The organism is Marinobacter alexandrii (genome assembly GCF_005871205.1).
GTDB classification, from domain to species: Bacteria; Pseudomonadota; Gammaproteobacteria; order Pseudomonadales; family Oleiphilaceae; genus Marinobacter; species Marinobacter alexandrii.
This window is the reverse complement of record NZ_SWKM01000012.1, coordinates 803,850-861,520: the sequence shown is the minus strand read 5'-3', so window position 1 is coordinate 861,520 and position 57,671 is coordinate 803,850. Positions and strand designations below refer to the sequence as shown.

The 57,671-nt window shown below is 57.7% G+C and carries 50 protein-coding genes (2 of these 50 cut by a window edge); 24 read left to right on the top strand and 26 right to left on the bottom strand.

From position 1 onward, the window contains the following. Positions 1–376, bottom strand: partial view of a hypothetical protein gene (locus FCS96_RS10880; RefSeq protein WP_138440355.1) — the 5' portion only. 95 nt of this gene lie to the left of the window's left edge; the window shows 376 of its 471 coding nt (coding positions 1–376); it begins with the start codon at positions 374–376; its stop codon lies beyond the left edge, outside the window. Between the two features lie 257 nt (positions 377–633). On the opposite strand from FCS96_RS10880, the gene FCS96_RS10875 reads away from it, so the two are divergent. Both FCS96_RS10875 and FCS96_RS20065 read left to right on the top strand, forming a co-directional pair. After that, on the top strand, positions 634–921 hold the full coding sequence (locus tag FCS96_RS10875; protein ID WP_138440354.1) for a hypothetical protein: 288 nt from the start codon (positions 634–636) through the stop codon (positions 919–921). Positions 922–1,070: 149 nt separating this feature from the next. Next, positions 1,071–1,304, top strand: coding sequence for a hypothetical protein (locus FCS96_RS20065; RefSeq protein WP_171040738.1), 234 nt, complete (start codon positions 1,071–1,073; stop codon positions 1,302–1,304). Positions 1,305–1,395: 91 nt separating this feature from the next. Here FCS96_RS20065 and FCS96_RS10870 read toward each other — a convergent pair whose 3' ends face one another. Genes FCS96_RS10870 through FCS96_RS10860 form a run of 3 tightly spaced genes read right to left on the bottom strand, consistent with a single transcriptional unit; the run spans position 1,396 to position 5,347 of the window. After that, the gene (locus FCS96_RS10870; RefSeq protein ID WP_138440353.1) at positions 1,396–3,744 is read right to left on the bottom strand and encodes a heavy metal translocating P-type ATPase; all 2,349 of its coding nucleotides are present in this window, start codon (positions 3,742–3,744) and stop codon (positions 1,396–1,398) included. Continuing rightward, positions 3,737–3,964: a hypothetical protein gene (locus FCS96_RS10865; protein ID WP_138440352.1), complete on the bottom strand. Its 228-nt coding sequence runs from the start codon at positions 3,962–3,964 to the stop codon at positions 3,737–3,739. The genes FCS96_RS10870 and FCS96_RS10865 overlap by 8 nt, the downstream gene beginning before the upstream one ends. Before the next feature lie 30 nt (positions 3,965–3,994). Next, on the bottom strand, positions 3,995–5,347 hold the full coding sequence (locus FCS96_RS10860; RefSeq protein ID WP_138440351.1) for an APC family permease: 1,353 nt from the start codon (positions 5,345–5,347) through the stop codon (positions 3,995–3,997). Positions 5,348–5,693: 346 nt separating this feature from the next. On the opposite strand from FCS96_RS10860, the gene FCS96_RS10855 reads away from it, so the two are divergent. Continuing rightward, positions 5,694–6,359, top strand: coding sequence for a response regulator transcription factor (locus FCS96_RS10855; protein WP_138440350.1), 666 nt, complete (start codon positions 5,694–5,696; stop codon positions 6,357–6,359). Then, on the top strand, positions 6,346–7,701 hold the full coding sequence (locus FCS96_RS10850; RefSeq protein WP_138440436.1) for an ATP-binding protein: 1,356 nt from the start codon (positions 6,346–6,348) through the stop codon (positions 7,699–7,701). Before FCS96_RS10855 ends, FCS96_RS10850 begins: the two co-directional genes overlap by 14 nt. A 205-nt stretch (positions 7,702–7,906) precedes the next feature. Here the strand turns inward: FCS96_RS10850 and FCS96_RS10845 are convergent, their stop codons facing one another. Further along, a complete protein-coding gene (locus tag FCS96_RS10845) occupies positions 7,907–8,452 on the bottom strand; it encodes a PEP-CTERM sorting domain-containing protein (protein WP_138440349.1) in 546 nt (181 codons plus the stop codon). A gap of 489 nt (positions 8,453–8,941) precedes the next feature. Here FCS96_RS10845 and aupA point away from each other — a divergent pair, with 489 nt between their 5' ends. From aupA to FCS96_RS10825, 4 genes are all read left to right on the top strand, one after another. Next, complete coding sequence (aupA, locus tag FCS96_RS10840) at positions 8,942–10,279, top strand: alkane uptake protein AupA (protein WP_138440348.1); 1,338 nt, start codon at positions 8,942–8,944, stop codon at positions 10,277–10,279. Positions 10,280–10,340: 61 nt separating this feature from the next. Further along, a complete protein-coding gene (locus FCS96_RS10835; RefSeq protein WP_138440347.1) occupies positions 10,341–13,610 on the top strand; it encodes an Ig-like domain-containing protein in 3,270 nt (1,089 codons plus the stop codon). A 156-nt stretch (positions 13,611–13,766) separates the two neighbouring features. Continuing rightward, positions 13,767–16,061, top strand: a complete 2,295-nt coding sequence (locus FCS96_RS10830) for a molybdopterin-dependent oxidoreductase (RefSeq protein ID WP_138440346.1) — start codon at positions 13,767–13,769, stop codon at positions 16,059–16,061. Between the two features lie 19 nt (positions 16,062–16,080). After that, entirely contained in the window at positions 16,081–16,545 is a 465-nt protein-coding gene (locus FCS96_RS10825) for a DUF2489 domain-containing protein (RefSeq protein WP_138440345.1), read from the top strand. A gap of 331 nt (positions 16,546–16,876) precedes the next feature. Here FCS96_RS10825 and FCS96_RS10820 read toward each other — a convergent pair whose 3' ends face one another. The 3 genes from FCS96_RS10820 to FCS96_RS10810 form a co-directional block, all read right to left on the bottom strand. Beyond that, the gene (locus FCS96_RS10820; RefSeq protein ID WP_138440344.1) at positions 16,877–18,241 is read right to left on the bottom strand and encodes an HDOD domain-containing protein; all 1,365 of its coding nucleotides are present in this window, start codon (positions 18,239–18,241) and stop codon (positions 16,877–16,879) included. Positions 18,242–18,324: 83 nt separating this feature from the next. Next, on the bottom strand, positions 18,325–20,400 hold the full coding sequence (gene recG, locus FCS96_RS10815; protein WP_138440343.1) for an ATP-dependent DNA helicase RecG: 2,076 nt from the start codon (positions 20,398–20,400) through the stop codon (positions 18,325–18,327). 7 nt (positions 20,401–20,407) lie between these two features. Continuing rightward, complete coding sequence (locus FCS96_RS10810; protein WP_138440342.1) at positions 20,408–21,367, bottom strand: hydrogen peroxide-inducible genes activator; 960 nt, start codon at positions 21,365–21,367, stop codon at positions 20,408–20,410. A gap of 76 nt (positions 21,368–21,443) precedes the next feature. Between FCS96_RS10810 and FCS96_RS10805 the strand changes: the two genes are divergently transcribed. Next, on the top strand, positions 21,444–22,310 hold the full coding sequence (locus FCS96_RS10805; protein ID WP_138440341.1) for an NAD-dependent epimerase/dehydratase family protein: 867 nt from the start codon (positions 21,444–21,446) through the stop codon (positions 22,308–22,310). A 77-nt stretch (positions 22,311–22,387) separates the two neighbouring features. Here FCS96_RS10805 and FCS96_RS10800 read toward each other — a convergent pair whose 3' ends face one another. The 10 genes from FCS96_RS10800 to FCS96_RS10755 all read right to left on the bottom strand — a co-directional run bounded on the left by FCS96_RS10800 (position 22,388) and on the right by FCS96_RS10755 (position 33,147). Continuing rightward, positions 22,388–22,774 carry a RidA family protein gene (locus FCS96_RS10800; RefSeq protein ID WP_138440340.1) on the bottom strand — a complete coding sequence of 129 codons (387 nt, stop codon included), beginning with the start codon at positions 22,772–22,774 and terminating at the stop codon, positions 22,388–22,390. A 100-nt stretch (positions 22,775–22,874) separates the two neighbouring features. After that, positions 22,875–25,019, bottom strand: a complete 2,145-nt coding sequence (locus tag FCS96_RS10795; protein ID WP_138440339.1) for a RelA/SpoT family protein — start codon at positions 25,017–25,019, stop codon at positions 22,875–22,877. A gap of 168 nt (positions 25,020–25,187) precedes the next feature. Beyond that, positions 25,188–25,400 carry a DNA-directed RNA polymerase subunit omega gene (rpoZ, locus tag FCS96_RS10790; protein WP_041340923.1) on the bottom strand — a complete coding sequence of 71 codons (213 nt, stop codon included), beginning with the start codon at positions 25,398–25,400 and terminating at the stop codon, positions 25,188–25,190. Positions 25,401–25,489: 89 nt separating this feature from the next. Next, positions 25,490–26,116 (bottom strand): guanylate kinase, encoded by a 627-nt coding sequence (gene gmk / locus FCS96_RS10785; RefSeq protein ID WP_138440338.1) that lies wholly within the window; start codon positions 26,114–26,116, stop codon positions 25,490–25,492. Positions 26,117–26,295: 179 nt separating this feature from the next. Next, on the bottom strand, positions 26,296–28,323 hold the full coding sequence (gene tkt, locus FCS96_RS10780; protein WP_138440337.1) for a transketolase: 2,028 nt from the start codon (positions 28,321–28,323) through the stop codon (positions 26,296–26,298). After that, a complete protein-coding gene (tal, locus tag FCS96_RS10775; RefSeq protein WP_138440336.1) occupies positions 28,320–29,288 on the bottom strand; it encodes a transaldolase in 969 nt (322 codons plus the stop codon). The genes tkt and tal overlap by 4 nt, the downstream gene beginning before the upstream one ends. 205 nt (positions 29,289–29,493) lie before the next feature. Beyond that, the gene (locus FCS96_RS10770) at positions 29,494–30,156 is read right to left on the bottom strand and encodes a nucleoside/nucleotide kinase family protein (protein ID WP_138440335.1); all 663 of its coding nucleotides are present in this window, start codon (positions 30,154–30,156) and stop codon (positions 29,494–29,496) included. 3 nt (positions 30,157–30,159) lie between these two features. After that, entirely contained in the window at positions 30,160–30,945 is a 786-nt protein-coding gene (locus FCS96_RS10765; RefSeq protein ID WP_212747073.1) for an ATP-binding cassette domain-containing protein, read from the bottom strand. Beyond that, positions 30,945–32,018 (bottom strand): ABC transporter permease, encoded by a 1,074-nt coding sequence (locus FCS96_RS10760; RefSeq protein ID WP_138440334.1) that lies wholly within the window; start codon positions 32,016–32,018, stop codon positions 30,945–30,947. The genes FCS96_RS10765 and FCS96_RS10760 overlap by 1 nt, the downstream gene beginning before the upstream one ends. 94 nt (positions 32,019–32,112) lie before the next feature. After that, a complete protein-coding gene (locus FCS96_RS10755; protein WP_212747072.1) occupies positions 32,113–33,147 on the bottom strand; it encodes a sugar ABC transporter substrate-binding protein in 1,035 nt (344 codons plus the stop codon). 425 nt (positions 33,148–33,572) lie between these two features. On the opposite strand from FCS96_RS10755, the gene FCS96_RS10750 reads away from it, so the two are divergent. Next, complete coding sequence (locus FCS96_RS10750) at positions 33,573–34,805, top strand: ROK family transcriptional regulator (RefSeq protein WP_228264085.1); 1,233 nt, start codon at positions 33,573–33,575, stop codon at positions 34,803–34,805. 136 nt (positions 34,806–34,941) lie between these two features. Here FCS96_RS10750 and FCS96_RS10745 read toward each other — a convergent pair whose 3' ends face one another. Both FCS96_RS10745 and FCS96_RS10740 read right to left on the bottom strand, forming a co-directional pair. Beyond that, positions 34,942–36,258: an ABC transporter substrate-binding protein gene (locus tag FCS96_RS10745; RefSeq protein WP_138440332.1), complete on the bottom strand. Its 1,317-nt coding sequence runs from the start codon at positions 36,256–36,258 to the stop codon at positions 34,942–34,944. 379 nt (positions 36,259–36,637) lie between these two features. After that, entirely contained in the window at positions 36,638–37,504 is an 867-nt protein-coding gene (locus FCS96_RS10740; RefSeq protein ID WP_138440331.1) for a YicC/YloC family endoribonuclease, read from the bottom strand. 187 nt (positions 37,505–37,691) lie between these two features. On the opposite strand from FCS96_RS10740, the gene rph reads away from it, so the two are divergent. Continuing rightward, a complete protein-coding gene (gene rph / locus FCS96_RS10735; protein WP_138440433.1) occupies positions 37,692–38,408 on the top strand; it encodes a ribonuclease PH in 717 nt (238 codons plus the stop codon). A gap of 142 nt (positions 38,409–38,550) precedes the next feature. Here rph and FCS96_RS10730 read toward each other — a convergent pair whose 3' ends face one another. Beyond that, positions 38,551–39,357, bottom strand: coding sequence for an exodeoxyribonuclease III (locus tag FCS96_RS10730; protein WP_138440330.1), 807 nt, complete (start codon positions 39,355–39,357; stop codon positions 38,551–38,553). Positions 39,358–39,438: 81 nt separating this feature from the next. Here FCS96_RS10730 and pyrE point away from each other — a divergent pair, with 81 nt between their 5' ends. Next, entirely contained in the window at positions 39,439–40,077 is a 639-nt protein-coding gene (gene pyrE, locus FCS96_RS10725) for an orotate phosphoribosyltransferase (protein WP_138440329.1), read from the top strand. Between the two features lie 3 nt (positions 40,078–40,080). Further along, the gene (locus tag FCS96_RS10720) at positions 40,081–40,743 is read left to right on the top strand and encodes a DUF4124 domain-containing protein (RefSeq protein WP_138440328.1); all 663 of its coding nucleotides are present in this window, start codon (positions 40,081–40,083) and stop codon (positions 40,741–40,743) included. Positions 40,744–40,860: 117 nt separating this feature from the next. Here the strand turns inward: FCS96_RS10720 and FCS96_RS10715 are convergent, their stop codons facing one another. Both FCS96_RS10715 and FCS96_RS10710 read right to left on the bottom strand, forming a co-directional pair. Next, positions 40,861–41,271 (bottom strand): hypothetical protein, encoded by a 411-nt coding sequence (locus tag FCS96_RS10715; protein ID WP_138440327.1) that lies wholly within the window; start codon positions 41,269–41,271, stop codon positions 40,861–40,863. 234 nt (positions 41,272–41,505) lie between these two features. Then, on the bottom strand, positions 41,506–41,847 hold the full coding sequence (locus FCS96_RS10710; protein ID WP_138440326.1) for a DUF2782 domain-containing protein: 342 nt from the start codon (positions 41,845–41,847) through the stop codon (positions 41,506–41,508). Positions 41,848–41,934: 87 nt separating this feature from the next. On the opposite strand from FCS96_RS10710, the gene polA reads away from it, so the two are divergent. Both polA and FCS96_RS10700 read left to right on the top strand, forming a co-directional pair. Then, positions 41,935–44,661, top strand: coding sequence for a DNA polymerase I (gene polA, locus FCS96_RS10705; RefSeq protein ID WP_138440325.1), 2,727 nt, complete (start codon positions 41,935–41,937; stop codon positions 44,659–44,661). A gap of 285 nt (positions 44,662–44,946) precedes the next feature. Next, positions 44,947–45,327: a hypothetical protein gene (locus tag FCS96_RS10700; RefSeq protein ID WP_138440324.1), complete on the top strand. Its 381-nt coding sequence runs from the start codon at positions 44,947–44,949 to the stop codon at positions 45,325–45,327. A gap of 43 nt (positions 45,328–45,370) precedes the next feature. Here FCS96_RS10700 and FCS96_RS10695 read toward each other — a convergent pair whose 3' ends face one another. The 3 genes from FCS96_RS10695 to FCS96_RS10685 all read right to left on the bottom strand — a co-directional run bounded on the left by FCS96_RS10695 (position 45,371) and on the right by FCS96_RS10685 (position 49,069). Beyond that, complete coding sequence (locus tag FCS96_RS10695) at positions 45,371–46,744, bottom strand: OmpP1/FadL family transporter (protein ID WP_138440323.1); 1,374 nt, start codon at positions 46,742–46,744, stop codon at positions 45,371–45,373. A gap of 106 nt (positions 46,745–46,850) precedes the next feature. Then, positions 46,851–47,972 (bottom strand): PilT/PilU family type 4a pilus ATPase, encoded by a 1,122-nt coding sequence (locus FCS96_RS10690; RefSeq protein WP_138440322.1) that lies wholly within the window; start codon positions 47,970–47,972, stop codon positions 46,851–46,853. Between the two features lie 62 nt (positions 47,973–48,034). After that, on the bottom strand, positions 48,035–49,069 hold the full coding sequence (locus FCS96_RS10685; protein ID WP_138440321.1) for a type IV pilus twitching motility protein PilT: 1,035 nt from the start codon (positions 49,067–49,069) through the stop codon (positions 48,035–48,037). Positions 49,070–49,210: 141 nt separating this feature from the next. On the opposite strand from FCS96_RS10685, the gene FCS96_RS10680 reads away from it, so the two are divergent. The 9 genes from FCS96_RS10680 to hemW all read left to right on the top strand — a co-directional run. Beyond that, a complete protein-coding gene (locus tag FCS96_RS10680) occupies positions 49,211–49,915 on the top strand; it encodes a YggS family pyridoxal phosphate-dependent enzyme (protein ID WP_138440320.1) in 705 nt (234 codons plus the stop codon). A gap of 62 nt (positions 49,916–49,977) precedes the next feature. Continuing rightward, complete coding sequence (gene proC / locus FCS96_RS10675) at positions 49,978–50,811, top strand: pyrroline-5-carboxylate reductase (protein WP_138440319.1); 834 nt, start codon at positions 49,978–49,980, stop codon at positions 50,809–50,811. Positions 50,812–50,833: 22 nt separating this feature from the next. Then, positions 50,834–51,418 carry a YggT family protein gene (locus FCS96_RS10670; protein WP_138440318.1) on the top strand — a complete coding sequence of 195 codons (585 nt, stop codon included), beginning with the start codon at positions 50,834–50,836 and terminating at the stop codon, positions 51,416–51,418. A 257-nt stretch (positions 51,419–51,675) separates the two neighbouring features. Continuing rightward, entirely contained in the window at positions 51,676–53,640 is a 1,965-nt protein-coding gene (locus FCS96_RS10665) for a dynamin family protein (RefSeq protein ID WP_138440317.1), read from the top strand. Between the two features lie 126 nt (positions 53,641–53,766). Continuing rightward, entirely contained in the window at positions 53,767–54,915 is a 1,149-nt protein-coding gene (gene metX / locus FCS96_RS10660) for a homoserine O-succinyltransferase MetX (protein ID WP_138440316.1), read from the top strand. Further along, a complete protein-coding gene (gene metW, locus FCS96_RS10655) occupies positions 54,912–55,517 on the top strand; it encodes a methionine biosynthesis protein MetW (protein WP_138440315.1) in 606 nt (201 codons plus the stop codon). The genes metX and metW overlap by 4 nt, the downstream gene beginning before the upstream one ends. Before the next feature lie 41 nt (positions 55,518–55,558). Further along, positions 55,559–55,969, top strand: a complete 411-nt coding sequence (locus tag FCS96_RS10650) for a DUF4426 domain-containing protein (protein WP_228264084.1) — start codon at positions 55,559–55,561, stop codon at positions 55,967–55,969. Positions 55,970–55,976: 7 nt separating this feature from the next. Then, on the top strand, positions 55,977–56,576 hold the full coding sequence (gene rdgB, locus FCS96_RS10645) for an RdgB/HAM1 family non-canonical purine NTP pyrophosphatase (protein ID WP_138440313.1): 600 nt from the start codon (positions 55,977–55,979) through the stop codon (positions 56,574–56,576). Between the two features lie 4 nt (positions 56,577–56,580). Further along, positions 56,581–57,671, top strand: the 5' portion of a protein-coding gene (hemW, locus tag FCS96_RS10640) for a radical SAM family heme chaperone HemW (RefSeq protein WP_138440312.1). It continues 58 nt past the right edge of the window; the window shows 1,091 of its 1,149 coding nt (coding positions 1–1,091); its start codon is at positions 56,581–56,583; the stop codon falls past the right edge of the window.

Genomic DNA, 57,671 nt, shown 5'->3' with positions numbered 1-57,671 from the left:
ACGACGATGGTACTGCGGGATTATGGAGAAACAGAGCAGACAAGCCAGAACCACAGCTGCCGACATTTGCGGCGAAAGTACAATCCGCTGGAGCCATGTCATTGCAGGCTATAGCTTGTTGCGCAGATGCACCGTCGTTTTGAGCGCCCGCATTACAGTCACCCATATCCATCACGGACATGATCGGAGACAGCGTCTGCTCTGATTCCACAGAAACCAACCCAAAAGCAAACAAGGGATGCATCACCATTGCTAACAGTAGCAGGTGAACAACAGCTTTATGGATAACGACATGAGGCAAATTAAGTGACTCAGTTGCTTGAGGCTCCGATTTGTCGACGAACACTAAGGCTAATCTACCGCACAGGTCAAGCACTTTGTCCGCCTTTTCGCCCTGCAAGTACACTGTAGCGAGTGCAGATTTATCAAATTGGAGGCATGTACTTCACGCGCAAGTTCAACCCCAAACTTTACCCTCCCCAAAACATCATAACTTTTTTCACAAACCTAACATTTTATACTGAAAAATTTCGTTACTACTCGCAAACAAAATATTATCTATTGCATTTTTTCAGGGCCATTTCAGAAACCAATGATTAAATAGAATCGACAACCAAACAGGAGATTTCGATTATGAAAAGTCTACTTTTATTTATTGGATCAGTTACTCTTTCAACATATGCACTCGCTGGCAACATGTTATCAAGCGATAGCATGGACGCCACACGCGATGCGACTAGAGACAAGAACTCCTTTGAAAAAATCCTCAGCAATAAAGACCTGGAACGGCTACACAAAGAGATGACGCGCTACGGCATGTCTGAAATTGGCATGGAGGCGCGCCGACAAATGATCGGCACCGAGGAAGGCCACGCGTACCATAGAGCCTTGAAAAAGAAAGAGAAAAATACCGCAGGGTGAAGCCTGCGGCCAAGTTAACTCAAGGAAACGAGAGCACCATCTGTTTCAAGTTGCGAAATGTTGGTGCCCTCGACAAAGGTAAGTAAATCATACGAACCTGAAATCAGGCTGAACTACTAATCTGGTTTTATGGTGAAAAGGAGAACGTCATGAAAAAATTAGTGATTATCGCAGCAATCTCAGCTTTATTTTCAACCATGGCCTCGGCTAATTCAGGTTTGGCGGACCGTATTAATGAGGCTCGCACTTATCCCAATAAAACTGTTGAACACAAAGCAATGAAGACCTGTATGGAACAGGGTAAGGCTAGCGAAAAAATAAGTGGGGTTAAACTTCACTATAGTGAAAATAACGCAGACAACATGAGCCATAAACACTCATAAAGCCGCACGAGAGCCATTAACTGAAACAAATAACCGACCCCCGTATAAATAACGGTGGTCGGTTATCCCTAGCTACCCGAATAGACAACTGTCACCGTTTTGGCTCCAGCCGTACTACCCTCAACCGCAATGCATTCACTATTACACTAACCGATGAAAGGGACATCGCAGCCGCCGCGAAAATTGGGGAAAGCAGTACGCCAAAAAACGGATAAAGAACACCCGCTGCTATCGGAACGCCAGCGGAGTTGTACACGAAAGCAAAAAAGAGGTTCTGCCGTATATTGCGCATGGTCGCCAGGGACAACCGGCGCGCTTCGACGATACCCATCAGGTCGCCACGCAGCAGGGTAATGCCGGCACTTTCAATGGCCACATCAGTACCCGTGCCCATGGCCACACCGACATCCGCGGTTGCCAATGCAGGCGCATCATTTACGCCGTCTCCCGCCATCACCACAACACGGCCTTCGTCTTTCAGGCGCTGAACAATCTTGCCCTTGTCTTCCGGCAGGACTTCCGCCTCCACTTCATCAATATGGAGCTTGCGGGCAACTGCCTCGGCCGAGGTGCGGTTATCGCCAGTCAGCATCACCACCCGAATTCCGTCTTTCTGCAGGGCCGAAATGGCGGCCTCGGTGGTTTCCTTAACCGGATCGGCAATGGCCAACAAGCCAGCGACGTTTCCATCGACGGCGGCAAAAATCACTGTAGCGCCATCCTTGCGAAGCTCGTCGGCTTCATCGTCAAATCGTGCCGTGTCGACATTCTCTGACTCCATAAGAAGACGGTTGCCAAGCAACACCTGCTTGCCTTCAATTTGGCCGGTCACCCCCTTGCCGTTCGGGGAATCAAAGTCTTCCGCATCGGGCAGTTTCAAGCCCATGCCCTTGGCTTTGTCGAGAATGGCGTGGGCCAGTGGATGCTCACTGCCCTTTTCCAGGCCGCCGGCATAACGCATCAGATCACTGTCATTGAACCCTTTCGCCGCAACCAGCCGGGTGACCTGGGGTTTGCCCTCCGTCAAGGTGCCCGTTTTATCCACGACCACGGTGTCTACCTTCTCCATGCGCTCCAGCGCTTCCGCATCGCGGATCAACACACCACTTTGGGCACCGCGACCAACACCGACCATGATCGACATGGGCGTTGCCAGGCCCAGTGCGCAGGGGCAGGCAATAATGAGAACGCTGACCGCCGCAATCAGCCCGAACGCCATAGGTGGTGCGGGACCAAAGAATGACCAGGCGATGAAGGCGACAATGGCAATCAAAATCACCGCCGGTACAAACCAGCCTGCGACCTTGTCCGCCAGCCCCTGGATCGGTGCGCGACTGCGCTGGGCACTCGCCACCATCTGAACAATCTGGGACAGCATGGTGTCGCGGCCAACCTTGTCGGCGCGCATAATGAAGCTGCCCTGCTGGTTAATGCTGCCGCCGATCACCTGATCGCCGGATTTCTTGCTGACTGCCATAGGCTCACCAGTCACCATGGACTCATCCACGTTGGAGCTGCCCTCGAGAACCTCTCCGTCTAACGGCACTTTGTCTCCGGGGCGCACCCTCAGACGGTCACCCACTTTGACCTGATCCAGTGACACGTCAGACTCACTGCCATCGCCGTCCAGCTTTCTGGCTGTGGCGGGCGCCAGATCCAACAGTGCCTTGATGGCGCCGGAGGTTTTCTCCCGGGCTCGCAGTTCCAGTACCTGGCCTAGCAGCACCAGCACGACAATAACCGCAGCCGCCTCGAAGTAGACGGCAACTGAACCGCCTTCTTGCCGGAAGGTGTCGGGGAAGATCTGGGGGGTCAGCGTCGCCACCAGGCTATAAATCAACGCCACACCGGTGCCAATCGCAATGAGCGTAAACATGTTCAGATTGCGATTGACCACGGATTTCCAACCTCTGACAAAGAAAGGCCAGCCACACCAGGCCACAACGGGCGTTGCCAAAACCAGTTGAATCCAGTTGGACATTTGGGGAGCAACGATCTGATCAAGTCCAATTAAGTGACCACCCATCTCCAGCACCAGCACCGGCAGGGCCAGCACCAGGCCAATCCAGAACCGGCGAGTCATGTCTTGGAGCTCAGCCGAAGGACCGTCGTCCAGGCTTACTTGCTCGGGCTCCAGGGCCATACCGCAGATGGGACAATCCCCGGGCCCCTGCTGGCGAATTTCCGGATGCATCGGGCAGGTGTACATGGTGCCCGGAGCTACAGGTTCTTCCTGCTTCTGTTCTCCACTGAGGTAGTGTTTCGGGTCGCCGTCAAATTTCGATTGGCAGCGTGAGGAGCAGAAATACCAGGTTTTACCATCATGTTCGCTTCGGTGCTCCGCCGAATGCGGATCTACCGACATGCCACAAACCGGATCTTTGACTGCGTGGTCGTGGACGGAGCTGTCATGGGGGTGGGCGTGTTGAAGCTCAGCCATTAGGATCTCCCTTTTTGTCTGCCGGCCAATCCGCAAACGCAATGAAGTAAAGCAGAACAAGATTGACGATGGGTATGAGTATCAGAATGCCCATCCACCCGGGATAACCTGTGCGCTGGCATATGCGCCACGCCGGTATCACCACCACAACGGCAATCACCAGCATCCACAACCAGTGCCCCGCCCACATGGTGTTTCCAAACATGTCATTTCCCATCACGGTACTGACCTCCAAGTCGAATTCCGGTTATTAATGATGATGAGCATGAGATTCCTCGCGCCCCGTTTCACCTGCTTCTGCAGCCCTTTTCAGGAACACCTGCTCGGCCACCGCGATAACGACCATGGTGACAACTGCCACGCCAATGACAAGTGGATCAGTATTAAGCTTGACCCAGACAAAGCCACCAAGCACGAGCAGATCCAACAGAATGGCCATCGCTGGTACCCACAGATTAGCCTTCACATCTTCCCGTAAATAGCGAAGAACACCCCAATGGATTGCGATATCCATGATCAGATAGAACACAATCCCAAGCGCTGCAATTCGGGAGAGATCAAAGAAAGCCGTTAGAACCAAGCCCAGGACCACGGTATAGACCAGAGTGTGCTTCTGGATACTGCCCGGCATTCCGAAATGCCGATGAGGGACCAGCTTCATCTCGGTAAGCATGGCAAGCATGCGCGAGACCGCAAAAATGCTGGCCAGAATCCCTCCTGCGGTGGCCATCATGGCAATGGCGACCGTAAACCAGACGCCATAATCGCCCAAGGCCGGACGCGCCGCGGCCGCGAGAGAGTAGTCCTGCGTCTTGATAATTTCTGCAAGGGACAAGTTACTGGCGACGGCAAAACCAACCAGGGTGTAGAGCACCACGCAGGACGCAATGGAAATAACGATGGCGCGCCCCACGTTACGTTTGGGGTCTATCACTTCGGAACCGCTGTTGGTAATGGTGGTAAATCCCTTGAACGCCAAAATGCCGAGGGCCGTTGCCCCGAGAAAATTGCCGACGACTCCGGCCTCACCCGGGTTCGAGAAATCAACAGACAGGTTGTCAGCAATCCAGATACCCACCAGCCCAAAAACCAGAATGCCACCGATTTTCAGAATGCCGATAACAGAAGCCACCCCCTGAATCATGCGGTTACCCAGCAGATTGATCAGAAACGCGGCCAGGATCAGTGATACACCAAGAATGGGCACCATGCGCCCGCTTTCATCGCCACCGAACAGTTGCATGGTGTAGGAACCGAAAGTGCGCGCAAGAAAGCTCTGGGCGATCACCATCGAGAAATACATCAGCAAGGCATTGAAAGCCGTCGGTAACCGGTTGCCATAAGCTTTGTGAAGGTACATGCCAATGCCCCCGGCTGAGGGGTAGGCATTGGAAATTTTGATGTAGGAATAAGCGCTGAAGCCGACGATTACCGCCGCGGCCAGAAACGCCAAAGGGAAAAGAACGCCCGTCATCTGTGCCATCTGTCCGGTAAGCGCAAAGATACCGGCGCCAATCATGACACCGGTACCCAACATAACGGTCCCCGGGAGTGTGAGACTACCTTCCTGATAACTAGTGGTTCTATCGTGCTTGCTGCTCATTCAACCTCCTGTCGCTTTGAACGGCGTTTAAGACTCAACAGAAAGCCAACACCGGTATTAAAAGACCAAAAAGTCCCATAAATAGAGGTGCTTGCTTCCGTTTTACTCCAAACTGCAATTCCTTGAGCGGGGTTGGGACTCGGTCCCCCAACCCTCGCGTTCGCATGGCATTCAGTACACCATATTCCTCGAAGTTAACGTCACCGTACATTCCGGCCTGTTAAAAGGCACCGTCGCGCATTAACCTGAATTCTTGCTGAAAATATCCAACTCATTTTTCGTTCAGGCTGAGTTCAGGTTGATCGGCGACACTGCTTACCCAACTTGCTCTCGAGAAGGACAACCCGTGCGATTACTGCTCGTTGAAGACGACCATTTGCTGGCTGAGGGGTTAAGCGGCCAGCTTGGAAAAGCGGGATTCAGCGTCGACACGACGTACACGACCAGAGAAGCTATGATTCTCGGAAAACAGGAGAATTATCGAGGGGTTATTCTTGATCTTGGTCTGCCCGATGGTAACGGTCTGGAGCTTCTAAGGAGTTGGAGAAGGGACGGTATCGCCTTCCCAGTGCTCATTCTGACCGCGCGGGGCGACTGGAACGACAAAGTCGAAGGACTCAAAGCGGGAGCAGACGACTACCTGGCAAAGCCCTTTCGCACCGAAGAGCTGATCGCGCGGCTAAACGCTATTGTTCGTCGAAGTGAAGGCCGAATTCATTCGATGGTAAAAGCCGGCGGCTATGAGTTGGACGAGAACCGCCAGAGTCTGAGATCCGACGATGGCACGGAACACAGCCTGACCGGCACTGAATTTCGCCTGCTGCGCTGCCTGATGAGCCGCCCCGGCAATGTGTTCTCGAAAGAGCAATTGATAGAACAGCTCTACAATCTGAACGACACTCCGAATGAGAACGTGATTGAAGCCTACATCCGCAGATTACGAAAACTGATTGGCAACGACACCATTTCAACCCGTCGCGGCCAAGGGTACCTGTTCAATGACACTGTTTAGGAAGCCCACATCGGTTAAGGGAACTCTGCTGGTACTGCTACTTCCTGCGGGAATTGCCTTGATGGGATTTGCATGGCTGGTGCACGGTCTTCTGCTGGACCGCATGTCACGAGAATTTGTGGAGACACGGCTCAAGGATGAAGCTGCCTTCCTGGAGCACCAGATTCGTGACTCCAAGGGCCAACTGGATAGCCTACAGACCGGCGACTATTTTCAAGAAGTTTTTCACCACGCCTTCGCTATTCATACACCTTCCAGCACTATCATTTCACCGGATTCCTGGGCGCCGGTATTGATGTCGCTGATTGAAAACGGGCAAGACGGAACTCTTCGCGTGCAGGACGTCAATACAGCCGATGCGCCAGAGGATATTCTCGCCTATAGAAGATCATTTCGCGTGGGCAATACGCCCATTGTGGTGATTGTGTCCGAGGACCTGGGCGCATTAAAACGCAGTCAGGCCGAGTTGCACGCGTGGACAGCCATCGTCTCCATACTGTTGATTCTGCTGTTGGTTGTCGTGATTTGGTTCGGTATCAGTCTTTCCATGCGCCCTGTTGTCGAGCTAAAAGCCACATTGAAGAGACTCCAAGACGGCAAGGTTTCACGGATTCATGTTCAGGCACCTGAGGAATTTCGCCCGCTGGTCCAGCAACTCAACCAGCTACTCGATTCACTGGATCAGCGTCTGGAACGATCCAGGGATGCCCTGGCAAACCTCTCTCACAGCGTAAAAACCCCCATTTCGGCCGTTCGGCAGGTTCTTGAGGACACCTGCCGCCCACTCCCCGACGAACTTCGACTTCAGATGACTGCAAGACTCAATGACATCGACAAACAGCTTGAGGCCGAAATGCGACGAAGTCGCTTTGCCGGGCCACAGGTCGGGAAGAGCGCCTACCCCCTGAAGCAGGCGCGGGATCTGCTCTGGATGATGGGGCGTCTGTACCCGGAAAAATCCTTCGAATTGTCGAGCTCCCTACCGGAAGATGCCCGCTGGCCAATCGAGGAACACGACTTGAATGAAATCATGGGCAATCTCTTGGATAACGCGGGCAAATGGTCGGAACGCTGTGTGGAACTATCACTTGCGCAACACTCTGACACGTTGCAAATAGGCGTTATAGACGATGGGCCGGGAGTCGCTGAAGCCGAAATTTGCAAGCTGGGGCAAAGGGGATTGCGGCTGGACGAACAGACCCCAGGCCACGGCCTCGGGCTTGCCATTGTTAGAGAAATTGTCGAACGCTACGGTGGAATGCTTCATTTTTCCGCCGCTACTGAACGCGGACTGCAGGTGGTTGTGGACATCCCCCTCGCGATATCGACGGCCACTAATTAACCTGCCGCCTCGGACGCAGTTCATCAATCACAGACCGGTGGAAATGCTTCGCTCCCAATTCCGTTCTGTGCGAGTGATTACTAGGCAGCACTCCAACGAGCCCATTTCGTCTCTCCCTAGCTGACTTTCTCCCGCAAAGCTTCAATAAGGCCCTGATGCGAAAATGCCCCGGGCTGGCCGAGGCATTTTCTCTCCCTGAACTCTGTTACGCTTTTTTGAGTCGGCGCCTACACCCCAGTGCTGCCAAACCCAGCCCCATAAGGGCTAAGGTACCGGGTTCAGACACTTCAACGATTCCGCCTATAGGGGCAATGTGGCTGATCTCGTACTCGTCACTCGGCAAGTTGAACCCTGCCGCAATTAACGAAGTGTCGATTACCGCCCAATCCAAATTGAAGATGTTTTCGAACAGTCCGTACCATTGCGCATTCTTGATAAAGAAATACTCTGTCGGGCTAGACAGCTCGAAGGCAATCACCGAAGAACTGCCATTAACCATGACGTATAACTGATCTTCAACCTTGTCACTTTCGGTGTAGGTCGTCGGGCCCGCTAACACATTATTAATCCAGCAAAGCTCTGTGCTCGGGCTGTTTCCAACGCCACAAAAGCCTAGCGCATTCAGATCGTTTGTCTCACCGAGTAACGGATCCGCACCTCCGACATCCTCCGAACCGATCATGTAGGCATGCGCCGAACCAACCCAGGTAAACGTTAGCGCGACTATCAAAGATCTTGTAAATGCATTCATCCTCGTATCCCCCCAAAGGGACTATCAAGGCCAATTAACTCCCTGCACCATTGCAGGCCCTGGACGCGAACCACCGTCAAGACCGCTACTCAAAACATGCCGTGTGCTTATACGCGCTAGTGAATCAGAGGCATAACATAGGCCAAAAAAGCACTAACAGTGAAACTTCAAAGGGATGAACTTCAGCCCTAAAAAGCCTCGAGTACCAGTGTAAAAATTCTCGACATAGTGTGTCTGACTTTCACGGCCGGAGACGAAAATTTGGTCGCCGACAACCATAAGAAGCACCATCAAACCGTGTATTTTCTGATTTTTTAGTCAGACAATCCGTCAAAACTGATCATAAAAACACAAACCTGTGTCAAAAAAGCCAACGCCCTTATCAGACAAGCCTCATAAACTGGTCCCGAAAATAAAAAAAAGGAATATCCGTGTTCCATGAAAGGTCACGGCTTGAGCATAACAACAACGAAATAATGGAGTGTATCAATGTCTTCTACCTCCCGATTTTCAGTACGGGCGATGTCTCTGGCCGTTGCGACGGTGTCCACTGGTCTTTCCCTGTCTGCTGCTGCCAGTATGGGCAATCTTGGTACCACCTACGGTGTCATGCCGGTCGACGTTGCAACGGCGCAATCCCTGTCCATGTTCAATGACCAGGTCTCGGCCACCTACTACAACCCGGCCTACCTCACCAAGGACACCCGGGGCGAACTGACCACCGGCATCCTGCACGCTGAGCAGGAGCTGCGTTCAGCCAACCCGAACGCCAATAGCGATATCCTGTCGAACTCTCCCAGTCAGCATGTGCTGATTGGCATGAAAACCAACCTTGGCTCGCTGACCCGATCCAAGCATCCGATCTACCTCGGTTTCATCGCCGGCGTCGAGAAGTACGGCAAGGAGATGCTGGCCTTCCGATCGGAGACCACCGAAAGCGGACAGTTTCTCCAGTATGGCAAGGAGCCGCTGTTCCTGAACGTCGGCGGCGCCACCCCAATCTGGCGTGGCATCTCTGCCGGTGCTTCGGTCCGGATTACCCTGGAGGCCGCGGCCAACCTGGAGGCAGTCTCAACCCTGGGTGGCGAAACCAGTCGCGAGCGTTTGGGCGTCAAGGCCGAGCCCTCCCTAAAAACCATCTTCGGCACCAGCATGGACCTGGGAAGTACCTTCTGCCCAGATTCCCAGTGCTTCCTGCATGGTTGGGAAACCGGGCTCACTTACCGCACCAAGTCCGCGGCATCCACCGCCGTCGATTCAAACATTATCGTGACCCAGACTATTCCCGACCCAGGCCTGAGTCTCGCGGTCTCCACCATAGATTCGTTCCAGCCGGAAACCATTGCCATTGGTACCCAGTACCGGGCCGAAAACTGGCGGGTGGGCGGCTCTATCGAGCAGCAGAACTGGTCTGAACTGGAAGATGAGTTCGCCTCCGATACCGTCAAGGATCAGGAATCCCAATCGCCGGGCGACCGCATTCAGTTCGACGATATCCTCATCCCCCGGCTTGGTGCGGAGTACCAACTGAACAAGAACTTTGCGGTACGGGCCGGCGTTGCCTATGAGGAATCACCCCTCAAGACTACCCGTAATCCCGAGATCAACTACCTGGATACCGACAAGATTGTCCTCGGCCTGGGCCTGAGCGCCACTTATGATCGCACCCGGCTGCTCGCCTATCCGGTTCGACTCGACGTGGGGTATCAGTACCAACACCTCCAGGACCGGGACTTCACCCTGGTGGATTACGACGGCAATGAGACCGACGTTACCGCCGACGGCGATGTTCATGTCATTAGCGGCTCCATCACCCTGAAGTTCTGAGTGCCTGACGTTTTCAGCCTCTGAATTCCTGAGCACCTATGCTTTGAGGAGAAGACCTGCCATGAAATACAACAAGATACTGGCACTGATTCCCGCGCTTCTGCTCGCCGCCTGTGGCGGCGATGAACAGAGTGTTACCAAAACCACGCCCGGCTCAGTGATCTACTCCTACCCAGCCGATGGCCAGACCGGCGTGAGCCCGGCGGCCGATATTGTGATCCGGTTTTCCCACGCTATCACTGACACGGAAGCCGACCTGAAAGACAAGATCCGAGTCACAGACGGCAGCAGCCCGGTGGACTTCACCGTCACCAAGGTGGATGGCGGACACAGCCTTAAACTGACGCCGGCAACGGCCCTGAGCACCGGGACTGACTACACGGTGACGTTCCAGGACCCGCTGCTGGGCCAGGAAGCCAGGACCATCAGCACACCCAACGCCCGCGCCGCCGAGGGCATTCAGTTTTCCACCCGTAGCGGCTTTACCGGGATCGCAAGCCTGGACAACAGCGCCAGCGATTTTGCGGTCGCAGAAATGATTCCGGCTCCGGATAGCGAATTCCAGCCGATGAACTTCTCCACCTTCCGGCTGACGCTGACCCACCCGGTGCACCCGGCCTGGCAGGCCATGGGCGGCCAAATTCGCCTGGAAAATGCAACCGGTGAGACCGTGCCCGCCACCGTACTGGTGGATGGTCGTCGCATTACTGTCGACCCTTGCACCGTCGAAGCCCTGGAACTGTGCGGCACCAAAGACGATGCCCTCACCGCCGGCGAACGCTACACACTCCGGATTCAGGGGCTGCCAAGCCACAGCACTGGCGAAACCCTGGATTTCAGTAAGCAGTTTACTGCCCGCGAAACCGGCCCAACCGTGGTGCTGTTCCAGGAGCTGATTGACTCGGGCATGCTCGCTGGCTCCGGTGAATCCGGTGCCCGCAAGTCCCGCCTCAACGGCCAGATCATCAATGGGGTCACCCTGAATTCGGTCCTCCAGGGCATTGCCGGGCCATCCCAGCAGACAGGCGGCCTGTTCGCGGAACTGGCCTACGCGCCGTCCTTTGGCGCCGATGAACCCCTGCCCCTGCGTGTACCGAAAGGCAGCGTGCTCACCAGCAGCAGCCTGGACGTGAAGATCAATGGCAGTGTACCGGTGATCAATCCCAGCACCGGTCAGATGCAGACCACCGGCGACATCAAGGTCACCATGCTCTCGGACGCAACCGGTTACCTCAGTCCGAATCCGTACACCGACGATCTTAATGCGCCACGGCACGTTAAGCTGTTTATGGATGTTTCCATGAACACCGAGGAGGCCCAGCCCAACGCCTCGCTCTCCCAGGACCTGCTCGGGGTCGAACTGACTGGCATTGCCATTGTCCAGGATGGAGTCCTCACCATTGATGCCATCGGTGTGGTCGAGCCGGAGTTGCTGGGCCAGGAGTACACCGATTCCACCATTGCGTTCCGGATTGAGGCGGCCACCGACGCTAATTCCGCCCTGGATGCCGAGGAACTGTATGAACCCGACAGCACCAGTCCAAAGCTGGTCAGCTGGATGCCAGGTCCGACGGACGCCATTCCGGCCACCCGCCAGTCGATGCACCGACCCGGCGATCCGGTGATCCTGAATTTCGACGAACCGCTTGACGCCAGCACCATCCCCACGGGCATCACCGTGATCGAGGGAGGCACACCACTGGCCACCGGGCAGTTTGACACCAGGCTGGACGGTACCGCCGTGGTTATCAACTCCAAGGGTGGGTTCAGGCACGGGATCGACTACAGCGTTCAGATTGGTTCCGGCCTGACCGACCTGGCCGGCAATGGCGCCACGTCCCAGACCCTTGAGTTCCGCCTGCCGGATTTGGGCGACAACTCGGTGTTCACGGTGTCACCGATTGCCCTGACCACCTACCCGGGTTTCCCTTGTGTCACCACTGGTGTGGACCTGAATGCGGGAAACCACGGCCAGTGTGTGGACGATGCGCCCAATGGCCCCCGCGGGGATATCCTGCCAGTCACCAGCCTGCCGGCCGACCGGCCCATCGTGGTGGTGTTCTCCCAATCCATGGATCTCGGCTCGATCCGGGCCGGTGAAACCTTCCAGGTCGAGCAGGTGGCGGCGGACGGCAGCAGCCTCGGCGCCGTCGGTGGACGACTGGAGAAGAACAATCAGCGCATTCGTTTTTACCCCGATCAGCCCTGGGAATCCGGAGCCTTCTACCGCTATACCCTGGCGTCGTCCACCTCCAAGGATGACTGCGCCAACGCGGTCTGCTCGGAATCCGGATACCCGTTGCAAACGGACCTGCTGGTCGATCCCGGTGACGAACGCGATGCGCCGTCGAATGTCGACATCGGTGGTCCGGACATGACCATCTACTTTGAAGGGGCAGCCCCCGCTCAAACAGTATTCACCCCGCTGCGCAACCTGCCCATCCGGGATGTGAATTCGAATTACGTCGTCGACTGCCCCACCCCGGGTGACACCACCTGTCTTGAGCCGTTCGATCATGAAAGCAATGGCAATGGCGGATACAAACCCTCGGCCAACGCGGCGGCACTAGCGGTACAAAATCAGACGGCGACGGTTCTGGGCGCGGACGCTGGCGCCAGTGTCGGTTGCAACGACGATGAGGTGTGTCCGGAAGCCAAGTTCATCTACCAGACCTATGGCCTGAACACAGAAGTCACAGGGCCGGCGGTGGATGAAGAGACCGGCAAACAAGGCGTGGGCGTTTTGCTGTACCCCACCATGCTGGCGACAACCTCCGCCACGGTGGTACTGGATGGTCTTGGTGACCAGGTCACCGGCCCCCAGATCCTACGGATGCGGTACGCCAAAGACGATCCAGGCTGCGAAGAGAATTGTGCCCGCAGCGGCCTCATTCCGGGCATTATTATTGAGGGCGAGGATGGACGACCCGTGTTCAAAACCCGGGCTGAGCTGACTCTGGACGCGCCGAACCTGCACGTGCCGCTGGAAGGCGTGCTGCAACACAACCTCTACTCCTACCCGTTCACGCTCGAGCTGGCCGGACCGATCACCTTCTTCGATGACGGGCGCATGCAAATTGAGCAGCGCAATACCAACGTTCCGGAGATCGAGGTGCTGGTGACCACCGAGGATGCCATTTCCAGGGCCATTATCGATTTCACCTCCTGCATCGGTGGCCTCCTGACCGGCAACCCTGACGCCTGTGGTGCACTGCTTGACGAAACCACCGCATCCACGGGAGCCGTTCAAATCCCTCTGCAGATCCCGGAACAGGGGGTCTACCTGAACTTCATCTCCGACCCGGTAAAGGAAATTCCTGCCCAGCAGTAAACTCAGGCCTTTACCCTTTCAGGCCAGCCTCCTGGGCTGGCCTTTTTTTGTGGCCACACCTGGGCAGGCGGCTTTTCCCATCCCAGGGCTTTCCTGCTAATCTCGATTCAACCCCAATCGCTACAACAATAAGATCCCGCCAGAAGAGAGGGCTCCATGGAAAACGGTATCCATTACCGCACCTGCCACCTGTGCGAAGCCATGTGCGGCGTCGCCATTGAAGTCAGCAACGGGAAAATCACCTCCATCAAGGGCGATGAGGATGATCCGTTAAGTCAGGGCTATATCTGCCCCAAGGCGGTCGCCTTGCAGGATCTGCACAATGACCCAGACCGGTTGCGCAAACCCGTGCGCCGCACGGACACTGGCTGGCAGGAAATGGAATGGGACGCAGCCTTCGATCTGGTGGCCCAAAAATTACATCAAACGCGGTCCGAATTCGGCCGCAACAGCATTGGCGTCTATCTGGGTAACCCCAACGTTCACAACCACGGCTCCCTCGTCTCTACCCTGCCATTCCTGCGCGCCATCGGCAGCCAAAACCGGTTCTCGGCCACCTCCAACGATCAGCTACCCCACATGCTTGCCAGCCTGGAGATGTTCGGCCATCAGATACTGTTCCCGATTCCGGATATCGACCACACCGACCTGTTTATCTGTATTGGCGCCAATCCCATGGCCTCCAATGGCAGCCTGATGACGGTCCCCGATTTCCGGGGACGGATCAAGCGTCTGCAAGGCCGCGGCGGCCGGCTCATCGTGGTCGATCCACGGTGCACCGAAACCGGCAAACTGGCCGACGAATTCCATTTCATCAGGCCCGGCAGTGACGCCTTGCTGCTAATGGCCATGGTGAACACTCTGTTTGCCGAAGACCTGGTCGAGCTGGGGCCAGCTGAGCATCTCGCCAAAGATGCTGACCTGTTACGCCTGGCGGCACTGGCGTTTACCCCGGAAGCGGTCAGCGACCACACGGGCATCACAGCCCAAACCATCCGCCAGCTCACCCGCCAGTTGGCCAATACTCCAAAGGCCGTTCTGTACAGCCGGATGGGCACCAGTACCCAGCGCTTTGGTGGCCTGGCAACCTGGTTGGCCTACTGCCTGAACATCCTCACCGGTAAACTCGACACGCCCGGCGCCATGCTGTTTACCCAGCCCGCCATTGATCTGGTAAGCCTGGGTGCCCTCGGGGGGCAAAGCGGCCATTTCGGCACCCGCCACAGCCGGGTAAAGGGCCTGCCGGAGTTTGGTGGTGAGTATCCGGCCAGCACCATGGCCGATGAAGTACTGACACCCGGCGAGGGCCAGATCCGGGCGTTCGTAACCGTAGCCGGCAACCCGGTGCTGTCGAGCCCCAACGGCACCCGCCTGGAAAAGGCTTTCTCCGGACTCGATTTCATGGTGTCGGTGGATTACTACCTGAACGAAACCACGCGCCACGCCGATGTCATCCTGCCGCCGACCGCGGCCCTGGAGCGTAGCCATTACGATCTGATATTCAGTATGTTCGCGGTACGGAACGTCGCCAAGTACAGCGAGCCTCTGTTTGACGCCGGCCCGGACAGCCGCCACGACTGGCAAATCCTGCTAGAGCTGGCCCACCGGCTCGAGAAACACCGACATGGCGGCCACCTGCCCTTACGTTCGGAACTTGGGTGGCGCACCTTCAAACAGATCGGACCTGACCCGATTCTGGACCTGCTACTGCGATCCGGTCCCTATGGCACCGATGGCGGCCGAGTCCGAGGCTTGGTGCAGCCGGCGGTGGACCTGATACTCGACATATTGCCCGAGCGCCACCCTGTCCGTGCACTCACCAAACTCAGCCCGCTGAACCGCAACTGGCAGGCGCTGCCAAAGGGTTTGTCGCTAGCAGCGTTGCGGGAGATTCCCAGTGGCGTGGATCTGGGCCCGCTGCAGCCGTCTTTGCCCGACCGCCTGTTTACCAAAGATGGCATGATTCACCTTGCACCACGACGCTACCTTAGAGATGTCGATCGCCTGCACAGCTTCCTGAAGGAACCGGTCAACACCGAGTTGTTGCTGATCGGGCGACGCCACATCCGCAGCAACAACTCCTGGATGCACAACAGTCGGCGACTGGTCAAAGGTAAAGACCGCTGCACGCTGATGATTAACCCCAAGGACGCCAGCCGGTTGGGCCTGCAAGCGGGCAACTCCGCACAGATCAGTACGAACATCGGCACCATCGTACTCCCGGTAGAAATCTCCGAGAATCTGATGCCCGGTGTGGTCTCTATTCCCCACGGATGGGGCCATGATCGCACGGGCACTGGGCAAGCGGTGGCAACCGAGCACGCCGGGGCCAGCATCAATGACGTGCTCAGTGACGAGCAGATTGATCCGCTGGTGGGAACCTCCGTATTGAATGGGCAGGCCGTAACTGTCAAAGTCTGGCGGCCTGATCGCCAACGCAAGCAAGCCTGATCGAGACGAGGAGAAGAGAATGCCCCAGTGGCTGCAGTGGACCCTGATTATTATCGGCGTGATTGTCATCGCCTTGCTGCTGTTTTTTATCCGACGCCAAGCCAATACCCTGTCTGAAGGCCGCCGCCGCCAGGAAAAAGCGGACGCATTCAATCAGAAGCGACGCGACGATATGATCTCCAGCATCCGGGTGATTGCCATGGCCGTGGAGTCGGACCAGGTTGAGTATTCCGAGGCGTGTCTGCGCTTAAAGGGCTTGCTTGATCACGTGGCGCCGGAACTGTTGGAGCAGCCGCCGTTTTCGGTGTTTCAGGACGTACACGAGAAGCTCAAGCACATGCCGACGCACCAGGCCCGGCAGGCCACCGATACCCGCTTTGTGGAAAAGATGGATATCGAGCGATTCGAGGTGGAAAAGGTTCATGCAGAAGAAATAAAACGGGCCGCAACCGCCATTCGCCACCACCCTTTCGACCCGAGCTGAATGTCGCGCCGGTGACAGAGAGGCACACACCGAGGTTTGTAATTTTTTCGTGGAAACATGAGTAAATGAGCCTGAATGTTTGGTCATTGAATCAACGGGTTAGGATGAATAACAAACAGCGACGAGCCTCTCATAGTGTCCAATCCAAAGCCGAAGACTTTTCTTTTTTCCCCCTTAGACTAAATTATAGATAGGGCGCTGCCTTAATCTGCGACGGCAACGGTCCTTTGTTGTTTTCTCCTGATAAGTTTGGACGACTCTGCAACAAGCGGGTGAGCTTGCCGGCCTTAGGGCCGGCTCTTTTTTGGCGGGGAAAAGGGAAGGCAGGAACTCAGGGACTCATCATCCCGGCCATGGCCATGATGCTGTCCTTACTGCTGACCAGCTCATCAAACTGCGCCTCGACCGCGTCCCGATCCAGTCCCAATTCGTCATAGCATGACTGCGGCACCGCTTCACCCGCGCCCAGCGCTACACCGCGAGTGGTCAACAGCTGACGTCCCAGCCAGAGCAGCTTGGCATAAACCTGGCAATCGCCATCGTAGGCCGGGTTCTTCTGGAATCGAATGGCCAGGGTGACCTCATCGGGCATGCCCCAGTTTTCCATCAGCTGCGCTGCAATCTGTTCCCGGGTAATGCCCAGCAGGTAATGTTCGGTCACCGAGGAATCAATGCAAGGATTTACCTCCAGCGAACGGCAAACCAGCTTGAAGTGAGGCGGAAACACCTGGGCCAACACCAGATGACCAAAGTTGTGCAGCAACCCGGCCAAGTAGGCCAGACCGAAATACGGCCGTTGGCCCCGCGGCATCATGCTGGCGAGCACCCCGGCTGACTGGGCCTGCCAGATCGCCTGCTGCCAGTAATCGACGTAGCCTTCCGGATGATCTTGGGGTTGTTTCAGCGCACGGCCCAGAGACAGGCCCATGGCCAGGTTCATCACCAGGTCAAAGCCCAGCACCCGGGACACCGCATCATGGACGGATCGCACTTGCCCGGCCGCAGCATAAAACGAGGAGGAGGCCCAGCTAACCACTTGCGCCGCCAGACTGGGATCGCTTTCGACAATGTCCACCAGATCGCCCATGACCGCATTCGGGTTCACTCGCAGATGAATAATTCGCTGTGCAGTCTCCGGCAGCGGGGGCAATTCAAGGGTGTCTTCCAGACGCTGTTGAATGCGTACGCTGGTAAATTTCTTGAGTGCGGTATGAAGCTGTTCCCGGTCCCGCTCGTTGTCATCGAGATTAACCTCAATGGATTGCGGGTCTGTAGTAAAGCTCCAGCGCTCGGCATTGCTGGTCAGAGCCCGGAAGTCGGCACCTGGCATGACCATCGCGAGATTGTGTTCTTCCAGCTCCAGGGCGACAGCGGACAGATCGTCGACCCGGCTATCGACAACGGTCGGCCAACCGGTCAGAGACGGCAGGGCCGGCAGTTCACTCAAGCCAGCCCTCTCGCGGACGCGCAACTGTTCTCGGCGTTTCATCAGCCGGAAATCGCGACCGAGACGCTTGTTCAACTCTTCAAGGTTGATCAGGTCACGTTTCCGGCAAATCACCTGGAGGTTACCCGCCGCGTCACTCAACAAGGCCATGCGCAGAAGTTCTTCGCCGTTGGCCTGGTTTGCGTTGCGGAGCGACACGCCCGAAGCTGAAGCCCCAAGTGCCTGCTGAACTGCTGCAGGTAGTTCCATAGAGTCTGCTCCTGATTATTGCTAAAGGCCGACACGCGGCTTTTTCTTGAGGAGTCCGAATCAGTATAGGGCAAGGACCGCCGTCACACGTCTCCATAACGAATCTTTTCGCCAAGCCACCGGCGGATCAGCGCCTCGACCCGCCGCCGGTCACTCATCAACGCGGGCGCCATTTCCCGCACCGGCTCAATCCAGCCCTTATCCCGTTCAAAGTCCGCCAACCGGAATTGCATCATGCCGGTCTGCCGGGTACCCAACACCTCGCCTGGGCCACGGATCTCAAGATCTTTTTCGGCAATGAAGAAGCCGTCCTGACTGTCCCGTAGCGCCTGCAGTCTCGCTTTACCGTTATTAGACAGAGGTGGGTGGTACATCAGCACACAAAAACTGGCCTGCTCGCCTCGCCCTACTCGCCCTCGCAACTGGTGCAACTGCGCCAGCCCCAGGCGTTCCGGGTTTTCAATGATGATCAGGGACGCATTCGGCACATCCACCCCAACCTCAATAACCGTGGTCGCCACCAGCAGATCCAGCTCACCATTCTTGAACTGCTCCATCACCGCAGCTTTTTCTACGGCTTTCAGGCGACCATGAACCAGCCCCACCTTGAGATCTGGCAGCCGTTCCGTCAACTCCTGTGCGGTCACTTCCGCGGCCTGACACTGCAACGCCTCCGATTCCTCAATCAGGGTACATACCCAATAGGCCTGACGCCCCTCCGTACAAGCGCTGCGGACGCGACCGATGACGTCCTCGCGACGGCTGTCCGGAATGACGATTGTCTCGATGGGTTTGCGACCGGGAGGCAGCTCGTCAATCACCGAGGTATCCAGATCGGCGTAGGCGCTCATGGCGAGTGTTCTGGGGATCGGAGTCGCGGTCATGATCAACTGGTGCGGCGCAAGCGAGCCGCCTACCCCTTTCTCCCGCAACGCCAGACGCTGATGCACACCGAATCGGTGTTGTTCATCGACAATCACCAGCGCCAGACGATCAAACACCACGTCATTCTGGAACAGCGCGTGTGTACCAATAACCACTCCGGCCACCCCAGACTGGACCTTTTCCAACGCCTGCTGTCGCGCTTTGCCTTTCACCTTTCCGGACAGCCACGCCAGTTGGATACCCAGTGGCTCAAGCCAGCCGCGGAAGTTCTGGTAATGCTGTTCAGCGAGGATTTCGGTCGGCGCCATCAGCGCGACCTGAGCCCCCGCGGCAATCGCTTGCAGGGCCGCCAACGCGGCCACCACCGTCTTACCGGAACCGACGTCGCCCTGAACCAGTCGCAACATGGGCAGCGGCTGACTCAGATCCTGTCGGATATCGGTCATCACGTGGCGCTGGGCCCCGGTCAGTTGGAAGGGTAAGGAGTCGAGAAATTGATCGGGCAGATCGCCGGTGGGCAACAGCGGCAGCGCTTCCCGGGCCTGGATCTGTTCCCTCACCTGCAGCAGGCTGAGCTGATGCGCCAGTAACTCTTCCATCACCAGCCGCTGCTGGGCGGGATGCCGGCCTTCCATCAACAAATGCACCGGCGCGTCGACAGGAGGTGAATGCACCAGTTGAACCGCCTCGCCAATGCCCGGCAACTGGTAATCCGCCAGCAGCGACGACGGCAGCCAGTCCCGGATCGGATAACGCTGCAGGTAACCCAGCGCCTGCTGGCACAATGCCCGCACGCGGGGTTGCTGGATACCCTCGGTGAGCGGATAGACGGGCGTCAGCGTAGCCTGACCTTCGGCCGGCATCGGCGGTGGATCGATCTGGTATTCGGGGTGATAGAACTCGTAACCGGCCCGACCGGGGCGGACCTCACCAAAACAGCGAACCCGAGCGCCCTGGGTGAGCTGATTTTTCTGGGCGGCGTTGAAGTGGAAAAACCGCATCACCAAAAAGCCGCTGTTGTCCTTAAGGGTGACCTGCAGACTGCGGCGGCGCCCCATCACCAGGTCGGCCTTCATGACCTCCCCTTCGACCACGGCAACGTCGCCAATCCGGAGACTGCCCATAGCCACCACCCGGGTGCGGTCCTCGTACCGGTGCGGCAGGTGAAACAGCAGGTCCTGAAGCGAGGCAATGCCCAGCTTGCCAAGCTTCTCGGCCAGGGCGTTGCCTACGCCCTTGAGCTGGGTAACCGATATGTCGTCCAGCGATGCCATGCAGGACTCAGGCGCTCTCGGCCACTGCCGGCGTGTCGGTCTTGGCTTTCTCGATGACCCGGCACTGGCTGGCAGCCAGCGACAACATATCGATGGCCTTGGGCCGCGGGAAGGTCACCCGCCAGGCCAACGCGACCGTACGGAAGGGGACCGGCGGGGCAAAACGCCGCACCGCCAGGATGTCTTCGTGGTACTGCATGGCGGTCGCCGCCGACAATGGCAGTACCGTGATGCCCAGCCCTGACGCTACCATGTGACGAATGGTTTCCAGCGAACTGCCCTCGGTCACCAGCGCCGGCGAGTCAACATCGACACGCCGGGTTACGGCTTCAACCAGGGGCGGGCAGGATTCCAGCACCTGATCCCGGAAACAGTGCCCCGGCCCCAGCAACAGCAGCTGTTCCTTGGCCAATTCTTCGGCGGTCAGCTGATCCTTCTTGGCCAGCGGGTGTTCGGCCGGCAACAACACCACGAAGGGCTCGTCATACAGTGGCAAGGTTACCACCTCGGGTTCTTCGAACGGCAGCGCTATGATGATGGCATCCAGCTCGGACTGGCGCAGCTTCTGACGCAGTGTGGCGGTATAGTTCTCTTCAATGTACAGAGGCATCTCCGGCGCCGCTCGCCGAAGCTCCGGCAGGAGGTGGGGGAACAGGTAGGGGCCGATGGTGTAGATGGCCCCCACCTTCAGTGCCGAATTCAGCTGATTCTTACCATCCTGGGCCATGTCCTTGATCACCCCGACCTGGTCCAGCACCCGTTGCGCCTGCTCAATGATCCGTTGACCGGTTTCGGTGACCCGGATACTGCTTTTACTCCGTTCAAACAGCGGAATACCCAACTCGTCTTCAAGCTTCTTGACGGCCACACTGAGTGTCGGCTGGCTGACATGGCAGCGCTCGGCAGCACGGCCAAAATGCCTTTCGCGGGCAAGCGTAACGACGTATCGTAACTCGGTGAGAGTCATGGTGAGCTCCGGTCAGGTGGATGCGGGGCAATGGTTCACTAATTTATGGGTTTAAGCATAAGGATTGAGATTGTCTATGGCAATGACTGAACGCACCAACACGCCCCGCATTCTGGTGGCCGGCTGTGGCAAACTCGGGGGCGCCATTGCCAGCCTGCTCAGGGACTCGGCAACCGTGTTCGGATTGCGCCGAAATCCGGCTCAGGTTCCGGCTGGTATCCAGGGAGTGAAAGCCGATCTGATGGCACCAGAGTCCCTCGACAAAGCGGTGCCGGACAACCTCGACGTCATTGTCTACTGCCTGACCCCCGCCAGTTACGACGAACAGGGCTACCGGGATGCCTACGTCAACGGGCTCTCAAACCTACTGGACGTGGTCAAAGGCCAGCCATTGGCACGTCTTGTCTTCATCAGCAGCACCAGTGTCTACTCCCAGAATGATGACAGCTGGGTCGACGAAACCAGCCCGGCACAGCCACGGCGCTTTAGTGGTGAGCAGATCCTGGCAGGCGAGCGCACGGCCCTGGATAGTGGGCATCCGGCGACTATTGTAAGGTTCAGCGGTATTTACGGCCCCACCCGGCAACGATTCCTGGATGAGGTTATCGCGGGCCGGATGGCACCCAAAAATCCAGCGCCGTTCACCAACCGAATTCATGAAGACGATGCCGCCCGGGTAGTCCAGCATCTGGTGCTGAAGGCACTGGCGGGCGAGCCCGTGGAGCCACTCTACATCGCCAGTGACAGCGAACCGGTGCGACTGGATGAGGTAGTGAAGTGGGTACAGGCGCACACCGACTGTGCGTCACCGGTCGACGACGCCAGAACCGGCGGACGCGCGGGCAGCAAACGGTGCAGCAACCAGCGCCTGCTGGAGAGTGGTTTCGAGTTCCAGTTCCCGGACTTTCGGGCCGGCTACCGGGCCATGATCGCCGGGCGATAGCGGGGCGACAGGCGCAAAAAAGGCGGCCGAAGCCGCCTTTTTCTCACTGATTCCGAGGGCCTAGCTGGCCCAGGGCTTCAGGTCAATACCATTACCGCTTCCATCTCGATCGGCACCCCTTTGGGCAACGCTGATACGCCAACGGCTGCGCGGGCCGGATACGGCTCTTCAAAGTAGGTCGCCATGATCTCGTTGACGGTGGCAAAGTTCTCAAGGTCGGTCATATAGATGTTGAGCTTGACGATGTCCTTCAGCTCGCCGCCGGCTGCCTCACAGACCGCTTTGAGATTCTCGAACACTTGCCGTGTCTTGGCGGCAAAATCCCCGGCAACCACTTCCATGGTTTCCGGCACCAGCGGAATCTGACCAGACAGGTAGACCGTGTCGCCGGCTTTCACTGCCTGCGAGTAGGTTCCAATCGCCTGCGGGGCGTTTTCAGTCTGGATAACGGATTTGTTGGTCATGGCTTGGGTATTCCTCTCTTCCAAAACACCAATCGTCACCTTTGGGCGCGGCTGCTGTCAACCAGACGTTATGGGAGATGCCTTGCCCCTTATTCGGGGATCAGTGACGAACTCGTCCTATGTGGGTCACGGCCCGGATGTTCTTCACCCGCCGCATGACCCGGGCCAGATGCCGGCGTCCGTTTACATGCAACACCAGGCTGACGATGCTGAACTTCGCGTTCTGCTCTTCCACGTTGATGCGCTCGACGTTGCCATCGGCCATTGCTATGGCGTTGGCGACCTCCGCGATCACACCACGCTGACGTTCCAGCTCAACCCGAAGCTCAACCGAGAACTCGTCGGCAATGTCCTTGGCCCATTTGAGGTGGGTCAGGCGGGCCCGGCCCTCATCGTCGTCCGGCAAGCGGGAGCAGGTATCAGAATGAATCATCATGCCCTTGCCGGAATCCATCATGCCCACCACCGGGTCGCCGGGAATGGGTTTGCAGCAACTGGCAAAGCGCACCAGCAGGCCTTCCGTGCCGCGAATCGTAACCGGGCTGTGCTCGCCGCTGCCGTGCACCTCCGCTGGCACACCGGCAATGGGGGACGACTCGGCACCGGTCACCAGTTGCCGCGCTACCAGGTAGGCCATGCGGTTACCCAGGCCGATATCGGCAATCAGGTCGTCCAGACTGTTGACCTGGTTGTGATTGACCACGGCCTGAACCTGTACATCGCTGATGTCCGCCAGCCGGGTACCGAAGCCTTTTAAAGACTTCTTCAGCAGGGTCTTACCCAGCTCCAGCGACTCCGCCCGCTTCTGGTGTTTGAGCACGTGGCGAATACTGCTGCGGGCCTTGCCGGTTACCACGAAGCTGAGCCAGGCTGGGTTCGGCCGGGCGCCCGGCGCGGTGATGACCTCCACCGTCTGCCCGCTCTGCAGTGGCTGGCTCAGGGAGCTCAGATTCCGGTTGATCCGGCACGCCACGGTGGCGTTACCAATATCGGTGTGGATGGAGTAGGCAAAGTCCACCGGCGTGGCGCCGCTGGGCAGTTCCATGATCTTGCCCTTGGGGGTAAAGACATAGATCTCGTCCGGGAACAGATCGACCTTCACGTGCTCGATAAACTCCAGGGAGTCATCGGCGCGCTCACGCATCTCCATCAGCCCTTTCACCCAGCGGTCCACCCGGGCCTGGTTGGCGTTGGAAACGCTGCTGGGTTCGCTCTTGTACATCCAGTGGGCGGCGATGCCGTTGTTGGCGATGTGTTCCATTTCCTCGGTACGGATCTGGATCTCGATATTCACGTGCATGCCAAACAACGTGGTGTGGATGGACTGGTAGCCGTTGGCCTTGGGCATAGCGATGTAGTCTTTAAAGCGGCCCGGCAGTGGCTTGTACAGGCTGTGCACCGCACCCAGGATGCGGTAGCAGTCATCCTCGGTGTCGGTAATGATCCGGAACGCATACACGTCCATGATTTCATGGAAGGATTTCTGCTTGAACTTCATCTTGTTGTAGATGCTGTTCAGGTGCTTCTCGCGCCCCAGGATGCGACCAGGCAAGCCACGCTCTTCCAGCTTTTCCTGCAGCTTGCCGCGAATCTCTTCAATGATCTCGCGATGGCTGCCCCTCAGCTTCTCGACGGCCTTGGAGATGTACTTGGAGCGCATCGGGTACAGCGAGGAAAAGCCCAGGTCTTCCAGCTCGGTGCAGATGGAATGCATACCGAGGCGATTGGCAATGGGGGCGTAGATATCCAGGGTTTCGGTGGCAATGCGCTGGCGTTTCTCATAGGGCATGGGGCCCAGCGTGCGCATGTTGTGCAGGCGGTCGGCAAGCTTCACCAAGATGACCCGAATGTCCCGCGCCATCGCCAGGGTCATCTTCTGGAAGTTTTCCGCCTGGGCTTCCGCCCGGGACCGGAATTCGATCTGGGTCAGCTTGCTGACACCGTCGACCAGCTCGGCCACGTCATCGCCAAACTGCTCGGCCAGGGCATCCTTGGGAATACCGGTGTCTTCGATAACATCGTGGAGCATGGCTGCCATCAGACTCTGATGGTCCAGCCTCAGGTCGGCCAGGATATGGGCAACCGCCAGTGGGTGGGTGATGTAGCGGTCACCGCTTTTGCGCATCTGCCCTTCGTGGGCCTGTTCGGCATAATAGTAGGCCCGTCGCACCTGATTGATGCGATTGGTATCCAGATAGGTACTGAGCTCTTTCGCTAGACCTTCAACCGTAGCCTCTGCCGACACCGCGCCTCCGTATACTTATGAAATTCAGGGACAAAAAAACCCGAATGCACGCATCCGGGTCCTTCCTGATCCTGCCAACAACGTCCGTTCTATAGCTACACTATAAAGCGCCGAGACAGATTTCAATGCTTCCGAGGCGCGGATACGTATTTGTACCCGTACCTGTGGTCACTCGTCGTCGTCTTCCTGCAACAACTCACGACCCACTTTACCTTCAGCAATCTCGCGCAGGGCGATAACTGTCGGCTTGTCGTTCTCTTCAGCCACCGCCGGTTCCGCACCTTTGGTTGCAAGCTGACGGGCACGCTTGGTAGCCAGCATCACCAGCTGGAAGCGGTTATCAACGTTTTCCAGACAATCTTCAACGGTAACTCGTGCCATAACTTCCCCGAAAATAAAATGACTGATTCAGCAGACCGCGTAGTTTACTGCGCCCGGCTCAATTTGTATACAGTGACAAGCACTACAACCTACTGCGACAACTGAGTCAGCAGCTCGCTGTGGCGATCCTGTTGCACCCCAATCCGCACCCGCTGACTGCGGACAATGGCCAGCAGATCGGCCAGAGCCACATCGAAGTCGTCATTCACCACCAGGAAATCGAATTCCAGGGCGTGCCTGCACTCTTCCCTGGCCTCGGAAAGGCGACGTTCCACCACTTCTGGTGCGTCGGTGCCACGCCCGGTCAGCCGCTCCCGGAGGGTTGCCGACGACGGTGGTACGATGAAAATGCTGACACACTCAGGCATCAGCCGGCGCACCTGTTCCGCGCCCTGCCAGTCAATCTCGAGGATAACGTCCAGCCCACGGGACAGGGTTTCACGAACCCAGATGTGAGAGGTGCCATAATAGTTGCCGAACACATCGGCGTGTTCCAGGAACTCACCTCGCGCAATCATCGCCTCAAATTCGTCGCGACTCACGAAATGATAGTTCACACCGTCCTGCTCGCCCTCGCGCATCGGCCGGGTGGTGTGGGAAATCGACACACCCAGCTTATCGTCGTTGCCCAGCATGGCTGCCACCAGACTGGTCTTGCCAGCACCGGACGGCGCAGAAATGACGTACAACGTACCTTGTTCAACTGTTGGGCTCATGAACAAACAACTCCAACCTGTATGTATTCGTAAGCCCCGCTGAATCGGCGAGATGGGAGCGGCGCCTGGAAAACGCAGAATTATACGGCATTCAAGCCAATTTCGGCGATGAGAAAAGAGGTTCCGAGTATGTCTCGTTCATTCGGAACGGCTGGACACTCCATTGCCCAGCCAGCCTTTCAACCCTTGTGCATGATGATACCGGCCGTCTCGACCACCCGCTCGACCGTAAAACCGAAATGTTGGAGCAACGCTTCGGCTGGCGCCGATTCGCCGAAGGTCTCAATGCCGATCACGGCGCCGTCGAGACCCACCCAGCGATACCAGCCGTCCGGTTGTGCCATCTCGATTGCAACCCGTGCCCGCACCGTCGGTGGCAACACGGTATCGCGATAGGTCGCGTCCTGCTTGGCGAAACGTTCGACGCAGGGCAACGAAACCACCCGCACAGCCACACCCGAGGCGCTTAGCCGGTCAGCGGCTTTCACGGCCAACGCCACCTCCGAGCCTGTGGCCAACAAAATCAGCTCGGGCATGCCTGTGCAATCCCGTAGCAAGTAGCCGCCGCGGCTAATGTCATTAACCTGCGCCTCGCTGCGTTCCTGGGCCGGGAGGTTCTGCCGCGACAGTATCAGGGCACTTGGCCCCGTGGCACGCTCAAGCGCGGCACACCAGGCGGCCGCCGTTTCGGTCTCGTCACAGGGGCGCCAGGTTTCCATATTCGGCGTCTGACGCAGGCTGGCTAGCTGCTCAACAGGCTGATGGGTCGGGCCGTCCTCGCCAAGGCCAATGGAGTCGTGGGTATAAACGAAGATATTGCGAACCCCCATCAGCGCCGCCATCCGCACGGCGTTGCGGGCGTATTCCATGAACATCAGGAAGGTACCGCCGTAGGGAACAAAACCGCCATGCAGCGCCAGTCCGTTCATGATGGCGCTCATGCCGAACTCGCGCACACCGTAATGAATGTAATTGCCACTCTCAACTTCTGCCGAAATGGCTCGCGAACCGGACCACTGTGTCAGGTTAGATGGTGCCAGGTCCGCCGAACCTCCGAGCAGTTCCGGCAATTCCGAGCCTATGGCTTCCAGCACCTGCTGCGAGCTCTTTCGACTTGCCAGGGTGCGGCTTTGCTGCTGGCAACGCTGCAACAGGTCCCGGCTCAATACCTTCCAATTCTGGGGCAGCTCGCCGGCCTGGCGGCGTTCGAGTTCAGCGGCCAACGCCGGATGCTCAGCGCGATAGGCCTGGAAACGCTCTCGCCATTCCAGCTCCAGAGCGGCCCCATCACCCCGGGCATCCCAGTATCCGCGAATATCGTCGGGCACATCGAAAGGTGCATGGGGCCAAGCGAGCGCGTCACGGGTCGCGGCGATCTCGTCGTCGCCCAATGGGGCACCGTGGCAGTCGTGCGAACCCGCCTTGTTCGGCGAACCGAAGCCGATAGTGGTTTTACAGCAGATCAAGCTCGGACGCTGCGTCTGGGCCTTCGCATCGCGGATAGCGCGATCGATGGCCGCAGCGTCGTGGCCATCGACCGACTCGACCACGTTCCAGCCATAGGCGCGGAAGCGCGCGGGGGTGTCGTCGCTGAACCAGCCCTCAACCTCTCCATCGATGGAGATGCCGTTGTCGTCGTAGAAGACAATCAGTTTACCGAGCCCCAGGGTACCGGCCAGCGAGCACACCTCGTGGGAGATTCCTTCCATCAGGCAACCATCGCCGACGAAAGCGTAGGTGTGGTGATTGATGATGTCGTAGCCCGAACGGTTGAACTGCGCCGCCAGTGTCCGTTCGGCCAACGCAAGGCCAACGGCATTGGCGAGTCCCTGCCCCAGTGGGCCGGTAGTCGTCTCGACGCCCGGGGCGTAACCGTATTCGGGATGACCGGGCGTCTTCGAATGCAGTTGGCGGAAGCGCCGGAGCTCGTCGAGCGGCAGGTCGTAGCCACTCAGGTGCAGCAGGCTGTAGAGCAGCATCGAGCCATGGCCGTTGGACAGCACGAAGCGATCGCGGTCGAGCCAGTCGGGATTGGCCGGGTTGTGGCGCAGATGGTCGCGCCAGAGCACTTCAGCGATATCGGCCATGCCCATCGGCGCGCCCGGGTGGCCGGAGTTGGCCTGTTGCACGGCATCCATACTTAGCGCGCGCACAGCGTTGGCCAGGGTACGGCGATTCAGAGTCTCACTGGACTCAGCCGCATTCATGCTACGCCCCCGGCCAGCCGTTCGCGCAACAGCGCCTCGAGCTTGAGCTGATCGGCCTCAAAGCCGCGTATGCCTTCGGCCAGTTTCTCGGTCGCCATGGCGTCCTCGTTGAGCTGCCAACGGAACTCGACTTCGGTAATCGGTGCCGGAGGATCGGCACGCTCACCATTGTCGGCCAGCACCGGTTCAACGGACCCTTCGCCATGGGCGAGTTCTTCCAGTAACGCCGGGCTGATGGTCAGGCGATCGCAACCGGCCAGCGCCAGGACTTCGCCACTGTTACGAAAGCTCGCACCCATGACCACGGTGGGATACTGGTGGCGACGGAAATAACGATAGATCTCCCGCACCTGCTGCACACCGGGCTCCTCCTCCGGCGTGTAGACGGTATCGGGGTTAGCCTTGCGGTACCAGTCCAGGATACGGCCCACGAACGGCGAGATCAGGAAGGCACCAGCCTCGGCGCAGGCACGGGCCTGGGTAAAGCTGAAGATCAGCGTCAGGTTGCACTCGATACCCTCCCGCTCCAGCACCTCGGCTGCGCGGATGCCCTCCCAGGTGGCGGCGAGTTTGATAAGAATGCGGTCTCGGCTGATGCCGGCCTCTTCGTAAAGTGCCACCAGTTGGCGGGCCTTGGCGATGCTGGCCTCCCGATCAAACGACAGGCGAGCATTCACCTCGGTCGAGATCCGACCGGGAACATGATTAAGTATCAGGCTGCCCATCGTCACGACCAGTCGGTCGCAAGCCTCGTCGACGGCTTCTTCCAAGCTACCGTTATGGCCGCGAGCGACGGCGACGATCTCGTTGAGCAGGGCGTCATACTGACCGGACTGAACTGCCTTGAGAATCAACGATGGATTGGTGGTGGCGTCCTCGGGCTTGAATCGCCGTATGGCCTCGAGGTCACCAGTATCGGCGACCACGGTGCTGTATTGCCTCAGTTGCTCTAATAAAGTAGACATAATGCCTCCTGGAAGGTCGGTGTTGAAAGAAGCTTTCCGGATCATTTTCCGCGCCAAGGTTGCCTGAGCCGGTTAGCAGGCATCCTTAAGGTCGGGCCACGATTAGGGAGGCAGCCCTACTCCCACCAACAACGAAAAGCCTCGAGATAAGGGATAACTCAGCGGTATCGCGGATTTCTAATAGATGTGGCACCGATACAATCCATCAGGGAACATTCTCGGTTTCATCTGTCTGCTGGGTCAGTAACAGATCGGCGGCGAGACTTTTTTCAAGGACGAGGCGTGCGTTCCTAAGGTCGTTCGCACGTGCCTTTTCCGCTGCCATCTCCGGTGAGAACCCATACCTCAACCAACGATGAATAAGCCGCTCTTCAAGAACCTCGACTGCCGGCGCCAGGAAAACAGTAGCGTCAAATAGCCCGGCAAGAGCATTCCATGGCGAATCGTCGAGAAGCAGATAGTTACCCTCGACCACGACGATCGGGGTTTCTGCGCTCAAAAGGCCCGCATCAACCTGACATCGATCAATCGTTCGATCAAACAACGGGTAATGGATATCGGTACCGCCGGTCCTGATGCGACGAACCAATCGAACCAGCCCAGCCGCATCGAAAGTCTCTGGAGCCCCCTTCCGTGACAATAGTCCTTGCTTGTCCAGATCCTGGTTGTCGAGATGAAAGCCATCCATCGGAATAAGCGCAGCCAGGGGCTCACTTCCAACTCTCGAATTCAGTTGCTTGACTACAGCTTCGGCGAGAGTTGACTTGCCCGAACCAGGAGGGCCCGCTATAGCAATCAAGGTTCGCTCACCGGAACGTGCCACTTTCGTGATCAGCGCCATGACAGCTTCAATATCAGAAATTCCCATCGTTTAGACTGCCTGTGCCAATTGGGGTGATTCCTTCGCGCCTGTCATGAAGGCGACCGCATCGTTCATGTTGTAATCCTCTGGCCGGATCACGCAAAGCCGCTTGCCAAGGCGATGAATGTGTATGCGATCAGCAACCTCGAAGACATGCGGCATGTTGTGACTAATAAGCACAATCGGGATGCCTCGGGACTTCACTTCGAGAATAAGCTCCAACACCCGGCGACTCTCCTTGACACCGAGAGCGGCCGTCGGCTCGTCCAGGATTATCACCTTGGAGCCGAAAGCAGCAGCCCTGGCAACGGCTACCCCCTGGCGTTGGCCGCCAGAAAGCGTCTCAACTGCTTGCCGAATATTCTGGATTGTCATGAGCCCCAGCTCACTGAGCTTCTCGCGGGCGAACTTCTCCATGCCCGGTCGATCCAGTTGCCGAAACAGCTTGCCCCTAATGCCGGGCTTCAACAGCTCGCGGCCCATAAACATGTTGTCTGCTATCGACAGCGCGGGCGACATCGCAAGCTGCTGATAGACCGTTTCGATTCCATGCTCTCGTGCATCAAGCGGTGAAGAAAAATTGATCCTTTCACCTTCCAGGTAAATCTCACCCTCCTCAGGAATCACGGCACCGGAGATCGCTTTAATCAGGGAGGACTTGCCCGCGCCGTTGTCGCCGATTACTGCCAGGACCTCACCCGGGTAAAGTTCGAAATCGCAATGATCCAGGGCGGTTACGCGGCCGTACCGCTTTACAAGATTTTTCGCTGCTAATATAGGGGTTGGCATTTGCATTAGACTGACACCTTTCTGATCCACTGATCCACGGCAACCGCGCCGATGATAAGTACGCCAATGAGGAGATAGGTCCACTGCGCATCGGCTCCGAGAAGCCGCAAACCGAGTGTGAAGACCCCGACGATGAGCGCGCCAAACAGGGCACCGAGAATTGAGCCGCGACCGCCGAAGAGCGAGATTCCCCCGATCACTACCGCAGTGATGGATTCGATGTTGGCAAGCTGTCCCGCTGTCGGCGAGACGGAGCCGATTCGGCCGATCATCGCCCAACCCGCGAAAGCGCAGATGAGACCGGAAAGCATGTAGACTGAAATGAGCACCCGGTCGGTCTTGACGCCCGAGAGCTTCGCCGCCTCCTTATCATCACCCACTGCATAAACGTGCCGCCCCCAGGCTGTATGACGCAACGCATAGGTAAGCACCAGCACGAGCGCTATCATGAAAACGACACCCACAGTAAAGACTGCACCGCCTAGGCTGAATTTCGTACCAAAGAACTGTAGGAGAGGCGCATGGGCCTCGATGTCCTGAGCGCGTATGGATTCGTTGGCAGAGTAAAGAAAGTTCGTGGCAAGGACGATCTGCCACATTCCAAGGGTGACGATAAAGGGCGGCAACTTGACCCTTGAGACCAACACGCCATTAATAAAACCACATAGCGTGCCGCATAGAAGGCCACAAAGGATACTGATGGGGACGGGTATCCCATAGCGAAAGGTGAACTGGCCCATCACGACTGAGGACAGCACCATGATCGCGCCCACCGAGAGATCAATCCCCGCTGTCAGAATAACAAGACTCTGGGCCGCGGCGATAATTCCCACGATCTGAACCTGCTGCAGGATCAAGGTCAGGGCGAAAGGGGAAAGGAATTTGGAACCCAGCAATACGCCGAAGACGACTATTGAGAGCCCAAGCACAATCAAAGGTACGATCGATGGGTTCACATGTAACGCGTGCTGCAGCCTGTGGGCGAAACTGGAACGGCGATGCTGGAAAACAGCAACAGCCTGGTTAGCATTGGCAAGGACAGATTCGTAATCTTGTCCTTTCAGATCAGTTTTGGACATGGGGCCCTCTCTGAAGCAAAGACTTATTCAACCTTGAGCGATCCGAGTGGCTGCCGGCACGGCTTATTAAGCCCGTGCCGAACCAGACAGATGATCAACCCCAACAGAGATCAGCGCCCTCGGCGACCGAGATCGACGGGGTATCTTCGACAGCTTCATCCGTAACCAGAGAAGCTCCGGTATCGAAGAAGCTCTTGCCCGGGGTCCGCTCGGGCTTAACACCATCGTCGGCCCATGCCTTGATTGCTTCGATTCCGAGCGAAGCCATAAGCAACGGATATTGCTGCGCGGTAGCACCAAGCGAGCCGTCCCTAATATTCGCGACACCAGAGCAACTACCGTCAACCGACACGATCAACACATCATCCTCGCGCCCGAATGCTTTCAGGGCTTGATACGCCCCTGCTGCGGCCGGCTCGTTGATGGTATAAACCACATTGATCATTGGATCTTGGACGAGAAGGTTTTCCATCCCCTTACGTCCACCTTGTTCGTTCCCGGCCGAGACATCTTGGCCAACGATGCGTGGATCGGTCTCGTCACCCCACTTGTTCGGATCGCCAATATCAATTCCAAAGCCCTGCAGAAAGCCCTGATTCCGCAGTACACCGACCGAAGGCTGACTGACATTGACGTTCAGCAGGCCGATGCGTGCGTCCTCCGCGCCGTCGCCGAGTTTGCCTGCTGCCCAGGCGCCAATCAGCTCACCTGCACGGAAATTGTCGGTGGCAAAGGTGGCGTCGGCTGCCTCAGGCGGATCAAGTGGCGTGTCAAGCGCGATAACAAGAAGGCCTGCGTCACGGGCTTGCTGGGCAGCAGAGACAATGGAGGAGGTATCCGAGGCCGTAAGCAGAATACCCTTGGCGCCGTCGGCAATGCAGGTCTCAATGGCCTGAACCTGTGTCTCATGATCGCCGTCGACCTTCCCTGCGAAGGCCTTAAGTTCAATGTCTAATTCTTCAGCCTTGGCAGTGGCACCCTCCCGCATTTTGACGAAGAAAGGGTTGGTATCGGTCTTGGTGATCAGGCAGGCGCTTGTTTTATGGCCATCTGCCATGGCGGTGTTTGTGAGCGTAGCGCTCAACAATACGGTAGCGGTGACAAGTGCGGCAGTGTTGAATGTAGGCATTATTATTTTCCTTTCAACTTGCAGGTTTGAACAAATTTTTAGTTACTTCCTTTTGAAGTAACTATATGAACGATTGGTGAGTGCACCAAGGTTCAACTCCCCCCTGGGTGGAACAACAACCATCAGGGTGCCGGTCGAACCTCTGACCAGGTTTTTTGGCTTCAGCTTCACGACCTCTCAACCATAAATGTGAGTCAACTTGGTGTCAATAACAACTTTCAAATGAATTAAGTATTGGCTGTACCAGCCGCTCTTGTTACCATTATTTATAACCATTCTTTCGGAAACAAAACCAGGCAGAAGCTTGCGGAGCCGGAAGTATGCCGACCAGCGGAACGTTCTGAACGTTGTCCGCAGACTCTCGCACTAAAAAAGGTGACAATCGGCATCGGTTCACGACATTTTAAGAATCCAGAGTGAAAAAGATGAACAGAGATGAAAAAGAACCCCTTCGTGCTCACCCTCTTAAAGGGTCCAATCTGCTGACAGTAAGAGGGGTGAACGAACGCTTGGTCCTGCACCTTGTGCGCGATCACGGCAAGCTTACAAAAGCCGAAGCCACAAGAATAACGGGACTTTCGCCAAACGCAGTATCGGTCATCTTCCGCGCTCTGGAATCAGAGGGACTCCTTCTCAGGTGCGATCCCATTCGTGGACGTATTGGGCAGCCTTCGGTACCCATGATGCTAACCCCGGATGCTCGACATTATGTGGGACTCAAGATTGGTCGGCATACGTTTGACCTGGTCGTCGTCAACTTCGTTGGAGAAGTGCTCGCTCGGCACACTGAGGCTCATGCGTATCCAACGCCCGCCGCCACGCTTCGTTTCGTGAAAACCGCACTCCCTTCACTTCTGAAGTCGGCGCGGAAGTCGCAGAACGACATTGTCGGCCTGAACGTGGCAACGCCATTCGAATTGTGGAGCTGGACTGCCGAAATTGGAGCTCCCAAGAACGAAATGGATAAATGGCGGGACTTTGACCTAGAGGGAGAATTAAAAAACCTTGTTCCGTGGCCAATCACCGTCGAAAACGACGGCACCGCTGCTTGCCGAGCCGAACTGATTTTCGCCCCCCCTATTGATGCTCAGGACCTGGTCTATTTTTTCGTGGGTACCTTCATCGGTGGAGGCGTCGTCTTGAATGGCAGCGTCTTTCCAGGACGACGCGGAAGTTCTGGAGGTTTCGGCCCGCTGCGTGTGCCAGACGAACCCGGCGGTGACCGCTTGGTCGACCACGCCTCTCTTGTTGTCCTCGAACGCATGATTGCCGAACGTGGCGGTGATCCATTACAGCAGATCTACTCCGAAGACAGCGACTGGGGAGCAATAGAGCCGCTGGTACAGATCTGGATGACCCGGGCAGCACGGAGTCTGGCCCACGCAATCATCTCTACCCTGGCTGTCATCGACTTCGAGACCGTCATAATCGATGGTGCCTTTCCGCCCAACATCCGAACCCGTCTTGTTCGCGAGGTGGAGAACCAGCTTGACCAACTGGACATGCAGGGGATCGTTCGACCCAACATCAAACCAGGCCACTTTGGTGGCATCGCGCGGGCGCTCGGAGCCGCCGCTCATCAGATATCGACGGAATACATGATCGACCAGAACACACTTCTTCGCCAGAACCGGCCGGCCTCCAAAGCCATGCTTTAGCATGGCGATCGAAAATGCGCCCTGGCCTGCAGACTTGAAACGCTCAGGAAATAGTCTTGCGGGAAATAGTCTTGCGAGAGGGGGTCGGGACTCTCGTCCCGACCGAACAGCTTGAGATCAGATACCCACCACCTGCTCAGTAGTAATTGGCTCGTTTCAGCTCACGCTCTGTGATCGACTGGGAGTTCTTCATCGCCTGATCGACCGAAATCTGACCGGCCAGAGCGCCGGAAACCAGCTTCCCGACCTGGGTCGCGATGGACTGGTATTCGGGGATAGCCACAAACTGAATGCCGATATAGGGCGACGGACTCAGCGTCGAGTCCGCAGGGTTTGCCTTGTTCATCGACTCAAGCGTTTTCTGCGCGAAAGGCGCGGCGCTCATATAGGCTTCATTGGCATAGGTAGAGGCACGATTGCCGGGCGGCATTGCAGCAATACCGAACTCCTCGGCCACCAGTTCACTGTAGCCCTTGGAGGTGGCCCAGGTGACGAACTCGGTGGCGGCGTCCTTGGCATCGGAGCTGACCGGAATCGCCAGTGCCCAAGACCAGAGCCAACCGGCACCTTTCTCCGTCACGTGCTTCGGTGCCAACGCAAAACCCACTTTGTCCGCAACCGCGCTCTCCTTCGGATCGGTGACGAAGGACCCCGCCACGGTAGCGTCGACCCACATCGCGCACTTGCCAGAGTTGAACAGCGCCAGCGATTCGTTAAAACCGTTGGAGGATACCCCCGGTGGGCCGTACCTGTTCAAGACATCGACATAAAACTCTATCGCATTGTTCCAGGCGTCACCGGTGAACTCCGGCTTCCAGTCTTCATCGAACCAGCGCGCACCAAAGCTGTTGGCCATGGTCGTCACAATCCCCATGTTCTCACCCCAACCCGCCTTGCCACGAAGACATAGGCCGTACTGATCCTGCTCAGGCTTGTGCAGCGCCTTGGCAAAGTCGCGCATCTGCTCCCAGGTCGGGCGCTCAGGCATTGTCAGACCGGCTTGCTCGAACAGATCCCTACGATAAAAGGTCATTGAGCTTTCAGAGTAGAAAGGCAGAGCGTAAAGCTTGCCGTCAGCCGAGAGGCCGTTGCGAACAGCCGGAAAGATATCCTCAAGATCATAGTCTTCAGGAAGGCCCATTATCGGCTCAAGCCAACCCCGCTGCCCCCAGATCGGCGCCTCATACATGCCGATGGTCATGACATCGAATTGACCGCTGTTGGTGGCGATATCAACAGTCAAGCGCTGGCGCAGCACGTTCTCCTCTAGCACCACCCATTCCAACTCAATATCGGGGTGAGTCTTCTCGAATACATCGGACAACCCCTGCATGCGAATCATATCGCCATTATTGACTGTACCGATGGTGACGGTAGTTGCGGCACCTGCCAGCGAAGCTCCCAAGACGAGACCGGCGGCCACAGAAACGGAAAGGATATTTCTATTCTTCATATTTTTCTCCGATTATTGTTGTTTGAAAAGACATCGACCAACGACGCTCATTCTTGAAATACTTCATTATGAAGTAATTAATAAGCTCGTAGCCCATAGAATGAAAGACCATGTCCTCGAAGTGCGACTAGCTTATAGTCCAAAATGATCGATCACCATGGCTAGCCGGCCTTCAACGGCCCAGATTGAAAGCTTAGTCAGGGAGCCAGCTCCCTGTCAATAACAACTTTCACATGAATTAAGTATTTTGTGCGCTAACATCAGATGTCGCCCTCAACCTTCAAACCCTGCAGAGCAAGGCCAACCACAACGAGCACAAAAATTACATAAGATACTAATTATTATGCGCCAACTCCGATGTCGAGAGCGTATCGCAGTGTCATTCTATATTCTGCACCTGTTCGCGCATCTGCTCGATCAGCACTTTCAGATCCACCGCTGAGCGAGTCACTCGGGCATCAATACTCTTGCTGCTGAGGGTGTTGGCCTCTCGGTTCAGCTCCTGCATCAGGAAATCCAGCCGGCGGCCAATGGCATCGTCACCTTTGAGAGTATCGGTGACCTCGCTAATGTGAGCGTCCAAGCGATCCAGCTCCTCCGCCACATCACTCTTCTGCGCCAGCATCACCATTTCCTGGGCCACGCGCTCAGGCTCCAGCTCAATACCGGCCTTCTCAAACCGGCTGCGCAGGTTTGCTTCCTGGGCTACCAGCAAGTCGGGCATCAGCGCGCGCACCTCGGTTACCAGCCGGTTCATGGTGGCCAGGCGATCATCAAACAATGGCCGTAACCGCTCACCTTCCCGTTCACGCACACTCACCAATTCACGGACCGTGTCTTCGAACAGGGCCTTGCCGGCGTCCCGCGCCGGGCCGTAATCCTGTTCAGGCACCGACAACACGCCAGGCCAGCGCAGGATGTCCAGGGCACTGATGTGAGCGGGATTATCCAGTATTCGATTAACGTGATTGGCGGCCTCGTTAACCGCCTTTGCCATGTCATCGTTGATTTCAAAACTCTGCGACGTCTTGTCCGCCGACTGCAGTCGCATGGACACGTCGACTTTGCCCCGTTTCAGCTGCTTGCGAAGCTCCTCCCGAAACGGATTTTCCAATTCCCGAAACGCCTCGGGCAACCGGAACGAAGGCTCCAGGTAGCGATGATTAACCGTGCGGACCTCGCACGTCAGCGTACCCCAGTCTCCCTGAACATCCTTTCGGGCAAATGCGGTCATACTTCGAATCATGGCAACTCCGGTCATGGTGGACGACAGTCAGTCGAGTCTAACAGGCTCTGAACGCCCACGGCGAGCCTGGCGGCCCCGAAGCCAAACCGGCTTGACCGACGTGTTATACTCCCTGCCCTTTCGAAAACCCAACCGGGATCAGCCCGGACATCAACCCAGACACCAACCACAGATTTCAGGAATGACTATGCGACCAAGTGGCAGAACGCCCGAGCAACCCAGAGACGTGCGAATCACCCGGAATTACACCCGTCACGCCGAAGGCTCGGTACTGGTGGAATTTGGTGACACCAAGGTGATCTGTACAGCCTCCGTCGAGAACAAGGTACCGCCGTTTCTCCGTGGCGAAGGCAAAGGCTGGATCACCGCCGAATACGGCATGCTGCCGCGCTCAACCGGCAGCCGCATGGGCCGCGAAGCCGCACGGGGCAAACAGGGCGGACGTACCGTCGAAATTCAGCGCCTGATCGGCCGCTCGCTGCGCGCCGCCGTTGACCTGAGCGCGCTGGGCGAGCACAGCATCACCATCGACTGCGACGTTATCCAGGCTGATGGCGGCACTCGCACCGCGGCCATCACCGGCGGTTGCGTGGCACTGGTAGATGCCCTGAACCACCTGGTGGCGGAAAAACGCCTGAAGAAATCACCGCTCAAGCAGATGGTCGCGGCCTTTTCCGTCGGCGTCTACAAGGGCACCCCAGTTGTCGATCTGGACTACCCGGAAGACTCCGAAGCCGAAACCGACATGAACGTGATCATGACCGACCAGGGTGGGTTTATTGAGATCCAGGGCACTGCGGAAGGTGCACCGTTCGTGAAGGACGAACTGGACAGCATGCTGGACCTGGCCAAGACCGGCATTGAGCAGCTGTTCGAGATTCAGAAGGCAGCACTGGAAGGTTAAAGCAAAACTGCAGAGTCTGGGCGTTGGCGTAGGGCCTTCTGCCCAGACTGTTGAACGCCATGGATGGCCGAAAACAAGCGTACAGGGATGTACTTGCAGCGATTCTGGGGAGCAGCATCACTGCCAGTGCTTCCCCAGAAACCTAAAAACCGATCTCGATATCGTAATCCATGATCACCGGCGCGTGATCAGAGAACCGGGTCGAGCCATCAATCCAGCCATCCAGGATGGTATTGCGAATGCCCGGCGTCAGCAGGTGATAATCCACCCGGATACCCGCATTACGGCGCGCACCCTCAGCCTGCTCAGGCCACCAGGTAAACTGATTGCTCTGCTTATTAATCTCCCGGAAAGCATCAATACAGCCCATTTCATCAAACAGACGGTCCAGCCATGCCCGCTCATGGGGCAGGAAACCAGAGAAGTCGTGCTTGTGGTATAGCGGGCTGGCATCGGTCACATGATGTGCGGTCTGGAGGTTGGCACAGACCACAAACTGCCGACGCTTGCGCAGGGTCTTTTGCATGTGCAGCCCAAAGCCCTCCATGAACTCATCTTTGTGATCCAGCACCGTCAGATCATCTTCGCCAAGGAGTTCTTCTTCACGGCCCAACGCGCACGGCGCCAGTACACAACCTACCGAAACCTTATCGAAATCAGCCTGAATATAGCGGCCTTCGCGATCAGCCTGCTCGTTGGCGAACCCGTACATGATGGCCTTCGGGAAATGGCGGGTGTAGATGCCAACGCCACCATCCTCATCCTTTTCGCCATCAATAAAGTAGGCCTGATACCCCTCTGGAATGAGGTTGTAGTCCTCGATCTCATAGGCACGCATGCGGTGGTCCTGAACGCAGACAACGTCAGCATCCTGATCCGCCAGCCAGTCGAATAAACCTTTGTCAACGGCCTGAGCAAGCCCGTTAACGCTGATAGATACTACGCGCATACGTGTTCCCTGATTCGGTTTGTGTGTATGATACCGTTTTCACACGTTAAATAAAGATTCACACCCGCCAGAAGCCTTGCCATGCACGACTATCAGCAAACCTTCATCGAATTCGCCATCCGCCGGAATGTACTTCGTTTTGGCGAATTTACGCTCAAATCCGGCCGCACAAGCCCGTACTTTTTTAATGCGGGGCTGTTCAACACGGGCGACGATCTACTTCAACTAAGCAAAGCTTATGCCGCCGCGATAGAACGCAGTGGGCTAGAGTATGACATCATATTCGGGCCTGCCTATAAGGGCATTCCGTTGGCTACCGTGACCGCCATGGCCCTGGCTACAGACGGTAACAGCAAACCTTTTGCCTTCAACCGCAAAGAAAAGAAAGATCATGGCGAAGGTGGCAACATTGTCGGCGCCCCGTTACAGGGCAAAGTACTGATCGTGGATGATGTAATTACTGCGGGCACTGCCATTCGCGAATCCATGGAATTGATTCGCAACGCCGGCGCTGAACCGGCCGGCGTGCTGATCGCCCTGGATCGACAGGAAAAAGGCAACGGTGAGCTATCCGCGATCCAGGAAGTGGAGCAGGAATTTGGCGTCCCGGTGATCAGCATTATCCGCCTTGAACAGGTTCTGGATTACCTTAAGGCCAACCCGGAGTTCGCCGGCCACGCCGAAAATGTCGCCAGTTATCGGGATCGCTACGGAGTCTGATTGATGGCCAGCCGTTCTAATCTTTCCAGATTGTCAGCGGTGAAAATCACTGCCGCTGCGGTCATGGCACTAAGCCTGGTCGGCACCGCTGAAGCGGCCATGTACCGCTACACCGACGAGAACGGCCGGATGGTCATCAGCAACACGATCCCCCAGGAAGCCACCAAACGAGGTTATGACATACTCGGCAACAACGGCCGGGTGGTTGAGACCATCCCTCCCGCCCCGACCGACGAAGAAATTGCCGCCCGGGAAGCAGAGAAGCAGCGCCAGAAAGAGCTGGCCGTTCAACAGGAACAAGACCGACAACTGCTGAAACGCTACAGCCACCCGGACCAAGCCGTTCGCGCCATGTATCGGAAAACCCGCGAACTGGAAGGCCTGATTCAGCTCAAGCGTGGCAATATTTCCGTTATTTCCAGCCAACTGGACAGTGAACAGAGCCGGGCTGCGAACATTGAGCGTTCCGGGGGCACCATTCCCGAGTCCATGCTGGAAAAAATCCGTCGCCTGGAATCACAGATCCGCGATCTGGAACGGGAAATCAGCATCCAGCGCCAAGAAATTGATGAACTCCGAGCTGACTTCGAGGCCGACATTAAGCGCCTTGAAGAGGTGACCGGCGAACCCCGGACCCTCACCCTGGACGTGCCCAGCGAGAAATAGAGCCGCGCCAAAGCAAGCCCACGCAAGAAAGCCCGGACACAAAAAAGGCGGTGGTTATCAAAACCACCGCCTTTTTTTTAATTACGGCCATCAACCATCGGTGGCCGCTTCAACGTCTTAGGCAGACGCAGTTGTCTTCTTGGCAGCAGTGCTCTTGCGGGCAGTCGTCTTGCGTGCAGCCGGCTTCTTGTCGGTTGCAGCAGCTTTGGCACTTTGAGCAACACTGGTCACTTCGTCAGCGGTTTCAGAAACGGCGTCTTGCGCTTCCTTCTCAAGCTTGGCGACCAGATCCGCCGCGAAGCTACCGAAACGGCTGTTCAGGCTGCGCAGTTGCTCGAACAGGCTGTCGCTGTAACCGTTGTAACGAGTGCGCAGGCTTTTGACGCTGTATTCACGCGCTTCAGATTCCAGCTTCTCTGCGTACTCAAACGGCTTTGCAGCCAGCTTCTTCTGCTGCTCTTCCGCGGCGTTGATGCCCTTCTCAACGATTTCCTGAATCTGTTCCTGATAGGATTTGAGTTTACCCATGTCTAAATCTCCTGAGGTTTGCCAAAACATTTTTGGTCCAGCGGCCAAGCAATAAGCGCCCGCCTTCTCTGATCAACGAAACCCAATCTACGGAGAAAAATTAGAATGTTCATACTAAAACCAAACCGGGGTGGGATCAGCACTTTCACCTACCACTAACTTGATCCGGCAAATGGCACCTGCTACAGCCGCAGTGCTGCAAGCGGAGCCGGGTTGCCAGGACTATCTACCAGCTTACCAGCGGAACAACACCCAACTGGGCACGAGCATCTCGGACTCGGTTTCCTGAATCCAGCCACCACCATCTGAAGGCACCAGGTAATACTCAGAACCAACCTCCGGCACCACTTTGATTTCCATGAGCTGACCGTTCACCCGATACTCATAGAACACCTCATTCTCACCCGGACGGATAACAATCTGAGGGCCTTCGCTGGTCGGCTGATAGTCCGAAATCACCACCGGTTCGTCTGGCGTCTGCACCAGAGTGTCGTCGAGGGCGCCACTTCCCTGGGCAATGACGGCACCGGACGAGCAGGCAAGCAGCAAGGCCACCGGACAGGCGAATCGTTTCATTTTCGTGATACCCTTTTGCGAATTGAATTCATTACAGAGTTGCACAAGCCAACCAACGCTTCAATCAGAATCCGGACCCCTGTAGACATGACTGAGCAAAAGACCCCACCCGTGGTTCTTGTGGACGGTTCGTCCTACCTTTTCCGCGCCTATCACGCACTGCCCCCGCTAACCACCAGCAAGAACCAACCGACCGGCGCCATAAAAGGTGTGATCAGCATGCTCCGGCGGCTGGAGCAGGATTTCCCCGGTTCCAAGATGGTGGTGGTGTTCGACGCCAAGGGCAAAACATTCCGGCACGAGATGTACGACGAATACAAGGCCAACCGTCCACCCATGCCGGATGACCTGGCCTGCCAGATTGCCCCCATCCACGAGATTGTCCAGGCCATGGGCCTGCCCCTGCTCATCGTCTCCGGCGTGGAAGCGGACGACGTCATTGGCACCCTGGCCCACGAGGCCACCAGCAAGGGCATCGAGGTGGTCGTCTCTACCGGTGACAAGGACATGGCGCAACTGGTCAGCGACCATGTCACGCTGATCAATACCATGACCGAAACCCGGATGGACCGGGACGGTGTGGTGGAGAAGTTCGGGATCACCCCAGAACAGATCATCGACTACCTGGCCCTGGTCGGAGATAAGGTCGACAACATTCCCGGGGTGAACAAGTGCGGCCCGAAAACCGCGGTGAAATGGCTGCAGAGCTACCAGGACATCGACAACCTGATGGCGCACGCGGACGAGATTAAGGGCAAGATCGGCGAGTACCTGCGTGAAGCTACCGAGACCCTGCCCCTGAGCCGAGAGCTGGCAACGATCAAGACTGACGTTGATCTGGAGTTTGGCCTGGAGGACCTGAAACTGCGCGAGCAGAAAGACGACGAGCTGCGGGAACTGTTCAAGGAGTATGAATTCCGCACTTGGGTTGCCGAACTGGAATCCGACAACAATTCAGAGGACGAATCCAGAGCGCCCGAAAGCCAGAGCAAACTGACCGTGGAAAAACGCTACAGCATCATCACCGACCAGGCTGAGCTGGATAACTGGCTGGAGCGCCTGCGGAAATCGGACCTGTTCGCCTTCGACACCGAGACCACCAGCCTGCGTTACAGTGAGGCCGAGGTGGTCGGCGTATCGTTCGCCGTCGAACCGGGTGAAGCGGCTTATCTGCCCCTTGGCCACGACTACATGGGCGCACCGGATCAGCTCGACCGGGACACTGTGCTGGCGCAGCTGAAGCCTCTGCTGGAAGATCCGAACCAGGCCAAGGTCGGCCAGAACCTGAAATACGACAAGAACGTGCTGGCCAATCACGGCATTACCCTGGAAGGCATTGCCGAAGACACCATGCTGGAGTCGTACGTGCTCAATTCAGTAGCCAGCCGTCACGACATGGACACCCTGGCCAGACAGTACCTGGACGAAAGCACCACCACTTTTGAATCGATCGCGGGCAAGGGCGCCAAACAGCTGACCTTCAACCAGATCGAACTGGACAAGGCCGGCCCCTACGCGGCAGAAGATGCCGACATCACCCTGCGCTTGCACCAGGTGCTTATGCCGCAGCTGGAGAAGACCGGAAAACTGGCCTCGGTGTACCGGGAGATCGATCTGCCCCTGGTCCCGGTGCTCTCCCGCATGGAGCAGCGCGGCGCCCTGATCAATGCCAGTACCCTGAGGAAACACAGCCAGGAGCTGGCCGAGCGCATGGCTGAACTGGAGCAGGAAGCCCACGAGGTCGCCGGCGAAACCTTTAACCTGGGCTCCCCCAAACAGCTGCAGGCGATCTTCTACGACAAGATGGGCCTGCCCGTAATAAAGAAGACTCCGAAAGGCGCACCCTCGACCGCCGAGCCGGTGCTGCAGGAGCTGGCCCACGAACACGAACTGCCCCGACTGATCCTGGAACACCGCAGCCTGAGCAAGCTCAAGTCGACCTACACCGACACCCTGCCGGAGCTGATCAGCCACCGCACCGGACGGGTCCACACCTCCTATCATCAGGCAGTTACCGCAACCGGCCGGCTGTCATCGTCCGAGCCGAACCTGCAGAACATCCCCATCCGCAGTGAACAGGGCCGCCGGATCCGCCAGGCCTTTGTGGCACCGGAGGGTTACAAGCTGATGGCGGCCGACTACTCCCAGATCGAACTGCGTATCATGGCGCACCTGTCTGGCGACAAAGGGCTGCTAACCGCGTTCGAGAAAGGCGAGGACATCCACAAGGCGACCGCGGCAGAAGTGTTCGGAGTCGCGCTGGACGAGGTTTCCGGAGACCAGCGACGCAGCGCCAAGGCCATCAACTTCGGCCTGATCTACGGGATGTCCGCCTTTGGCCTGGCGCGCCAGCTCGATGTCGAACGCAAGGTCGCCCAGGCCTACATCGACAAGTACTTTGAGCGCTACCCGGGCGTGCTTACCTACATGGACAACATCCGTAAACAAGCCCATGACGACGGCTTTGTGGAAACCCTGTACGGGCGCCGGCTCTACCTGCCGGAGATCAACGCCCGCAACAAGCAGCTGCAACAGGCTGCGGAGCGGACCGCGATCAATGCTCCCATGCAGGGTACCGCCGCCGACATCATCAAACGAGCAATGCTCGAAGTGGAATCCTGGCTGCTACGGGACCACGCTGACGACGCCCGCATGACCATGCAAGTGCACGACGAACTGATTCTGGAAGTGAAGGAATCAGCCCTGGAAGCCGTTCGGGACGGCCTGGTGCAGCGGATGTCTGCCGCTGCCCGCCTGGATGTACCACTGCTGGTAGAAGCCGGCGTCGGCGACAACTGGGACGAAGCCCATTAACGGCGCAAGCCACTGAGACAAGCCTGGCACCGGGCCCGTTCCTGGTGCCAGGAGCAGTGACCAAATCAGGGCAGGCTCTGCCATTTTGCACTAAAACCATGCGCGAATTTTAACCCGCCCACTGGCATCACACCCCGCCCTACCCCACGCACTCCAACTTTCCAATGGCCTCCGCACGCTTCACTGGAAGCGGCATGATATTCGCAACATAAGTCAGGTCGGCAGCGCCCGGTCCGCCAGGACCACGCCTTGCCATGTTGTGACACCCATTCCGAGGCCGAAACCATGACATCCCTGGCATCTGAACGAAGCTGGCTGCTGGACCCGGGCCTGCTGAAACTGGTCCATCAGTGTCGGCGCCTGATCCGCTCCGAATTTGGCGTGAAACTGCACCTGACGGAAGAAAACCTGGAGCAACAACTGGCGGATTACGCCAGCAAAACCCGCTCACGCGACCTGACCCGCACTTGGCAAACATTGCAGGAACAGGTCCCGCACCTGAGCGTGGAATCAGAAGACGATGAGGAGGATGCCCTTCCGAAGCGGATGTATCGGGGCCAGGAAATCGCTGAGGACAACAGACCCGTCGTAACGACCAGCGAGTCAGTGGGCGAGGACCTGCCACGGAAGAAAAAGGTCATTTACCGTGGCCAGGTGGTTGGCTGATCATTCGCCACTGATCCTAGGCCGCTGATCAGCCGGTGACGACTTAAAACGCCTTACTTACCTGAACCGACGCGCTCCAGGCGCTGAGTTCGTAACGGCCCTGGTAATTGGCAGGCGATGACGGCTCGGTCGGGTTCTGGTGCGTGTATTCACGATCGTCAACCTCGGCATCACCCTCGAAAATCAGGGTGCCGACCGCCGCGTCGACGGTCCAGCCGTTCCGAAGATCCTGCCACTGGGTGCCCAGCGTCAGCCAGTGCCTGTCCTCGGAGGGTATGCGGGCGGTGACATACTGATCCACTGGCGATTCATCCCAGGCATAGCCGGCCTTGAAGGCCCATGCCGGGCTCGCCTGCCAGATACCGCCAAGATTAAACTGCCAGGTGTTCTTCCAGCGCTCGGTAATGTGGGTAATGTAGGTTCCCGGTTCCGATGATCCGGTGATGTCGCCGTTGGCTTCCCGGCTGATGATGTCCAGTTCTTCGAACCGGCTCCAGCGAGCGTAGGTTGCGCCCGCCAAAACGGTGACCTTATCCGTCAACCGATGCCGGGCACCGAAGGTGATGCTCTCCGGAATTGCCAGCGGCACGGTGACTTTCTCATTCAGGGTGGTGGTCTGGGTGTAGGTGGGCGGCACCGGCACGTCGCTGATCTCTACATCCCCTTTCAACTCCAACTCGGTGCCGGTCTGAGCGGTCAGGCCAAACTGGGTTCGCTCTGAAAGTTCATACAGGAACCCGACGCGGAAGGTCACCCCGACATCATCGCCTTCAATATCGGCGTAGGGCTCGGGCAGTGCCAGTGCCGCAGGGCCAGCGCTGTCGCTCAGATCCTGGTACCGGCTCAGCCGGCCTTCTGCGTACATGATGTTGAGCCCCGCCCCCATGGACAGGCCCTGGCCATTGCTGACCGATACCGAAGGGGTGAACGCAATGGCGGTCAGTTCGGTTTTATCGGCAAAGAACCGACCGGCAAAATCATCTTCATAGTCAGCGGCCAGCCCGTATGGGGCGTGAACGCCAAAGCCAACGTCCACGCTATCGCTGACTTCGTGAGTCAGATAGAAATTCGGCAGCACCGCAGGATCGGCAATGTCACCGCCATCGGTGGCGGGCCGTACAGGCACGGAAGGATTTTTTCGAGTAACGGAAATGCTGTCCCGCTTGGCCTGGGCGTCGATATCGAGCACAGCCGCACCAAACGAGATATTGGTGCCAGAAAGGCGGCTCATGCCGGCGGGGTTAAACAGAACAGTGGTGGCGTTCTCAGGGTTGGCGGCCACACCGGCATTGGCCACGCCCATGGCGCTGGCACTTTGCTCATTCAGGGAAAAGCCACCGGCCAGGGCAGTGGCCGGCGCCGTTATGGCCGCCAGCGTGGTCAGGCGTAGGGCGCGGGCAAGCAGTGGGGGTCTCATGTGCAGGTATCTCCATGGTAATTTCGCGCGGAGTATACGCAGCACAGCTATTTGGCCTCAAATGCCAAGACTACTCATTCAACATACTAATAATTAACGACTTTCCTTAATCGTCCTGAATCGACAGCTTATCAACACTCGACGACAGCTGATCCGCACCCTGGGCATCGGCCCCAAGCTTAATCATCAAGCGCAAATCGTTGGCAGAATCGGCGTGACCAAGGGCATCTTCGTAGGTAATCGAGCCTTCGGCGTAGAGTTTGTACAGCGCCTGGTCGAAGGTCTGCATGCCGGTTTCGTTGGACTTGGCCATCAGCTCTTTCAGCTTATGCACCTCGCCTTTGCGAATCATGTCAGCGACCAGAGGGGAGTTGATCAGTACTTCGATGACCGCCTTCCGGCCCTTGCCATCCGGCGTTGGCACCAACTGCTGGGCCACAATGGCCTTCAGGTTCAGCGACAGATCCATCCAGATCTGGTTGTGCTGTTCCGGAGGGAAGAACTGGATGATCCGGTCCAGCGCCTGGTTGGCGTTGTTGGCGTGCAAGGTTGCCAGGCACAGGTGCCCGGTTTCTGCGAACTGCACCGAGTACTCCATGGTCTGGCGGGTTCTCACCTCACCAATCAGGATAACGTCCGGTGCCTGACGCAGGGTGTTTTTCAGAGCCACGTCAAAGCTATCGGTATCGATACCCACCTCGCGCTGGGTAACGATGCAGCCTTGATGCTGGTGCACGAATTCAATCGGATCTTCGATAGAAATGATGTGGCCACGGCTGTTACGGTTGCGGTGTCCGAGCATCGCCGCCAGCGACGTCGACTTACCGGTACCGGTAGCGCCGACAAACATAATTAACCCACGCTTAGTCATCGCCAGCTCTTTGATCACCTCGGGCAATGCCAGGTCATCAATCTGGGGAATCTTGACCTCAATACGACGCAGCACCATGCCGCACAGGTTACGCTGGAAGAAAGCGCTGACCCGGAAACGGCCGATACCACGGGCACTGATCGCGAAGTTGCACTCGTGGCTGTCCTCGAACTCCGCCCGCTGCTTGTCGTTCATCGAACCGTAGACAAATTCCCGGGTCTGTTCCGGCGTCAGGGCGTTCTTGGTCACTGGCAACACTTTACCGTTCACCTTCATGCTGGGAGGAACCCCCGCCGTGATGAACAGATCCGAACCGCCCTTTTCGACCATCAAACGAAGCAGCTTTTCAAATTCCATATGAGTACCTGTGGTGTTTCTTGGTTCTTCCTGTGGTGTTTCTTGGTTCTTGTTAGTGCAGATCAGAAATTGTCTGGCATCTTGGCCTTGGCCCGGGCCGCCTCGCGCGAGATCAGCCCTTTCTGCAACAGCCGCTCCAGGCACTGATCCAGGGTCTGCATGCCCAGCGAACCACCGGTCTGAATCGACGAATACATCTGGGCGATTTTGTCTTCGCGGATCAGATTCCGGATGGCGGAGGTGCCGATCATGATTTCGTGGGCCGCAATACGGCCACCGCCCATCTTCTTCATCAGAGTCTGGGAGATAACCGCCTGCAGGGACTCGGATAACATCGACCGGACCATGGACTTTTCTTCGGCCGGAAACACATCAACAATCCGGTCGATGGTTTTGGCCGCGGAGGTGGTGTGCAGGGTGCCGAAGACCAGGTGACCGGTTTCCGCCGCCGTCAGTGCCAGGCGAATGGTTTCCAGGTCTCGCAGCTCGCCCACCAGGATAATATCCGGGTCTTCCCGCAGCGCCGAGCGCAGCGCTTCATTGAAGCCCAGAGTATCCCGGTGCACTTCACGCTGGTTGACCAGGCACTTCTTGGAATCGTGCACGAATTCGATCGGATCCTCGATGGTGAGGATATGTTCGTAGCGGGTGTCATTGATGTAATCCATCATCGCCGCGAGCGTGGTGGACTTACCGGAGCCGGTCGGCCCGGTCACCAGCACCAGTCCGCGTGCCACCGAGGATATATCTTTAAAGGTCTGCCCCATGCCAAGGTCTTCCATGGTCAGGACCTTGGAGGGGATAGTCCGAAACACTGCACCGGCGCCCCGGTTTTGATTGAAGGCGTTGACACGGAAACGGGCGACCCCAGGAACTTCAAAGGAGAAGTCGGTTTCCAGGAATTCCTCGTAGTCCTTTCGCTGCTTGTCGTTCATGATGTCATAAATCAGCCCGTGCACCTCTTTGTGCTCCATGGGCGGAAGGTTGATACGACGTACATCACCATCAACGCGAATCATCGGCGGCAAACCGGCTGACAGGTGCAAATCCGACGCACCCTGTTTGGCCGAGAAGGCAAGCAGTTCAGTAATATCCATAGGAATCCTCGGAAGGCTTTTTCTTTTATCCCGGTAGCGTCGGTCCGGCGGATTTCCCGGCGCGGTTCACTTGGCATTTCAGTGACCTGCGGGTAACGTGTCACCGTACAGGTGGCACACCGAACGTGGCGATTTCACACTATGAGCAGCATAGCAGACAACATCGGGAGCGTAACCCGACGCATACAAAAAGCAACATTGAAGGCGGGCCGGGAGCTGGGCTCAGTGCGCCTGTTGGCAGTCAGCAAGACCCGGACCGCTGACGATTTGCGAGCGGCAGTTGCTGCCGGACAGACCGCGTTCGGGGAAAACTACCTGCAGGAAGCCCTCGACAAGATTGACGCCCTCGCCGATAACAGCGGGATCGACTGGCACTTCATCGGTCCGATCCAGTCCAACAAAACCCGGCAGATCGCCGCCGCCTTTTCCTGGGTACACAGCGTCGACCGCCTCAAAGTTGCCCGACGCCTGAGTGAGCAACGGGCCACTGAACTGCCGCCATTGAATATCTGTCTCCAGGTCAACATTAACGAGGAAGACAGCAAGACCGGTTGCACGCTGGAGGAACTGCCCGACCTGGTGTTGGCCATCGGCGAGTTACCGAATCTGTCGCTGCGCGGTTTGATGGCCATCCCTGACCCGGATCAGCCCGAAGCAGAGCTGCGGCTCAGTTTTCGCCGGCTCACCCGGGCTCTGCACGATCTGAAGGCGCAATACCCGGACGCAGGGCCGCTGGACACGCTGTCCATGGGCATGTCCGGTGACCTGGAAGTTGCCATTGCCGAAGGCGCCACCTGGGTGCGCGTGGGCACCGATGTGTTTGGCGCCCGTCCCGCGAAGAGCTGAAGCTAACGGATCCTGTTATGATCAGGGCCGGACGTTTAACCGATCAACCGTTGGAGTGAACCTTGAGCACATCACCAACCATTTCATTCATTGGCGCCGGCAACATGGCCAGCGCCATCATTGGCGGTATGCTGGACAGCGGCTACAAAGCTGCAAACATCTGGGTCAGCGCGCCGGATGATGGCCACCTACAATCCATCCGCAAGAAGTTCGGCGTAAGCGTCACCACCGACAACCGCTATTGTGCCCAGCAGGCCGACATGGTCGTTCTGGCGGTCAAACCCCAGGTCATGGCCGATGTCTGCCGCGATATCGCGCCGGTAGTACAGAACACCCGCCCACTGATGGTTTCCATTGCCGCAGGCTTGACCGCCGAAACCCTGGACGAGTGGCTGGCTGGCGGTCTGCCGTTGGTTCGGGTTATGCCGAACACGCCGTCATTGGTCGGCAAAGGGGCCGCTGGCCTGTTTGCCAATGCCCAGGTGGAAGATGTGCAGAAGAAGATGGTCGAGTCGGTTTTCCAAAGCATCGGCTCTGCACTCTGGGTAGAGGACGAGAACCTGCTGCACGCGGTGACCGCGCTTTCAGGCAGTGGCCCGGCTTATTTCTTCCTGATGCTTGAAGCCCTGGAAGACGTCGCCGTCGACGCCGGTATCGAGGCAGGCACCGCCCGGGAGCTGGCCATCCAGACCATGGCCGGGGCAGCGGAAATGGCCGCATGCAGCGAGCACGACCCCGGTCAGCTCAAACGCAATGTTATGTCCCCCGGCGGCACCACCGAGCAGGCCATCAACACCTTCGAAGAAGGTGGGCTGCGCGAGCTGGTCCGCAAGGCGTACGGCGCAGCGTTTAAACGCTCGGAAGAAATGGCCCGCGAGCTGGCAGGCAAACAGTAACCGATAACGGAGACACGGCTTCATGCTGGCAGACATCCTGATTACGATCCTGCTCATTGCATCCACCTTTTACATGACCATCGTGCTGCTGCGGTTTCTGCTGCAGTTGGCCCGTGCGGACTTCTACAATCCGATTTCCCAGTTCGTGGTCAAGGCCACTAACCCGCCCCTGAAGCCTCTGCGCCGAGTCATTCCAGGCTGGGGTGGCATTGATGGCGCTTCACTGGTGCTGGCCATCGCCATTCAGGCGATCACCTTCCTGCTGATCCTGATCGCATTGAATGGCGGCATTCCGTCGTTTAACCCCATCACCCTGATGGTGTGGGCGGTGCTGAACGTGCTCGACCTGATCGTGAAGATCTATTTCTGGTCGGTGATTGCCGTGGTAGTCGTGAGCTGGATCGCCCCCGGCAGCAGCCACCCGGCGATTCAACTGGTCGCCCAGATCACCGAGCCGGTTATGCGACCAGTGCGCAACATCATGCCGTCCATGGGCGGCCTGGATCTGTCGCCAATCATCGTCTTCCTGATTCTGAACGTGATTTCGGTGGTCATCGAGCACATGAAAATGGCTGCGGGGCTCGGCTCAATCGGCCTCGGTTTGTAAACAGCATCTCAAAAATACATTCCGTAACAGTTTTCGACGAAATCGATTAATCCGAAGCTGCAAAGTCATCACCATGATTTTGCAGCTTTTTTATTGCAAGTCCTGCCGATATAGACGACAGTCTACTGAAGCCCTGCCTCCAAAGCTGCGGGGAAGAGGATACTATTACCAGCAGTTAATCCGCCCTCCAGAGCATCGTGCCCTAAGCACTCGGTAATCGCGTAGAAGGCTCGGTAGTAGCGCAGAAGGAAAGATCAATGAATCAGCAGGGAACTCTGTCGCAGCAGGTAGAGGCATACCACAACTGGAAGAAAGAGCTAATCCGACAGATTGGCCGCTACCGGTTATGGCTGCAGGACAACAATCTGTTTTCGGACGATGTCAGTACCCGTATCCGTCACGGCCTGGAACTGCTGGTTGAGGACGAACTGACCATTGCCTTTGTCGGCGAGTACTCCCGCGGCAAAACCGAGCTGATTAATGCCCTGTTCTTTTCCGAGTACGGCCAGCGCATGCTGCCGTCACAGGCCGGGCGCACCACCATGTGCCCGACCGAGCTGTTCTTCGATCGCAGCGCCAACCAGAACCATCTCCTGCTGTTACCGATAGAAACCCGCACCGGCGAGCTGTCGCTGCAGCAGCTGCGCAAGCAGCCCGAACGCTGGGTCAAGCACGAGCTTGACGAGCGCGACCCCGAAGTCATGCGCGAGGTGCTGGCAGAGGTGGCGCGGGTCAAGAGCGTGCGACCGGAAGAAGCCCGTCGCCTGGGCTTCGACGAGGACATGTTGGAGCATGATCGGAATAATCCCGGCCAGGTACTGGTGCCGGCCTGGCGTAACGCCCAGATCAGCATTCGCCATCCGCTGTTCGAGCGAGGCTTGCGCATTCTCGACACACCGGGGCTGAACGCCTTGGGCTCCGAGCCAGAGCTGACCATCAGCATGCTGCCCCGGGCCCATGCTGTCATTTTCGTCCTTAGTGCGGACACCGGCGTAACCGCCAGCGACCTGACGATATGGAAAGAGCACATTGACATCGAGCATGCCGATCACCGGGCCGGACGCTTTGCCGTCCTGAACAAGATCGACGTGCTCTGGGATGACCTTCAGGGCGAAAAGCACACCGAAGATGCCATTGAGCGGGTTCGCGAATACACCGCCGATCATCTGGGCATCCGCCAGCACGATGTCATTCCGCTATCCGCCAAACAGGGCCTGATCAGCCGGGTTCGCCAGGATGAGGCACTGTTTGAACGGTCCAACATTGGGCGGCTGGAGCAACTGATCATCCAGCGTATTCTGATGCACAAGGAGCAGTTGATTACCCAGAGTCTGATCAATGACCTGCTGGGCATGCTGCAAAACAGTCAGGCCGCGATGCAGACCCGATTGGATTCACTGCAGGAAGAACTGGCGGCCTGCTCCGGAACCACCATGGATAAGGAGGTGCTGGCCCGGCTCGCCGATCGCGCCCAGAAGGATTACGACTTCTACTACAAGAAACTGATCACATTGCGCTCCAGCCGTCGGCTGATGGATTCCCAAGGCCAGCAGCTAAAACAGCTGGTGGCCGAGAAGCGCTTTGAAGACCACGCCGAACGGATTCGCCAGTCAATGTCGAAAAGCTGGACCACGGCCGGTATGAACCGGGCCATGGACCAGTTCTTTGAGCTGCTTGAAAGTGACCTCACCAACCTGTTAAGCGAAGGTCACCTGGCGGAAAAAATGGTGGGTGCTATCTACCGGCGCTACAATGATGATACCCGGGCCCGTCACCTGGAACCCATTCCGCTGCGGGCCGGGCGCCACGTCATTGCCGTTCGGGAACTGCGCAAGAAAGAACGACGGTTCCGGATCAGCCCCACGAACCTGCTGACCGAGCAGTCGCTACTGGTCCGCCGCTTCTTCAATGTCATAGTCGGTGAAGCCCGCACCCTGCATGCCCGGGTGCAGGCCGATGTTGATCGCTGGCCCCGGGAGGCACTGTTGCCAATCATGCAGTACTCCATGGAACAGAAGCAGCTGCTGGAGCACCAGATCCGGCGCTTGAGGGACATGGTACGCAGTGACCGCGACAGCCGTGCCGAGCGGGAACGCCTGCAAAACACCATTTCCGACCTCAGCCGGCAACTGGAATTGGCGGACGCCATGCAACGCCAGATCCGCAAACCGGCCCCAACCCTGATTCAGCAAAAAGTCGTTAATATCTCCGGGGCGCTCTAAGCCCCGTCGCGCGCGCTCGCCACTGGTTGCAGCCATGACGGCCCGGCTTTAAACTGCTGGGCTGGCGATGGCTTTGTCATTGCTGTTCCAGATACTTACAGACCGAACCAGGAACCTGTCGCGCCAATGCCCGATTCCCTGCCCGCGGATTCTGTCGGAGTAGTTACCCCGCAGACTCTTCATTTCGACACGCCCATCGAGCTGGCCTGCGGCCAAGCCCTGGACAGCTACGACCTGGTGATTGAAACTTACGGTCAGCTGAACGCCGATGCCAGCAACGCCGTGCTTATCTGCCATGCCCTGAGCGGCCACCACCACGCGGCCGGCTACCACAGCACGGATGAGCGCAAGCCGGGCTGGTGGGACAGCTGCATCGGCCCCGGCAAGCCCATCGACACCAACCGTTTTTTTGTGGTGAGCCTGAACAACCTGGGCGGCTGTCATGGCAGCACCGGGCCTAATAGCGCTAACCCGGCCACCGGCAAGCCCTACGGGCCGGAGTTCCCCGTGATTACCGTTGGCGACTGGGTGAAAAGCCAGGCCTTGCTGGCGGATCGTCTGGGCATTCAATGCTGGGCGGCGGTGGTAGGTGGCTCACTCGGTGGTATGCAGGCATTACAGTGGAGCCTGGACTATCCGGAGCGACTGAAACATGCGGTAGTAATCGCCTCCACGCCCCGGCTTACGGCCCAGAATATCGCCTTCAATGAAGTGGCCAGGCAGGCCATCACCTCAGACCGGGAATTCCACGATGGTCGCTACTACGATTTCGACGTGGTGCCCCGGCGTGGCCTGATGCTGGCGCGCATGGTCGGGCACATCACTTACCTTTCCGACGCCTCCATGGGCGAGAAATTTGGTCGCGAGTTGAGGGACCAGGCCTACAAGTTCGGGTACGACGCCGAATTCCAGGTGGAAAGCTACCTGCGCTACCAGGGCGAGCGGTTTTCCGAGTCCTTCGATGCCAATACCTATTTGCTGATGACCAAGGCACTGGATTATTTTGACCCCGCCTACGACTATGGCGGCGACCTGGCCCGGGCGTTAGCGGAAGCCCGGTGCGAATTCCTGGTGCTGTCGTTCAGCACTGACTGGCGCTTCACTCCGGCCCGCTCGGAGGAATTGGTCAACGCCATGATTGCCGCCCGGCGCAAAGTCAGCTATTCCGAAATAGACGCACCCTGGGGCCACGACGCGTTTCTGATCCCGACGCCCCGCTACACCGACATTTTCACCGCCTACATGGATCGGGTAGCCAGGGAGGTGAGCCAATGAGACCGGATCTTGAAATCATCCAGCAATGGATCCAGCCCGGCTATCACGTGCTGGATCTCGGCTGCGGTGACGGCACCCTGCTCGACTACCTGCAACGGGAGCGTGGCGCCAGCGGCTTTGGCCTGGAGATTAACCCCGAGCACATCACCACCTGCATGGGCCGTGGGGTCGCCGTCATTGAGCAAAACCTGGACACTCAGGGCCTCGGCAACTTCGACGACGGCAGTTTCGATACCGTGCTCATGACCCAGGCATTGCAGGCAGTGCGCCGCCCGGACAAGGTGCTGGACGAAATGCTGCGGGTCGGCCGCGAAGGCATTGTCACTTTCCCCAACTTCGCCCATTGGCGTTTGCGCTGGGGCCTGGCCTTGAGCGGTCGTATGCCCGAATCCGAAGCCCTACCGTATAAATGGTACAACACCCCCAACATCCGGTTGTGCACGTTCAAGGATTTTGAAGCCCTGTGCCGTCAGAAGGGCATTCGCATCAAAAGCCGACGGGTGGTCGACGGCCAGCACCAAAACAGTTGGCTGGCCCGGTTGTGGCCCAACCTGCTGGGAGAGGTTGCCATCTATCGCATCACACGGGAGAACGAACAATGAGACTCACACAGCGTCTTTGTCTGTATGCCCTTTCCACCGTAATGTCGCTGTCGTTTGCCATGCACGTACACGCAGCCGGCAACCAGGACTTTGGTGACATCCAGATCCACTGGAGCGTCCTGCCCAGCACCTTCCTTTCTCCGGAAGTGGCCAAGGCCAACAACCTGCAGCGTAGCAAGGGCATTGGAATCATCAACATCGCGATTATGAAGGAAAACGACGACGGAACCATGTCGCCGATGGGTGGCCAGGTTGAAGGCAAGGTCTCCAACGATATCCAGCAGGTCCGATTCCTGGCCTTTCGCCGCGTGCAGGAAGGTGACGCGGTGTATTTCATCGCCGAGTACCAGTACAGCTCCGGGGAACTGATGACCTTCAATGTCACGGCACGCCCCACCGGCGAACAGCGAGACCTGCCGGTCCGATTTGCGCACACACTGTTCAGCGACTGAGTAAGCCATGACTGACAAAATTGTGATTGCCAGCAACAACCAGGGCAAGATCGCAGAGCTGACCGATCTGCTCGCGCCCCTGGGCATGATGCCTGTGGCACAGGGTCAGCTGGGTGTCGGCGAAGCTGAGGAGCCGGCCGTGACCTTTGTGGAAAACGCCATCCTCAAGGCTCGGCACGCCTCCCGGATAACAGGCCTGCCAGCGCTGGCCGACGACAGCGGGCTGGCGGTGGATCACCTGGGTGGCCAGCCGGGGGTGCGCTCAGCCCGCTACGCCGGCGACAACGCCAGCGATCAGGACAACGTCGACGCGCTGTTGGCCGCCATGGCCTCGGTACCCGAAGGCCAGCGAGGCGCACAATTCCATTGCGTACTGGTGTTTCTGCGGCATGCCGACGACCCTACGCCGATCGTCTGCCACGGCCGCTGGCCCGGAGCTATTCTGTCCGCGCCCGCCGGTGACGGTGGCTTCGGTTATGATCCGGTGTTCTGGGTTTCCGAGCACCAGTGCAGTGCCGCCGAGCTGACCCGGGCTGAAAAGAGCCGCATCAGTCACCGGGGGCGCGCCCTGGCCCAACTGGCGCATCAACTGAAGGCAGGAGCGTGACGCCGTGACCGCCCCTGCGTCGGTGGTGGTCACACCGCCGCTGAGCCTGTACCTGCACATGCCCTGGTGCGTGCGCAAATGCCCCTACTGCGATTTCAATTCCCACGCGGTCAAGCACGAGATCCCGGAAACGGCGTACCTAAAGGCCCTGCTGGAAGACCTCGACCAGGACCTTGGCTTTGCCTCGGACCGGGAAATCCAGACGGTATTCATCGGCGGCGGCACCCCCTCGCTGATGACGGGTGAGTTCTATCACACCCTATTCCGGGAACTGCGGGCTCGCTTGAACCTGGCGCCGGATGCCGAGATCACCCTTGAGGCCAACCCGGGCACCCTGGAGGAAGGCCGCTTTGAAGCCTTCCGGGCCGCTGGCATCAATCGCCTGTCCATTGGCGTACAGAGTTTCAACAGCACCCATTTGCAGGCACTGGGCCGGATCCACGACAGCAATGCCGCGCACCGGGCCATCGAAGCGGCCCGCCAGGCCGGCTTCGACAATTTCAACGTCGACTTGATGCACGGCTTGCCGGGCCAGACCCCGGCAGACGCCATCGCCGACCTCAAGGCTGCGCTCAGCCACAATCCGGCGCACCTGTCCTGGTATCAGCTGACGCTGGAGCCGAACACCGAATTCTACAGTCGCCCGCCCCGGTTGCCCGATGACGACCGGCTGTGGGAGATCTACCGTCAGGGTGGCGATTTCCTGCGCCAGCAGGGGTTCCGAGACTACGAAGTCTCAGCCTGGAGCCGCCCGGGACAGGCATCACGCCACAATCTCAACTACTGGACCTTCGGTGACTATTTGGCGCTGGGAGCCGGTGCCCACGGTAAAATCAGTCTCGCCGACGGCAGCATCAGGCGGTACTGGAAAACCCGGCAACCGGAAGCCTACCTGAACCGGATTGGCAGTCGAACGGCGGGCACCGAACCGATTGACATCGAGGACCTGCCGCTGGAGTTCCTGATGAATGCCCTGCGGCTGACGGAAGGGGTGGAGGAAACACTGTTTACCGAGCGTACGGGTTTACCCCTGTCTTCAGTTGCGGTAAAACTTGATCAGTTGCGTGACGAAGAATTGCTGGAGCAGCATCGCCT

What these genes read in the sequence shown, in the direction of transcription:
- FCS96_RS10875 (WP_138440354.1), top strand. Translation starts at nt 634, where the DNA reads ATGAAAAGTCTACTTTTATTTATTGGATCAGTTACTCTTTCAACATAT.
- FCS96_RS20065 (WP_171040738.1), top strand. Translation starts at nt 1,071, where the DNA reads ATGAAAAAATTAGTGATTATCGCAGCAATCTCAGCTTTATTTTCAACC.
- FCS96_RS10870 (WP_138440353.1), bottom strand. Translation starts at nt 3,744, where the DNA reads ATGGCTGAGCTTCAACACGCCCACCCCCATGACAGCTCCGTCCACGAC.
- FCS96_RS10860 (WP_138440351.1), bottom strand. Translation starts at nt 5,347, where the DNA reads ATGAGCAGCAAGCACGATAGAACCACTAGTTATCAGGAAGGTAGTCTC.
- FCS96_RS10850 (WP_138440436.1), top strand. Translation starts at nt 6,346, where the DNA reads ATGACACTGTTTAGGAAGCCCACATCGGTTAAGGGAACTCTGCTGGTA.
- FCS96_RS10845 (WP_138440349.1), bottom strand. Translation starts at nt 8,452, where the DNA reads ATGAATGCATTTACAAGATCTTTGATAGTCGCGCTAACGTTTACCTGG.
- aupA (WP_138440348.1), top strand. Translation starts at nt 8,942, where the DNA reads ATGTCTTCTACCTCCCGATTTTCAGTACGGGCGATGTCTCTGGCCGTT.
- FCS96_RS10835 (WP_138440347.1), top strand. Translation starts at nt 10,341, where the DNA reads ATGAAATACAACAAGATACTGGCACTGATTCCCGCGCTTCTGCTCGCC.
- FCS96_RS10830 (WP_138440346.1), top strand. Translation starts at nt 13,767, where the DNA reads ATGGAAAACGGTATCCATTACCGCACCTGCCACCTGTGCGAAGCCATG.
- FCS96_RS10825 (WP_138440345.1), top strand. Translation starts at nt 16,081, where the DNA reads ATGCCCCAGTGGCTGCAGTGGACCCTGATTATTATCGGCGTGATTGTC.
- FCS96_RS10820 (WP_138440344.1), bottom strand. Translation starts at nt 18,241, where the DNA reads ATGGAACTACCTGCAGCAGTTCAGCAGGCACTTGGGGCTTCAGCTTCG.
- recG (WP_138440343.1), bottom strand. Translation starts at nt 20,400, where the DNA reads ATGGCATCGCTGGACGACATATCGGTTACCCAGCTCAAGGGCGTAGGC.
- FCS96_RS10810 (WP_138440342.1), bottom strand. Translation starts at nt 21,367, where the DNA reads ATGACTCTCACCGAGTTACGATACGTCGTTACGCTTGCCCGCGAAAGG.
- FCS96_RS10805 (WP_138440341.1), top strand. Translation starts at nt 21,444, where the DNA reads ATGGCAATGACTGAACGCACCAACACGCCCCGCATTCTGGTGGCCGGC.
- FCS96_RS10800 (WP_138440340.1), bottom strand. Translation starts at nt 22,774, where the DNA reads ATGACCAACAAATCCGTTATCCAGACTGAAAACGCCCCGCAGGCGATT.
- rpoZ (WP_041340923.1), bottom strand. Translation starts at nt 25,400, where the DNA reads ATGGCACGAGTTACCGTTGAAGATTGTCTGGAAAACGTTGATAACCGC.
- gmk (WP_138440338.1), bottom strand. Translation starts at nt 26,116, where the DNA reads ATGAGCCCAACAGTTGAACAAGGTACGTTGTACGTCATTTCTGCGCCG.
- tkt (WP_138440337.1), bottom strand. Translation starts at nt 28,323, where the DNA reads ATGAATGCGGCTGAGTCCAGTGAGACTCTGAATCGCCGTACCCTGGCC.
- tal (WP_138440336.1), bottom strand. Translation starts at nt 29,288, where the DNA reads ATGTCTACTTTATTAGAGCAACTGAGGCAATACAGCACCGTGGTCGCC.
- FCS96_RS10770 (WP_138440335.1), bottom strand. Translation starts at nt 30,156, where the DNA reads ATGGGAATTTCTGATATTGAAGCTGTCATGGCGCTGATCACGAAAGTG.
- FCS96_RS10765 (WP_212747073.1), bottom strand. Translation starts at nt 30,945, where the DNA reads ATGCAAATGCCAACCCCTATATTAGCAGCGAAAAATCTTGTAAAGCGG.
- FCS96_RS10760 (WP_138440334.1), bottom strand. Translation starts at nt 32,018, where the DNA reads ATGTCCAAAACTGATCTGAAAGGACAAGATTACGAATCTGTCCTTGCC.
- FCS96_RS10755 (WP_212747072.1), bottom strand. Translation starts at nt 33,147, where the DNA reads ATGCCTACATTCAACACTGCCGCACTTGTCACCGCTACCGTATTGTTG.
- FCS96_RS10750 (WP_228264085.1), top strand. Translation starts at nt 33,573, where the DNA reads ATGAACAGAGATGAAAAAGAACCCCTTCGTGCTCACCCTCTTAAAGGG.
- FCS96_RS10745 (WP_138440332.1), bottom strand. Translation starts at nt 36,258, where the DNA reads ATGAAGAATAGAAATATCCTTTCCGTTTCTGTGGCCGCCGGTCTCGTC.
- FCS96_RS10740 (WP_138440331.1), bottom strand. Translation starts at nt 37,504, where the DNA reads ATGATTCGAAGTATGACCGCATTTGCCCGAAAGGATGTTCAGGGAGAC.
- rph (WP_138440433.1), top strand. Translation starts at nt 37,692, where the DNA reads ATGCGACCAAGTGGCAGAACGCCCGAGCAACCCAGAGACGTGCGAATC.
- FCS96_RS10730 (WP_138440330.1), bottom strand. Translation starts at nt 39,357, where the DNA reads ATGCGCGTAGTATCTATCAGCGTTAACGGGCTTGCTCAGGCCGTTGAC.
- pyrE (WP_138440329.1), top strand. Translation starts at nt 39,439, where the DNA reads ATGCACGACTATCAGCAAACCTTCATCGAATTCGCCATCCGCCGGAAT.
- FCS96_RS10720 (WP_138440328.1), top strand. Translation starts at nt 40,081, where the DNA reads ATGGCCAGCCGTTCTAATCTTTCCAGATTGTCAGCGGTGAAAATCACT.
- FCS96_RS10715 (WP_138440327.1), bottom strand. Translation starts at nt 41,271, where the DNA reads ATGGGTAAACTCAAATCCTATCAGGAACAGATTCAGGAAATCGTTGAG.
- FCS96_RS10710 (WP_138440326.1), bottom strand. Translation starts at nt 41,847, where the DNA reads ATGAAACGATTCGCCTGTCCGGTGGCCTTGCTGCTTGCCTGCTCGTCC.
- polA (WP_138440325.1), top strand. Translation starts at nt 41,935, where the DNA reads ATGACTGAGCAAAAGACCCCACCCGTGGTTCTTGTGGACGGTTCGTCC.
- FCS96_RS10700 (WP_138440324.1), top strand. Translation starts at nt 44,947, where the DNA reads ATGACATCCCTGGCATCTGAACGAAGCTGGCTGCTGGACCCGGGCCTG.
- FCS96_RS10695 (WP_138440323.1), bottom strand. Translation starts at nt 46,744, where the DNA reads ATGAGACCCCCACTGCTTGCCCGCGCCCTACGCCTGACCACGCTGGCG.
- FCS96_RS10690 (WP_138440322.1), bottom strand. Translation starts at nt 47,972, where the DNA reads ATGGAATTTGAAAAGCTGCTTCGTTTGATGGTCGAAAAGGGCGGTTCG.
- FCS96_RS10685 (WP_138440321.1), bottom strand. Translation starts at nt 49,069, where the DNA reads ATGGATATTACTGAACTGCTTGCCTTCTCGGCCAAACAGGGTGCGTCG.
- FCS96_RS10680 (WP_138440320.1), top strand. Translation starts at nt 49,211, where the DNA reads ATGAGCAGCATAGCAGACAACATCGGGAGCGTAACCCGACGCATACAA.
- FCS96_RS10670 (WP_138440318.1), top strand. Translation starts at nt 50,834, where the DNA reads ATGCTGGCAGACATCCTGATTACGATCCTGCTCATTGCATCCACCTTT.
- FCS96_RS10665 (WP_138440317.1), top strand. Translation starts at nt 51,676, where the DNA reads ATGAATCAGCAGGGAACTCTGTCGCAGCAGGTAGAGGCATACCACAAC.
- metX (WP_138440316.1), top strand. Translation starts at nt 53,767, where the DNA reads ATGCCCGATTCCCTGCCCGCGGATTCTGTCGGAGTAGTTACCCCGCAG.
- metW (WP_138440315.1), top strand. Translation starts at nt 54,912, where the DNA reads ATGAGACCGGATCTTGAAATCATCCAGCAATGGATCCAGCCCGGCTAT.
- FCS96_RS10650 (WP_228264084.1), top strand. Translation starts at nt 55,559, where the DNA reads ATGTCGCTGTCGTTTGCCATGCACGTACACGCAGCCGGCAACCAGGAC.
- rdgB (WP_138440313.1), top strand. Translation starts at nt 55,977, where the DNA reads ATGACTGACAAAATTGTGATTGCCAGCAACAACCAGGGCAAGATCGCA.